Annotated in this window: 33 protein-coding genes and 2 pseudogenes (1 of these 35 cut by a window edge); 13 read left to right on the top strand and 22 right to left on the bottom strand. The window is 71.0% G+C overall.

Going from position 1 to position 43,824, the window contains the following annotated elements; translation table 11 throughout:
• From ACFVGW_RS00240 to ACFVGW_RS00270, 7 genes are all read right to left on the bottom strand, one after another.
• Positions 1 to 829, bottom strand: the 5' portion of a protein-coding gene (locus ACFVGW_RS00240; protein WP_385850074.1) for a C39 family peptidase. The gene continues 395 nt to the left of window position 1, outside the view; only the first 829 of its 1,224 coding nucleotides appear in the window; its start codon is at positions 827 to 829; its stop codon lies beyond the left edge, outside the window.
• A 128-nt stretch (positions 830 to 957) separates the two neighbouring features.
• A complete protein-coding gene (locus ACFVGW_RS00245) occupies positions 958 to 2,907 on the bottom strand; it encodes an N-acetylmuramoyl-L-alanine amidase (protein ID WP_385850539.1) in 1,950 nt (649 codons plus the stop codon).
• A gap of 62 nt (positions 2,908 to 2,969) precedes the next feature.
• Positions 2,970 to 3,980 (bottom strand): ABC transporter ATP-binding protein, encoded by a 1,011-nt coding sequence (locus ACFVGW_RS00250; protein ID WP_385850075.1) that lies wholly within the window; start codon positions 3,978 to 3,980, stop codon positions 2,970 to 2,972.
• Entirely contained in the window at positions 3,964 to 4,968 is a 1,005-nt protein-coding gene (locus ACFVGW_RS00255; RefSeq protein ID WP_385850076.1) for an ABC transporter ATP-binding protein, read from the bottom strand. The genes ACFVGW_RS00250 and ACFVGW_RS00255 overlap by 17 nt, the downstream gene beginning before the upstream one ends.
• Positions 4,969 to 4,974: 6 nt before the next feature.
• Positions 4,975 to 5,916 (bottom strand): ABC transporter permease, encoded by a 942-nt coding sequence (locus tag ACFVGW_RS00260; RefSeq protein ID WP_385850077.1) that lies wholly within the window; start codon positions 5,914 to 5,916, stop codon positions 4,975 to 4,977.
• Positions 5,909 to 6,835 carry an ABC transporter permease gene (locus tag ACFVGW_RS00265; RefSeq protein ID WP_385850078.1) on the bottom strand — a complete coding sequence of 309 codons (927 nt, stop codon included), beginning with the start codon at positions 6,833 to 6,835 and terminating at the stop codon, positions 5,909 to 5,911. Before ACFVGW_RS00265 ends, ACFVGW_RS00260 begins: the two co-directional genes overlap by 8 nt.
• 73 nt (positions 6,836 to 6,908) lie before the next feature.
• Positions 6,909 to 8,525, bottom strand: coding sequence for an ABC transporter substrate-binding protein (locus ACFVGW_RS00270; RefSeq protein WP_385850079.1), 1,617 nt, complete (start codon positions 8,523 to 8,525; stop codon positions 6,909 to 6,911).
• 536 nt (positions 8,526 to 9,061) lie between these two features.
• Here ACFVGW_RS00270 and ACFVGW_RS00275 point away from each other — a divergent pair.
• The 8 genes and pseudogenes from ACFVGW_RS00275 to ACFVGW_RS00310 all read left to right on the top strand — a co-directional run.
• A pseudogene (locus tag ACFVGW_RS00275) lies at positions 9,062 to 10,324 on the top strand (glycoside hydrolase family 10 protein); the annotation flags it as partial.
• Positions 10,325 to 10,828: 504 nt separating this feature from the next.
• A complete protein-coding gene (locus ACFVGW_RS00280) occupies positions 10,829 to 12,364 on the top strand; it encodes a PucR family transcriptional regulator (protein ID WP_385850080.1) in 1,536 nt (511 codons plus the stop codon).
• Between the two features lie 184 nt (positions 12,365 to 12,548).
• Positions 12,549 to 13,535, top strand: coding sequence for a peptidoglycan DD-metalloendopeptidase family protein (locus tag ACFVGW_RS00285; protein WP_385850081.1), 987 nt, complete (start codon positions 12,549 to 12,551; stop codon positions 13,533 to 13,535).
• A gap of 119 nt (positions 13,536 to 13,654) precedes the next feature.
• Entirely contained in the window at positions 13,655 to 14,818 is a 1,164-nt protein-coding gene (gene alr / locus ACFVGW_RS00290; RefSeq protein ID WP_385850082.1) for an alanine racemase, read from the top strand.
• 110 nt (positions 14,819 to 14,928) lie between these two features.
• Positions 14,929 to 15,438 carry a hypothetical protein gene (locus tag ACFVGW_RS00295; protein ID WP_376579671.1) on the top strand — a complete coding sequence of 170 codons (510 nt, stop codon included), beginning with the start codon at positions 14,929 to 14,931 and terminating at the stop codon, positions 15,436 to 15,438.
• Positions 15,439 to 15,547: 109 nt separating this feature from the next.
• On the top strand, positions 15,548 to 15,784 hold the full coding sequence (locus ACFVGW_RS00300) for a hypothetical protein (RefSeq protein WP_376579673.1): 237 nt from the start codon (positions 15,548 to 15,550) through the stop codon (positions 15,782 to 15,784).
• Positions 15,784 to 16,524, top strand: a complete 741-nt coding sequence (locus ACFVGW_RS00305; protein WP_385850083.1) for an N-acetylmuramoyl-L-alanine amidase — start codon at positions 15,784 to 15,786, stop codon at positions 16,522 to 16,524. The genes ACFVGW_RS00300 and ACFVGW_RS00305 overlap by 1 nt, the downstream gene beginning before the upstream one ends.
• 303 nt (positions 16,525 to 16,827) lie before the next feature.
• Complete coding sequence (locus ACFVGW_RS00310) at positions 16,828 to 17,712, top strand: MurR/RpiR family transcriptional regulator (protein ID WP_376579677.1); 885 nt, start codon at positions 16,828 to 16,830, stop codon at positions 17,710 to 17,712.
• 15 nt (positions 17,713 to 17,727) lie between these two features.
• Here the strand turns inward: ACFVGW_RS00310 and ACFVGW_RS00315 are convergent, their stop codons facing one another.
• The 7 genes from ACFVGW_RS00315 to ACFVGW_RS00345 all read right to left on the bottom strand — a co-directional run bounded on the left by ACFVGW_RS00315 (position 17,728) and on the right by ACFVGW_RS00345 (position 25,020).
• On the bottom strand, positions 17,728 to 18,675 hold the full coding sequence (locus tag ACFVGW_RS00315; protein WP_376317861.1) for an ABC transporter substrate-binding protein: 948 nt from the start codon (positions 18,673 to 18,675) through the stop codon (positions 17,728 to 17,730).
• Between the two features lie 77 nt (positions 18,676 to 18,752).
• Complete coding sequence (locus tag ACFVGW_RS00320) at positions 18,753 to 19,616, bottom strand: MurR/RpiR family transcriptional regulator (RefSeq protein ID WP_385850084.1); 864 nt, start codon at positions 19,614 to 19,616, stop codon at positions 18,753 to 18,755.
• A 118-nt stretch (positions 19,617 to 19,734) separates the two neighbouring features.
• Positions 19,735 to 21,024, bottom strand: a complete 1,290-nt coding sequence (locus ACFVGW_RS00325) for a cyanophycinase (RefSeq protein ID WP_385850085.1) — start codon at positions 21,022 to 21,024, stop codon at positions 19,735 to 19,737.
• A gap of 108 nt (positions 21,025 to 21,132) precedes the next feature.
• Positions 21,133 to 22,350 (bottom strand): M20 family metallopeptidase, encoded by a 1,218-nt coding sequence (locus ACFVGW_RS00330; protein WP_385850086.1) that lies wholly within the window; start codon positions 22,348 to 22,350, stop codon positions 21,133 to 21,135.
• Positions 22,347 to 23,111 carry an amino acid ABC transporter ATP-binding protein gene (locus ACFVGW_RS00335; RefSeq protein ID WP_385850087.1) on the bottom strand — a complete coding sequence of 255 codons (765 nt, stop codon included), beginning with the start codon at positions 23,109 to 23,111 and terminating at the stop codon, positions 22,347 to 22,349. The genes ACFVGW_RS00330 and ACFVGW_RS00335 overlap by 4 nt, the downstream gene beginning before the upstream one ends.
• Positions 23,108 to 24,070, bottom strand: a complete 963-nt coding sequence (locus ACFVGW_RS00340; RefSeq protein ID WP_385850088.1) for an amino acid ABC transporter permease — start codon at positions 24,068 to 24,070, stop codon at positions 23,108 to 23,110. Before ACFVGW_RS00340 ends, ACFVGW_RS00335 begins: the two co-directional genes overlap by 4 nt.
• A 2-nt stretch (positions 24,071 to 24,072) precedes the next feature.
• Positions 24,073 to 25,020, bottom strand: a complete 948-nt coding sequence (locus tag ACFVGW_RS00345; RefSeq protein ID WP_385850089.1) for an ABC transporter substrate-binding protein — start codon at positions 25,018 to 25,020, stop codon at positions 24,073 to 24,075.
• 318 nt (positions 25,021 to 25,338) lie between these two features.
• On the opposite strand from ACFVGW_RS00345, the gene ACFVGW_RS00350 reads away from it, so the two are divergent.
• Positions 25,339 to 26,769: a pre-peptidase C-terminal domain-containing protein gene (locus tag ACFVGW_RS00350; RefSeq protein ID WP_385850090.1), complete on the top strand. Its 1,431-nt coding sequence runs from the start codon at positions 25,339 to 25,341 to the stop codon at positions 26,767 to 26,769.
• Positions 26,770 to 27,052: 283 nt separating this feature from the next.
• Here the strand turns inward: ACFVGW_RS00350 and ACFVGW_RS00355 are convergent, their stop codons facing one another.
• Complete coding sequence (locus ACFVGW_RS00355; protein ID WP_385850091.1) at positions 27,053 to 28,447, bottom strand: aspartate ammonia-lyase; 1,395 nt, start codon at positions 28,445 to 28,447, stop codon at positions 27,053 to 27,055.
• A gap of 247 nt (positions 28,448 to 28,694) precedes the next feature.
• Between ACFVGW_RS00355 and ACFVGW_RS00360 the strand changes: the two genes are divergently transcribed.
• Positions 28,695 to 28,964, top strand: a complete 270-nt coding sequence (locus tag ACFVGW_RS00360; RefSeq protein ID WP_385850092.1) for a hypothetical protein — start codon at positions 28,695 to 28,697, stop codon at positions 28,962 to 28,964.
• Between the two features lie 31 nt (positions 28,965 to 28,995).
• The gene (locus tag ACFVGW_RS00365) at positions 28,996 to 29,154 is read left to right on the top strand and encodes a hypothetical protein (RefSeq protein WP_385850093.1); all 159 of its coding nucleotides are present in this window, start codon (positions 28,996 to 28,998) and stop codon (positions 29,152 to 29,154) included.
• Positions 29,155 to 29,450: 296 nt separating this feature from the next.
• Here ACFVGW_RS00365 and ACFVGW_RS00370 read toward each other — a convergent pair whose 3' ends face one another.
• From ACFVGW_RS00370 to ACFVGW_RS00380, 3 genes are all read right to left on the bottom strand, one after another.
• On the bottom strand, positions 29,451 to 29,822 hold the full coding sequence (locus ACFVGW_RS00370; RefSeq protein ID WP_385850094.1) for a tyrosine-type recombinase/integrase: 372 nt from the start codon (positions 29,820 to 29,822) through the stop codon (positions 29,451 to 29,453).
• 432 nt (positions 29,823 to 30,254) lie between these two features.
• Positions 30,255 to 31,391, bottom strand: coding sequence for a tyrosine-type recombinase/integrase (locus ACFVGW_RS00375; protein ID WP_385850095.1), 1,137 nt, complete (start codon positions 31,389 to 31,391; stop codon positions 30,255 to 30,257).
• A 703-nt stretch (positions 31,392 to 32,094) separates the two neighbouring features.
• Complete coding sequence (locus tag ACFVGW_RS00380; RefSeq protein WP_385850096.1) at positions 32,095 to 33,267, bottom strand: PP2C family protein-serine/threonine phosphatase; 1,173 nt, start codon at positions 33,265 to 33,267, stop codon at positions 32,095 to 32,097.
• A 318-nt stretch (positions 33,268 to 33,585) separates the two neighbouring features.
• Here ACFVGW_RS00380 and ACFVGW_RS00385 point away from each other — a divergent pair, with 318 nt between their 5' ends.
• Entirely contained in the window at positions 33,586 to 36,252 is a 2,667-nt protein-coding gene (locus tag ACFVGW_RS00385; RefSeq protein WP_385850097.1) for a SpoIIE family protein phosphatase, read from the top strand.
• Between the two features lie 122 nt (positions 36,253 to 36,374).
• Positions 36,375 to 37,520 (top strand): ABC transporter substrate-binding protein, encoded by a 1,146-nt coding sequence (locus ACFVGW_RS00390; RefSeq protein WP_385850098.1) that lies wholly within the window; start codon positions 36,375 to 36,377, stop codon positions 37,518 to 37,520.
• Between the two features lie 166 nt (positions 37,521 to 37,686).
• Here ACFVGW_RS00390 and ACFVGW_RS00395 read toward each other — a convergent pair whose 3' ends face one another.
• The 4 genes and pseudogenes from ACFVGW_RS00395 to ACFVGW_RS00410 all read right to left on the bottom strand — a co-directional run.
• On the bottom strand, positions 37,687 to 39,459 hold the full coding sequence (locus ACFVGW_RS00395; RefSeq protein WP_385850099.1) for a hypothetical protein: 1,773 nt from the start codon (positions 39,457 to 39,459) through the stop codon (positions 37,687 to 37,689).
• A 32-nt stretch (positions 39,460 to 39,491) separates the two neighbouring features.
• Positions 39,492 to 41,126 (bottom strand): serine/threonine-protein kinase, encoded by a 1,635-nt coding sequence (locus ACFVGW_RS00400; protein ID WP_385850100.1) that lies wholly within the window; start codon positions 41,124 to 41,126, stop codon positions 39,492 to 39,494.
• Positions 41,123 to 42,892: an FHA domain-containing protein gene (locus ACFVGW_RS00405; RefSeq protein WP_385850101.1), complete on the bottom strand. Its 1,770-nt coding sequence runs from the start codon at positions 42,890 to 42,892 to the stop codon at positions 41,123 to 41,125. Before ACFVGW_RS00405 ends, ACFVGW_RS00400 begins: the two co-directional genes overlap by 4 nt.
• 18 nt (positions 42,893 to 42,910) lie before the next feature.
• Positions 42,911 to 43,824, bottom strand: a pseudogene (locus ACFVGW_RS00410) (hypothetical protein); the annotation flags it as partial.

Here is a 43,824-nt window from a genome sequence, read left to right on the forward strand (position 1 = left end):
CCTTGTAGGCGTAGTCGTAGACGGCGCGGGCGGTGAAGTCGACGTGGGGGGCCGTGTCGGCGGGGTCGATCCAGGTCATCTCGCCGGGGTCGGGCCCGTGCCCGAAGTACTCCACGAGCATCGCGGTGCAGGTCGGCGCCGACCACGCCTCGCCGCCGCCGTCCCACTGCGGGCTGTGCCCGGTGTGCAGTTCCTGGGAGCGGGTGGGGACGTCGAGGACCCTGCCCCAGGCGCCGGCGGGACCACTCACCCCTCGCGGGGGGCCGGGGGGCGTGGCCGACGCGGCCAGGTGCAGGGCCTGGACGGCCGGCCCCTCCGTGACCCCCTTGGCGCGTGCGAGCCGGACCTCCATCTCGTAGGAGCGGGCGGGTCTGCCGGGGGCTGTGGTGAACACGTCGACGTCGGCCGTGCCGAAGGGTCCGGACTGACCGGGGACGGTCGTGCGGTGCACCCTTTCGTCGCCCGACGCCCAGTGCGCCATGACGTACCACGGGGAGGTGTCCCCCTCCACGTCGCGCACCCTGAGCCGCACGGCGAGGCGGGTGCCGGGCGGGGTGAGGGCCGTCCAGGAGGGGATGAGCTCCTCGGCCGCGAACGGCAGGTCGCGCCAGCCGGTGGAGAAGGTGGCGTGGTCCCATTCCAGAGTCGCGTGGCCGTGCTGGTCCACGAAGGTCTCCGTGCCCTCGGCGCGCTCCAGGCGCAGGGCCCCGTCCGACCAGACGGTGCCGCCGAAGACGGCGTCGGCGCAGTGCGCGGCTTCCGACCAGCGGTGGAGCACCGCCTGGGGCAGGAACGGGTCGTTGCTTCGCCCTCGCTGCTCGCCTGTCACGGTCTTCCTGCCGCTCTCTCGTAGCTCGGTTCGGCCCAGCCTGACGCCGGTGCGGGGACGGGTCCCACATGGTAGCGGCCCGGGGTTCCTGATCAGGCGCCCCGGGCCGCCGCGGATCCGGCCGGTGCTCAGTTCGGCACGGACGGCATCCTGGAGGCGGGCGTGAGCACCACGTCGTCCTCCTTGACGAACATGATGCGGTGCCCGAACTGCACCTGGTGGTACCGGAGTGCGCCGCGGACCACGGTGTGACCCGCGAGTTCGAAGGTCTTGGCGTGGTAGTACTCGCCGTTCACCGTCTGGCCGACGCTGTAGGACTGCCCGGGTTGCAGCGTGTACGGGAGCGGCACGAGGGGCTGCACCGGGATGTCCGCGGGATAGGCAGCCGGTTCCGGATAGGCGCGCCCGTAGAGCGGGGCGCTCGCGAGCCCGGGACGCAGTCGGGCTACCGGCCCGTTGGCGGGCAGGGTCCGGGCATGGGCGGGTCCCTCCTTGAACCAGCCCTTCTGCCCGAGGTACCAGAGTGCCGTCCAGCCGCTCCGGCGCTCCGCGACCACGTACTTCTGGCCGGTGCTCACGCGCGCGGCGTGGTTGTAGACGGACCAGGTGCCGGGTGAGGGACGGATGCCGATGTCGGTGACCAGCGGGGCGTCGTCCCGGGGTTCGGTGCGCAGGGTGATCGACGCCGACCCGTGCGCGGGGCAGAGGTCCGCCGGGGTGTCACCGCAGTAGTAGGGCTCGGTGTTGGATCCGTAGTCCGGGTGGACGGTGACCAGCGGCGAGGTCGTCCTGCCCTGGGCCTTGAAGGGCTTGCCCAGGAGGTCGAAGTAGTGGTCCCAGTCCCAGTAGGGTCCGGGGTCCTGGTGCATTCCGGCGATGTTCGCGGGCGTGGTGCCCGGCACGTTGTCATGCCCGATGACGTGGGCGCGGTCGAGGGGCACGTCGTACTTCTTGGCGAGGTACCGGACGAGGCGGGCGGACGTGCGGTACATCGCTTCGGTGTACCACTGGCCGCCCTGGGCGAGGAAGCCCTCGTGCTCCAGCCCCACGGCCTTGGAGTTCACGTACCAGTTGCCGGCGTGCCAGCCCACGTCCTTGGCGCGGAGGTGGTTGGCGATGTGCCCGTCGGCGGAGCGGAGGCTGTAGTGCCAGGACACGTAAGTGGGGTCCTGGACCAGGCGGAGCGTGGTGTCCCAGGTGGCCTCGGTGTCGTGGATGACGATGTAGTCGACGGCCTGGTTGTGCGGGCGGTCCGAGATGTCGTGGTTGCCGAAGTCGCCCGGTTCCTCTGAAAGCATCTGGTAGGGGGCGGGCGTCCAGTCGCAGCCGAGGTCTCGGGGACATTCGGCACCGGGAGCCGTGCTCTTCAGGTGCAGCCGTTCGAGCTGGCGGGTGTCGGGCCGGACGGGCGTGGCCGGCAGGGTGACGGCGGTTCCGTCGTCGGTGCGTCGTGACGCGCCCGTGGTGATGAGCCGGAACACGTCGTCGGCGTAGCGGCGTGCCGCGCCCGCCTCGGTGGCGCCGGAGTAGGCGGCGACGGCCGCGTACCACTGTGCGGGGTCGGTGCTGGGGGCGAGGCCGGCGGCTCGCTGGTGGTCCGCGAGGAGCGCGGCGCCGCCCTCGATGTTGGCGGCGGGATCCACTCTGAGGCGGTCGGCGGGGAGCCCCGTGAGGGCGGCGGCCCGGTCAAGGGTCTGCAGTGCGGGAGGGAGGCGGGCGGGGTCCTCGGACGTCTCGTGCCGCGCGAGGGCCGGCCGGGAGGCGTCCCCGCGCGGGTCCTCGTCGCCGTCCGTGTGGTGGTGGTGGTGGTGCGTCGTGGCGAGCGCCGCGCGGGCGTCGGTCAGGTGCATGGGTCCGAATCCCGCGTCGACGCTGGGCGCGCCGTGGTGGGCGTCCCAGCGGCTCTGGAGGTACGACACCGCCAGGAGGACCGGCTCGGGTACGCGGTGGCGTTCGCCCGCCGCGCGAAAGAGGTCGGTGCGGGCCGGGGCCTCGGGCCCCGTCGGCGTGGTCGTGGCCTGGGGTGCGGAGGCCTGTGCGGGGGGCATGGCGAGCACGCCGCTCAGGAGGACCGTCAGGGCTGCCGCCGCGCCGGCTGCGCGCCGGCGTGGGGTGGGTGTGTCTGTCACGCGTTCGTCCTTCATGTCGTGGTGTCCACGGGGAAATGACAGGCGGTCGGGTGATCGGCTTCTTCGCGCGGGCGCAGGTCGGGTTCCACCCGGCACTCCTCGCGCGCGTAGGGACAGCGGGTGCGGAACCGGCAGCCCTCGGGTGGTGAGGCGGGGGACGGCAGGTCGCCGTCCAGCAGGTGGGTTTCGTCGGCCGTCCGTCGTCGCGGGTCGGGGACGGGGGCGGCGGCGAGGAGGGCCCGGGTGTAGGGGTGGCGCGGCGTCAGGTAGATCTGCTCGCGGGTGCCGGTCTCGACGATCTTGCCCAGGTACATGACCGCGATCCGGTCGCAGAGGTGCTGGACGACGGCGAGGTCGTGCGAGATGAAGACGCACGCCAGGTCCAGGTCCCGGCGCAGGTTCTGCAGCAGGTTGAGGACCTGCGCCTGGACGGAGACGTCGAGGGCGGACACGGGTTCGTCGCACAGGAGCAGCCGTGGTCCGAGCGCCAGCGCCCGTGCGATGCCGAGGCGCTGGCGTTGCCCGCCGGAGAACTGGTGGGCGTAGCGGTCCCGGTGGGCGGGGTTCAGGCCGACCGTTTCGAGGAGTTCGGCCACGCGCCGGGCGCGGTCGGCCCGGGGGACGGCGTCGCGGTGGACGGCGAAGGGCTCGCCGACGATCTGCCCGGCCGTCATCCGGGGGTTGAGCGAGGTGTAGGGGTCCTGGAGCACCATCTGCACCTGCCGGCGCAGGGCGCGCAGTTCCGGGGCGGACAGGGAGAAAGGATCCCGCCCGTCGATCCGCACCGTTCCCGATGTGGGTCGATCCATGGCCATCAGGAGGGAGGCGAGGGTCGACTTGCCGCACCCGGACTCGCCGACGATACCGAGCGTCTCGCCGCGACGGACGGCCAGGTCGACGCCGTCGACGGCCCTGACGGCGCCGGTGCGGCGCCGGAGCAGCGTGCCCTGGGTGAGAGGAAAGTGGCGGGTGAGCGCCGTGGCCTGCAGCAGGGGCGCGGGCGTCTCAGCCGACCGGGGCACGGTGGACCTCCTCGGCGAAGTGGCAGGCACTGCGGTGGCCGGCGGGTGACAGGGTCAGGAAGGGCGGTGCGTGGCCGGCGCAGCGCTGCTCGGCCCGGGGACACCGTGGGTGGAAGGCGCATCCCCGGGGGACGGCTGTCGGCAGGGGTGGGGCGCCGGCGATGGGGACGAGGGGTTTGCCGAGGCGGTCCAGGCGGGGCACGGAGTCGAGCAGCCCACGGGTGTAGGGGTGGCCGGGGCGGGCGTACAGGTCCTCCGCCGGTGCGGTCTCGACGGTCCGGCCGGCGTACATCACGGTGATCCGGTCGGCCGTCTCGGCGACGACGCCGAGGTCGTGGGTGATCAGCAGCAGGCCCATCCGGGTCTCGCTCTGGAGCTCGCGGAGCAGGCGCATGATCTGGGCCTGGACGGTGACGTCGAGGGCGGTCGTGGGCTCGTCGGCGATGACGACCTCGGGGTCCAGGGCGAGGGCCATGGCGATCATGACGCGCTGACGCATGCCGCCGGAGAACTCGTGCGGGTAGTCGTGGACCCGGCGCGCGGCGGCCGGGATGCGCACGCGGTCCATCAGGGCGACGGCCCGTTCGAGGGCCGCCTTGCGTCCCATGCCCCGGTGCACCCGGTACATCTCGGCGAGCTGCTCGCCCACCGTCAGCACGGGGTTGAGGGCGGTCAGGGCGTCCTGAAAAATCATGGCCAGGCGCGTGCCCCGTACGGCCCGGTGCCGTTCGGGCGGCATCGCGAGGAGGTCGTCGCCGTGCAGCCGCGCGGATCCGCGGACGATGTGCGCGGGCGGTGTGTCGAGGAGCCCCATGACGGCCTGTGCTGCGACGGACTTGCCCGATCCCGATTCCCCGAGCAGGGCCAGGGTCTCGCCTTCGCGCAGTGTGTAGGACAGGCCGTCGACGGCGCGGGAGGTGCCGCGTCTGGTGCGGAACTCGACGCAGAGGTCCTCGACCTCCAGGAGCGGATGTGCTGCGGACGGCATGGGCGCTCATTTCAGGCGTGGGTCGAAGGCGTCGCGTACGGCGTCACCCAGCAGGATGAAGCTCAGGACGGTGGCGGACAGGAAGAGTGCGGGGAAGAACAGCAGGTGGGGTTGGTCGAGGACGAAGGCCTGGGCCGCGTTCAGCTGGAGCCCCCAGGAGACCTGCGGGTACTGGAGGCCGACCCCGAGGAAGTCGAGTGTCGCCTCGCCGGAGATGACGGCTCCGACGTTCAGCATGGCGACGACGATGACGGGGGTGATCGCGTTGGGGAGGATGTGGCGCAGCATCAGGCGCAGGGGCCGGGCACCGAGCATGCGGGCGGCGCGTACGTAGTCGGCCTCGGCCAGGGCGATGACCTGGGAGCGCATGATGCGGGTCATGGTGGTCCACCCCAGCGCAGTCAACACGAGGATCATGGCGCCGAGGCCGTGGTCGGGGAACGCGACGAGGATGACGGTGGCGCCGAGCACGAACGGCAGGCCGAAGAAGATGTCGGTCACGCGGGAGACCGCTGCGTCGAGCCAGCCGCCGTAGAAGCCGCAGAGCAGTCCGAGCACGACGGAGATCAGCAGGGACGCCGCCGTGACCGCCAGGCCCGCGATGAGGGAGGGGCGGGTGCCGTGGATGACCTGGGTGAGGTAGTCGCAGCCCTGCAGGTCGAATCCGAAGGGGTGTCCGGCGGAGGGGCCCAGCTTGGAGTTCGCGAGGTCGCACCGCTCTCCCCCCTCGGCGAGCAGTGCGGTGGCGAGGCCGGGCGCGAGGGCCATCGCGGTCATGAGGAGGAGGGTGATGACGGCGGCCCAGACCGTGGGGCGCCGGCGCAGTTCGAGCCACGCGTCCCAGCTGAGGCCGGCCCGCCCTTGGGCCGGCGGACTGGTGGCGTCCGGCTCCGCGGACGTTCCGGCTGCCGCGCTCGCGACCTCCGCTGTCCTGGTGGTGTCAGTCATGACGGATCCTCGGGTCGAGCAGCCCGTAGAGGAGGTCCACGAGCAGGTTGGCGAGCAGGAAGACGAGGACGAGCGCGGTGGTGGTGCCGACCACGACGGGCCCTTCGCGGAGCTGGATGGACTGGAAGAGCTGCTGGCCGACGCCCGGCAGGTTGAAGATGTACTCGGTGACGACGGCGCCGGCCATGAGCCCGCCGAGCTCCAGGCCGAGGAAGGTGACGACCGGGATGAGGGAGTTGCGCAGGGTGTGCCGGACCACGACGCGGCGCCGGCTCAGGCCCTTGGAGTGGGCCGTCCGCACGTAGTCGGCGCGGAGGTTCTCGATGAGAGAGCTGCGGGTGAGCCGGGCGACGTAGGCGAGGCCGAAGGAGGCCAGGACCAGACCGGGGAGGAGGTAGGCCGTGGGCCATCCGCCCTCGGTCCCGGCCACAGGGAGCCAGCCGAGTTGGACGCCGAGGGCGAGCTGGGCCAGGTAGCCGACGACGAAGACCGGGACGGAGATGACCAGGGTGGTGCCGAAGAGGACCGCGCTGTCGTCCCACTTGCCCTTGCGCAGACCGGCCCAGACCCCGAGGGCCATTCCGAGGACGACCTCCAGGATCCAGGCGGTGAGGCCGAGCTGGAGCGTCACCGTCCATCGGTCGGCGAGCAGGTCCGACACCTCGCGGCCGGTGAAGGTGGTGCCCAGGTCACCGCGGAACAGGCCGGTCAGGTAGTGCGTGTACTGGACCCACAGGGGGTCGTCGAGGTGGTACCGGGCGTGCAGTTCCGCGAGCACCGCCGGCGGCACGGGTTTGTCACCGGCGAGTCCCTGGATCGGGTCTCCAGGTAGCACGAAGACGAGCGTGTAGATGAGAAAAGTGGTCCCGAGGAGTACGGGCACGGCGTGCAGCAGGCGGCGGATGACGAATCTCCACACGGAGGGATTCCTCAAGGAGTAGGTCTGCGGGGCACGCCGGAGGGAGTGACGCGCAGAGGGTTCGGATACGGCGTCACTTGTTGACGGTCACGCGGTCCAGGTGCAGGCCGGCGGCGTAGGGGTCGATGACGACGCTGCCGATCCGGTCGGTCCAGGCCGACTGGTCCTGCCAGTTCCACAGCGGGATGTAGGGCAAATCGCGCAGTGCGATGTCCTCCGCCCGCTGGTAGGCCGCGATGGCGTCGGCGCCCTGGGCGGCGTTGCCCTTCGCCACGAGGGCGTCGAACTCCTTGCTGGCCCAGCCCGAGCGGTTGCCGGGGTAGTAGAGGCCGTCGAGGTAGTTCTGGATGCTGGGGTAGTCGATGACCCAGTTCTGCCGGAAGGGTCCCTTGTTGCGGCCTTCGTTGAGCAGCGAGGACAGGTCGGCGGGTGCCATTTTGCGGAACCTGACGTCCTGGATGCCGAGGTTGTCCTTGAGCTGGTTGGCGACCGCGGTCATCCACTGTTCGTAGGTGGTGTCGGCATTGGAGAAGTAGAGCTCGAGCGTGCCGTCGAATCCGCCGGCGGATTCGAGCAGCTGCTTGGCAGCGGCCGGGTCGTAGGCACAGGTCCGGCCGCACGCGTCGGGTCGGTGTCCGGGGATCATGTCGCCGACGACCGATGTGGCCGGCTTGTAGACGCCGTTGTAGATGGCCTGGGTGATGCCCTTGCGGTCGATGGCCATGGAGATGGCCTTGCGGATCCGGGGGTCGGCGAACCGCGGGTCCTTCACGGGCAGACCGAGGTAGTCCATGGTGCCGCTGGGACGGATGGAGAAGCGGTCGCCGAAGAGGCGCTTGGCCTGCGCGGAGTTGGCGGCGGGGATGGTCGTGAGGACGTCGACGTTGCCTGCCTGGAGTTCCGTGAAGGCGGTCTCGCGGCTCGTGTAGATCTTGAAGTCGATGTCGTCCGCCATGGGCTTGCGGATGCCCCGGTAGGCGGTGAACTTCTTCAGCCTGATCTTCTGGTTGCGCTCCCACCTGCCGTCGAGCCGGTACGGGCCGTTGCCGATGGGGGCGACGTCGACCGCGTCGGGGTTCACCGTGGCGGCCTTGGGGAGGGGGGCGAACGCGGGGAACGACAGCAGCATGGGGAACTGGCCGAAGGGTGCCTTCAGGGTGACCTGCAGGGTGGTCTCGTCCAGCACCTTCAGTCCGCTCAGCGTCCGCGCGGCCGGCTTGGCGCCCTCCTCGGACGGGTTGAGCGCGTCGTAGCCCTTGATCTGGGCGAAGTAGTAGTTGGCGTCCCAGCCGTTGGGTCCGTAGGCGGCGGCGTTCCACGCGTCCGCGAAACTGGCGGCCGTGACCCGTTCGCCGTTGTGGAAGGTGGTGCCCGGTCGGAACTTGACGGTCCAGACGATGTTGTCGGCGCTGGACCAGGAGGCGGCCGCCAGCGGCTTCACGCTGCCGTCCTCGGGGTCGAGGGAGGCCGGCGGGTCGAAGAGGCCCTGCAGCACCTGGAGGGAGTAGCTGCTGGTGGTCCGTCCGGGCAGCAGGTGATCGGGTTCCGTCAGCGCCACCGAGTAGGCACCGCCGGGTATGCCGGGCGAGTTCTTCGACTTGGTCGGCCCGGACGGACCGCACGCGGTCGCAGCGAGGACGACGGTGACGAGGGCGGTGGCGGCGAGCATGGTCGAGCGAGTGGGCTTCATAGGACGCTTGCTCATTTCGTGGAGACGGTTCGGTCCGCGGCGCACCTGGAACGGCGTCTGTCGGGCCTCGTGGAGCGGGGCCAAACGGTAGGGATCCGGCCGACGGGGAGACGATCGACGGATTGTCCAGACCTCTTGCGGTCCGATGGACATCAGGTCGTTACCGCCCGGGGTCCGCGCGAGCCGAGCATGGGTGCGGCCCGGCGAAACGGCGGCGGCACCCGGACAGCGGCTGCGGACCCGCGAAGAGCGGCCGCGGCCTTCGGTACCGCCCCGGCAGCAGTACGCGCACTTGCCGGACGTCGCATCACCGCGGGGTGCGACGGTGCGGCAAGAACGAACGCCGGTGTGACCGAAATTGCATGGCCAGGGCGAAACAGAAGATACATAACAGCACCAGAATCGACCAGAGTTACGTACATTACTCACCTGGACAGTCGGCCGCGTTCGTCGCCGGTTCCGTGGGACCACGGAACCGGGCGCCCCGTCGAACCGGCGCTGCCGTACCCCGCTCACACCTGCCTACGGAGGCTGACATGGCGTCAAGAACCGGCGTCGGTCGCCCGTTCCGCTCGCCCCTCGGACGGCGCGCGGTGCTCGCGACTCTCGCAGCGGCCGGCACCACCGCACTCGCTCCGCTGCCCGCCCGGGCCTCGGCTCCCCCCGCCGCCCCGCCGGCCCCGCGGCGGATGCGGGGGCTGTGGATCGCGTCCGTGACCAACATCGACTGGCCGAGCCGCACGGGGCTCGATCCGGCGGCGCAGCGGGCGGAGTTCACCCAGCTCGCCGACGAGGCCCTGGCCTGGGGCTTCAACGCCCTGTTCGTACAGATCCGGCCCACCGCCGACGCCTTCTGGCCCTCGGCCCTCGAACCCTGGTCCCAGTGGATCTCGGGCCAGCAGGGGCAGGACCCCGGGTACGACCCCCTGGACTTCATGGTCGAGACGGCCCACGCGCGGGGTCTCGCGTTCCACGCCTGGTTCAACCCGTACCGGGTCTCCCTGCAGCCCGACCCGGCCGCACTGGTCCCCGAGCACCCGGCTCGTCTGCACCCGGAATGGACCGTCTCCTACGGCGGGAAGCTCTACTACGACCCGGGCGTGCCGGCCGCGCGCCGGTTCTGTCAGGAGGCCATGCTCGACGCCGTCCGGCGCTACGACGTCGACGGCGTCCACTTCGACGACTACTTCTATCCGTACCCGGTGGCGGGTTCGGACTTCCCCGACGACGTCACGTTCCGGACCTACGGGGCGGGCTTCGAGGACAAGGCGGCGTGGCGCCGCCACAACGTGGACCTCATGGTCCGCGAGATGCGCGACGCCGTTCGCGCGGTGCGCCCCCACGCCCTTTTCGGCATCAGCCCATTCGGCGTCTGGCGCAACGCCACCACCGATCCGCTCGGCTCCCGGACCTCCGCGTTCCAGTCCTACGACGGCCTCCACGCCGACACCCGCGGGTGGGTCCGGCAGGGATGGCTCGACTACATCGCGCCGCAGGTGTACTGGCACATCGGGCTGCCGGTGGCCGACTACGGGGTCCTCGCACCGTGGTGGGCCGACGTCGTCCGCGGCACGGACACGCAGCTGTGGATCGGACAGGCGGTGTACAAGTCGGGGACTCCGGGACAGCCCGCGCCCTGGCAGGACGGCCGCGAACTCACCCGCCATCTCACGCTGAACGCGACGCTTCCCGAGGTGGCGGGGGACCTCTTCTTCAGTGCCAAGGACGTCCGTGCCGACCGGGTGGGCGACTTCGCGGCGATGCGCCTGGCGCATTGGCGGACGCCGGTGCTCGGCCCGCTCCCCGCGCGGCTGGACAGCGGGCCGCTGCCCCGCCGGCCACGCGTCCGGGTGCACCGTGACGCCGGCGCGGAGGGGACCGCGACCCTCACGATCTCCTCAGGCCCGACGGGCCACGGACCGCACCCGTTCCGCTACGCCGTCCACCGCCTCCCCGACCGTCCCGGCCGTGGTCCCGACCCCCGGGAGGCCGTCCTCGTCGCCGTCGTCCCCGGCGGGAGCCGGACCGTGTACACCGACTCCGCGGCTCCGGAGGGGTGCTGGTACGTGGTGAGTGCCGTGGACCGCGTCCAGCGCCAGGGGAGACCGTCCCACCCCGCGCGCTGAGACCGTCCCGCCCCCACTCGCCGAGACCGCTCCCGATGCCCGTCGCCTCCGCCGGCGACGGGCGCCGGGGCATGCTCCGAAGCGACGCACGGCCCTGTCGGCCGCGGCGCGGCCAGGGGTCCGGCGGCCCTCGGCACCAGGTCGACACGCGGACCCCGTTCATGGACCATGCCTCCCATGCCTCTCACCGTTCGTGATCTGCTGGCCATCCCCTCGCTCCGGCTGCGCCTGGTGGCCGGCGGTGCGGGCCTCGGCCGGGTGGTCGAGGCGGCCCACGCCACGGAGAACACCAGGCCGGCCTCCTGGCTCGAGGGCACCGAAGTGGTCATGACCAACGGCCTGTTGCTCTCGCCCGACGAGACCGGTTGTGCGACCTACGTCGACGAGCTCCGGGCGGGCAGGGCCGCAGCCCTCATCGTGGGGGTGGGCGCCGGTCTGCCCCTGCCGTCGGTCCCCGAGGCCCTGAGCCGGCACGCCGAGCGCATCGGCATACCCTTGCTCGCCGCGCCGCCGGATGTCGCCTTCGCCGCCATCACGAAGGCCGTCTTCGTCGCCCGCGCCGCCGAGGAGCGACGTCTCCTGGAGCGGACCCTGCGCACCCAGCGGCGTCTGTCGTCCGCGGCCGCCTCAAGCGACGGACTGGCCGGGCTGCTCACCTCGTGGGTCCAGGCGGTCCACTCCGGGGTGACCGTCTGTGACGCCTCCGGGCGCCTGCTCGGCTCTGCCGGGACCGACGGACAGCAACTCCTGGCCGACGCCGCTCCGGTGATCGACACCGTCGCGCTGCACGGACTCCGCGGGAGCGGCCAGGCGGACCTGCCATGCGGGCGGCTCGTCGTACAGCCGCTCGGCACGACACGGCTGCGCGGCTTCCTCCTCCTGCTCGACGCGGACGCCCCGGAAGCGCGCCTGCTGATCAGCGTCCTGGTCTCCCTGCTCTCCGTGGAACTGGAGCGCCGGCACCTGGCGGACGAGCCGCAACGCCGCCGTCGGGCGGCCGTTCTCGCCCGGCTGTTCCACACCGACATCACCGCGGAGCAGGCACGGGCGCTGCTGCGGACGGCCGACGTCCACACCGCGACCGTCCGGGCGGTGACCGTTCAGGCGGCCGGAGAGCCGGTCGAACTCGCCGCGGATCTCGCCCTGACGGTTCCAGGAGGGCTCGCGCGCGTGACCGGCGACCGGGTCGAACTGGTCGTCGCGGAGGACTTCGACACGGCGGCCGTGCTCCGCCGGTTCGCTCCGGGCCGACCCGCGGGGATCGGTCCCGCCGTGACACCGCAGCACGCCGCCCTGTCGCTGCGACAGGCGATCGCCCTCCTGTCGTCGAGCGTCGAACTGGGGCGTCCGGTGAGCGCGTCCGAGGCCGGTTCCGTGCGACTCCTGCTGAGCCTCGGGAGTCCGGCCACGCTCGCCGCGTTCGCCGACACCGTGCTGGCGCCGCTGGACGCCGCGGACCCCGGCGGGGAGCTCCTGGAGACGCTGCGCGTCTGGCTAGAGACGAACGGCTCGTGGGCGGAGACCTCCAGCCTGCTGGGCCTGCACCGGCACACCGTGCAGAACCGTATCGAGAAAGTGGCGCGGCTGACCGGAAGACAGCAGGACCGGGCGGAGGACCGGGTCGACCTCTGGCTGGCCCTCACCGCGCGAGCGGTGGGCACGCACCTCTCCGACCAGCAGAGATACGGCAACGCCTTTCCCTCACAGGGATAAACGGTCCAAGCCGCCGGTGTCCGGATCGACATCACGTCGATTTCAGGACACCGTCGCCCGTTCTTAACGTACGCCTGCCGGTCGGGGCTCGGATCGCGCCACGTGAACGGGCCTTCCCTCACCGCCCATCCGGGCTCCTTTGAGGGACTGGGACCGGTGTCCGTACCAGCAGAGAGGACCCCCCGTGGTCTCACCGTCCGCCCCCTCGGCGTACCGCCGTCCCAGGAACACGCGAACGATTCTGGCCGCTCTCCTCGCCGCGCTCCTCTTCGGCCTGCTGACGGCCGCACCCGCCCAGGCTGCGCTTCCGGCCTGGCCGGTGCTGCAGAAGGGCGACGCCGGGAACGACGTCGCCAGCCTGCAGTTCCTGCTCCGTCAGCGCGGCGGGAACGTCACGGCCAACGCCGGGTTCGACACCCAGACCCGCGCCGCCGTGATCTCGTTCCAGCAGAGCCGGGGCCTCTCGGCGGACGGCATCGTCGGACCGGTCACCTGGACCGAGCTCGTGGTGTCGGTCGCACCCGGATCCACCCAGTCCGACGCCGTCCGGGCCCTGCAGTTCCAGCTGCGCGAGCACGGGTACTCCCTCGCGGCGGACGGCGTCTTCGGCGCGCAGACCACCGCGGCCGTGGAGGACTACAAGGCACGGCACCATCTCACGGGTGGGACCACCGTGGGAGCGACCACCTGGCAGCACCTGCTCGGGAGCCTCCGCACATCCGGTCCGCTGGGAACCTACGCCTTCGTCATCCCCCGCGAGGCCGTCTTCGACGGCCGGGAGAGCCTGCTCTGGCCCCACCACGACTACCCCGCCGCCGACATCGCCGTGGAGACCGGCACGCCCGCCTATGCCGTCACGGCCGGCGTGGCCCGCGTCAACGGGGGGCTCGACGACTCGTGCGGCCTGGGGGTGGCGGTCGACGGCGACGACGGCATCACCTACCAGTACTGCCACCTGGACAGCCGCGGCGTCACCACCGGCACCCGGGTGACCGCCGGTCAGCTGATCGGCCGCACCGGCAACACGGGCAACTCCACCGGCCCGCACCTTCACTTCGGCATCTTCCGCCAGGGCGACTCCGTGTGCCCGCAGCAGATGCTGCTCGCCCTGTACGACGGGCTCGTCCCGCCCTCCCCGTGGACGCTGCCCGACTCCGGCTGCACCAGCTGACCGGGCCCCCTCGGCAGCGAGCTGCCACCCCGGACCCCGTGGCCTCCCCGCCCGGACCACTCGTCCCGGCACAGGCACGGCGGACCCGCGCGACGCCCCCTCCACGAAGGAGCCGTTCCATGACCGAGGCACCGTCGCTCCCCCGGGCCCGCGCCGAGATCGACCTCGGCGCGCTGCGCTCGAACCTGCGCACGCTGCGCGCCGCCGTCACCCCGCGCGTCCGGATCATGGCGGTGCTGAAGGCGGACGCGTACGGCCACGGCGCCGTTCGCTGTGCCCGGGCGGCGCTCGACGCGGGCGCGGACTGGCTCGGCACGGCCACCCCGCACGAGGCGCTCGCCCTTCGCGCTGCGGGGATCACGGACGTACCCCTGATGTGCTGGCTGTGGGCCCCCGGGGACCCGTGGGACCAGGGCATCGAGGCCGGACTCGACATGTCCGTGAGCGACATGTGGGCCTTGGAGGAGGCCGCCCGGGCGGCCAAGGCACTGGGCCGGGCCGCCCGGATCCAGCTGAAGGCCGACACCGGTCTCGGCCGCAACGGCTGCCCACCCGCGGACTGGCCCGAGTTGGTCAGGGCGGCCCTGATCGCCCAGGCCCGGGGTCACATCGAGGTGACCGGCCTCTGGTCGCACCTCGCCCGCGCCGACGAGCCGCACCACCCCTCCGTCGCCGCCCAGCTCGGCGTCTTCCGCTCGATGCTGGACCACGCCGAGCGGGCGGGTGTCCGGCCGCGGGTACGGCACCTCGCGAACTCCGCGGCCGCCCTCACCCTGCCCGCCTCCCACTTCGACCTGGTCAGGCCGGGCATCGCCCTGTACGGCCTGTCACCGGGACCCGAGCTCGGCACCTCCGCCGAGCTCGGTCTGCGTCCCGTCATGACGCTCAAGGCGAGCCTCGCACTGGTCAAGCAGGTGCCCGCCGGCCACGGCGTCGGCTACGGGCACCGGTACGTCACCCGGGACACCACCACCCTGGGGCTCGTCCCGCTGGGCTACGCGGACGGGGTCCCCCGACATGCCTCCGGACGGGGGCCCGTCCTCGTCGGCGACCGCGTACGCATCGTGGCGGGGAGCGTCGCCATGGACCAGTTCGCGGTGGACCTCGGCGGAGACACCCCGCCGCCGGGAACCGAAGCCGTGCTGTTCGGCCCCGGTCTCCGTCGGGAGCCGACGGCCCAGGACTGGGCCGCGGCCGCCGGCACCCTCTCGTACGAGATCGTCACCCGCGTCGGCGCGCGCGTCCCGCGTGTCGCCGTCGACGCCGCGGACGAGCACACGTGACGCGGAGAAGGACCGCTACGCAGCTCCAGTAGCCACGTTCCGCACCTCCGCAAGACCGTTCCGCACCTCCGGAGGACCGTTCCGCACCTTCACCAGACAGGAGAACCAGCATGCGCATCCGATCCATCCTGACCTCTCTGGCCGTCGTCTCCGGCGCCCTCTTCGCCCCGGGCATCGGCGTCCTCACCACGGCCGGCGCCGCCCACGCGGTCACCAAGATCAGCCACGCCACCGCGACCTCGATGTTCAGCGCCTCCGGGATCACCTGGTCCTCGTCCGGCAACTGCTCGGACCGCTACAACTCCACCTGTACGTCCTTCGAGCAGCTCAACCTCGCCACCGCCCAGGGAGCCCAGACCCTGAAGAGCGCCAGCGGCTGCGCCCTCAACATCACCGGCGGCACCGAGACCGGCCATGCAAGCGGCACGTACTCCCACTGGAACGGCTACAAGCTGGACTTCGGCAAGGCCAAGTGCCTCGCCACCTACATCCAGAACAACTTCACGTACATCGGCGTGCGCGGTGACGGCGCTCCGCAGTGGCAGTCCGCCGGCGGCAACGTCTACGCCGACGAAGGCAACCACTGGGACGTCACCTTCTACAACTGCGGCGGCTGCTGAGCCCACGCCCGCCTGCAGGCTGCCGCGTCCGCGGCCATGACTGCCGGGAGGGGCGGCACCGCCCCTCCCGCACCCCGCCCCCTCATCTGGAGGAGCTTTGAAACGTCGGATGTCCCGCCGTGCCACACTGCTGGCGGCGGTCGGCAGCGCACTCACCCTGTCTCCACTCCGCTCGACCCCCGCGCACGCCGCCACCCCCCTCAGCCCGGGGCTCCCCCGGCACCCGTACGTGACGAGCCCTCGCGAGGCGGGGGCGGTGTACGACGCGCGCACCGCCACCCGCCGGTACGCGGAACCGCTGAACGCTGCGGTCGACTGCGCCAAGGTCACTGGGGGGCGCGGCTGATGGCCACCTTCGTGACCCGCTCCCAGTGGGGCGCCCGGGCGCCACGGGACGTCAGCACCAGCATCACCCCGGGCCAGGGCGGCGTGGTCGTCCACCACGTCGACGCCGTGAAGGTCGCCGAGCCCTCCCACGCCGACTGTGCCGCTCAGGTCAGGGGCATCCAGGCCTTCCACATGGACTCCAACGGCTGGTCCGACATCGCGTACAGCCACCTCGCCTGCGTCCACGGCTACCTCTTCCAGGGACGGGGCGAGAACGTGCGCACCGCCGCCCAGGGCACCGCACAGGGCAACGACGACTGGTACGCCGTCTGCGCCCTGACCGGGGGCACCACCGTCGACTACGACGTGATCACGGCGGGACTCGTCGACGCCGTCCGGTACGGGATCAACCGTCTGCGCGTGTCCGGCGGCGCGGCGGCCGCCATCGCCGGCCACCGCGACCACCACTCCACCGACTGCCCGGGCGCGCTCTACGGCCGGGTCATCAACGGCGAGCTCAACCCTGGTGGCGGTCCCCTGCCCTACCCCGGGGTCAGCTTCCGGCAGCCCCCGGCCACGGTGCACGCGAGCGTGGCGACCTGGCAGTACCGGATGAACAGCGCGCACGGCTTCTCCCTCACCGTGGACGGCCAGTACGGGCCCGGCTCGGACGCGGCCTGTCGCAGCCTCCAGTCGCGCCGGGGCCTGAGCGTGGACGGCGTCGTCGGGCCGGCCACATGGGGCGCCACGTTCGCCTGACCCCGGGACGCGGGCCGCATCGTCGGCCGCCGGTGCCTGGCACCGGCGGCCGACTCGCGTGCCCGGCGTCTGCCCGGGGACGGAGCGGCCATCGCGTGTCCTCGAACGGACCGTTGCGGCAAGAACTCCGCATCCGGCCGCACGCGGCCACGGCAGGGGGCGGCTCCGGCGGACTTCACCCCTGCGTGTAACGTGCGATACATTCGGGCATCGGGTAGGCCGTTTCTGTAGCGATGGGCGGCCGGGTCGCCCGAGACCATGGACGGCTCGCCTGAGCCGGCGCTGCGTGCAGGAGGGACCGACATGGGCGGCACACTGGCCGACGAGATCCGCAGTCGACTCGGGGAGCTCAGCCCGGCCGAGCGCAAGGTCGCGCGGGTCCTGCTGGCCGGATATCCCGCGGCGATCTTCGAGACGGTCGCCACGATCGCGGATCGGGCCTCCGTGTCCGCTCCCACCGTGCTCCGCTGTGCTTCCCGGCTCGGCTACCGAGGCTTCCCCGACCTGCAGGCGGCCCTGCGTGCCGAGCTCGACGCGCGGCACGCCTCACCGATCACGTTGTACGAGAGCGCGGGTGCCGCGAAGGCGCAGGAGCCGTCCGCAAGGCAGGGGGTAGAGGAAGACGAGCCGCTCGCGGGGCGGTCCCTCGCCCTCGTACAGCAGGCCTTGTCCCAGACCTTCCGCGAGATCTCCCCTCATGAATTCGACCTCGCGGTCAAGCTCCTGAGCGATCCGCGTCGCCGGATCCACCTGACCGGCGGCCGTTTCACCCACCTGCTCGCCGAGTACTTGGGGCTTCACCTGATGCAGTTCCGCGACCAGGTCGCCTTCGTCCCGGACCGGGACGTGGAGCGGGCGGCGTTCCTGACGCAGCTGGCGCGTCGCGACGTGACGGTCATCTTCGACTACCGGCGCTACGAGGACGACAAGGCGGTCATCGCGGAGCTGGCGCGAGAACGCGGCGGTAAGGTCATCGTCTTCACCGATCCGTGGCTGTCCCCGAGCGCCGGCCACGCCGACGTCGTCCTCACCAGCCAGGTGAACTCCGACTCCCCCTACGACAGTCTCACGCCCACTCTTGCCCTCATCGAGTCCGTCGTCGCCGCCACCCTGGGCGAACTGGGCGCCGAGGCGCACCAGCGGATGAAGGACGCCGAGGCCGTCGCGAGGCGCACCGGACTCCTGTGAACGATGCCTCCGGACTCAGTCGAGCGCTCCGTTGACCGTCGCCTTCGGGATCGCGATGTTCGGGACCTTGTACTTGCCGAGGATCTTCAGGTAGGAGCCGTCGTCCATCAGCGACTGCAGGGCGGCCCGCACCGCCTCCTTGAGGCCCGCGTGGTCCTTCGTGATGCCGATCCCCATGGGTGAAGCGCTGTATTCGCCGACCGCGGCTCGGCCCGTCACCGTGGAGAACGCGTTGCCTCCGTCCGCGGTCGACGCGACGTACGCGGCCGTGACCTCATCCAGGTAGTCCGCGACGACCTTGCCGCTGCGCAGGGCGAGTTGGGCCTCGGAGTCCTTGGAGAAGGTGAGGATCCGGATGGGCGGGAGGCCCTTCGCCTCGCAGAGCCGCTGGCGCTGCTGCAGGAGCTTCTGGTGATTGGTACCGGTCTGCACGCCGACCGGCTTGCCGCACACGTCGGTGACGACGGTTATCCCGGCCGGGTTGCCCTTGGCGACCAGCCAGCCGGGGCCGGCGTTGAGGTAGTCGACGAAGTCGACGGACTTCTGCCGCGCCTTCTTGTCGGTCATCGCGGACATGACGGCGTCGAACTTGCCGGCCTGGACGGCGGGGAGGATGCCGTCGAACTTCTGGGCCTTGAAGTCGAACCGCACGCCGAGCCGGGCGCCGATGGCCTGCCCGAGGTCGTAGTCGATGCCGGTGATCTGCTTGCTGCCCTCGTTCGCGTACATCTCGAAGGGCGGGTACGGGATGTCCGTGGCCACGCGGACGGTGTTCGTGGTCCGGATGCTCTCGGGGAGCATCGCGTGGAGCTGCGGGTCGGGCTCGACCGTGAGGTCCGGAAGGACGGCGACGGGGCCGGGCGTCGGCCGGGAGTCGGCGGTGGTGGTGCCGGTGGTGCAGGCGGACACGGCCAGGGCGGCGACGGCGGTGAGGACCACGGCCGGAGTGACGTGCGAGCGCATGACGGTTCTTCCTTCGATGGGCGTGGCGGCTGGAGGGGGACGCGACGGGCCGCGGGCCGCGTCGGAGTCGGACGGGGTCAGACCAGGTCGACGCGGCGCGCGGTCTCCTCGCCCCGCTTCATGTGCTGGTGCGCGCCGTCGCCGAGCGAGGTGACGAGAGCGGCCACGAGGGTCTCGATGACGGCGAGGGTGGGAACCAGACTGTCGTAGGGGGAGTGCGCGTCGACGCGGTGCGACAGCACGACGTCGGCGTGTGTGGTGGTGGGGGAAAGCCACATGTCCGTGAACACGATGACCTTGCCTCCGCCGTCCTTCGCCAGTTGGGCGATGGCGAGTTTGTCGTTCTCGTAGCGCCTGTAGTCGAACACGACGACGACGTCGCGCTTGGTGAGCGTGGCCAGGAGCGCCGTGCGCTCCACCTTCCGGTCGGGCAGGAAGCGGATGTCGTCGCGCAGCTGCATCAGGTGCAGGCCGAGATAGCGCGCGAGCAGGTGGGTGAAGCGTCCTCCTACGAGGGTGATGCGGCGTCGGGGGTCGGACATCAGGGTGAGCGCACCGGCGAAGTCGTGCCGCGGCATGCCTGTGAGGGTCTGGGTGAGGGCCTGGGTGAAGAGGGCGTTGCTGTGCGCCACGAGGCCGTCCGTCGAATGTCCGTAAGCTCCGTCGCCGGCGGTCTCGTAGAGCGACAGCGGTGAGGCGCTGCGCTCGTCGAGTTCCTTGCGCAGCCCGGCCTGGAAGTCGGGGAAGCCCGTGTATCCGAGGCGGGTCACGAAGCGGAGGACGGTGGGTGCGCTGACGCCGGCGCGTTCGGCGATCGTGGCCACCGTCTCGAATCCGGCGGACGGGTAGGACGCGAGCAGGATGCGGGCGACCTTCCGCTCGGCGGGCGCGAGGATGCCGAGTTTGCGTCGGATGTCTTCGGCGATGGGGCTGGGAACCACGGGACGCTCTCTTCGGTCCTGCGCACGCCGATCGGTGTCGCGCGGGTGGTACGGGGCGGGGCCCCGAGGCGTCCACCGGACGCGCACGGGGCCTTCGCTCAGGAGGGTGGAGCGGGAGTCACCTGGGCGTGATGCTGATCCTCATCCCGATCAGCGTCTGCGCGGTGGCGCCGTCACCGGTCCAGGCGGAGAACCCTCCGGCCTTGCTGAAGGTGACGTCGAAGCGCGGGCCGAACTCGAAGGTGGTGGCGTTCGCGGTGTTCTGCGCGCGGGTCGAGGCGAGCGCACGGGCGGTGGTGCGGAAGGAGTAGGGGGCGCCGTCCGGGTTGGCGGAGGAGTAGAAGACGTCGGTGTTGGCGGGCACCGGCGTCGTGCTGCCGGGTGTCAGGGGCCGCTTGCCCGGTGCGGGCCGGGGCGTCCAGGTGAGGGCGTCGTACCGGTCGTGGTCGGTGAGGTAGGTGTAGCGGGCGCCGCGCAGGGTCCAGCCGGGGGCGGATGTGTGCGCGCGGGCGCCGCGCAGGTCGAGGACGGCGACGCCGTTGGGCCCGAGCACGGTGAGGTGCTCGCGCGGGGTGCCGGGATGGTCGACGACCAGGGCGGTGTTCTCCTCCAGGGCGTAGACGCGGTCGTGTCCGGTGTCCGCGGCGAGGCGCAGCGCCCGTCCTTCGCGGCCGTAGGCTCCGGTGTGGGTGTCGATGAGTCCGGAGCGGAGGAAGCCGAAGCCGCCCTCGGGGATGTAGGCGAGCCGGGCCGGGTCCTCGTAGTAGCCGGGGGCGCTGCCGCCGCGGAGGCCCTCGTAGGATTCGCCGCCGCTGACCATGTCGGCGCCGGAGGCGATCTGGGCGCCGGCGGAGGATCCGGCGACGACGGCGCCGTGGGCGAGCTTGGTGCGGATGGCGGCGAGGACCTTGGAGTCGGTGTGCCGGTCGCCGTGCAGGAGGGTGGTGAGGTAGCGGTGCTGGTCGCCGCCGCCGAAGAAGAAGCCGCTCATGGAGTTGATCTGGGCGACGACGACGTCGGAGTCGGCGTTCGCGACGTGGTCGATGTCGAGGGGGATCCACTGGGCGTCAGCGGCACCGTGGCGCTTGAAGAGGTCGGCGTAGTAGGCACCGTTGCAGGCGGAGTTGCTGCACAGGTCGGGGTCGCCGGCGTGAGGGTCCTGGCTCTCGGGAACAGACGCGGCAGTGATGACGCCGATGCGGGCGGCGGGGCCGCCGGCACGCTTGATGATCTCCCCGTACACCTGCTTGTTGTCGTCCTTCAGACCGCCGCCGACGAGGACCAGGGAGCCGTGCGGCTGCTGCGGGCGCTCGCTCAGGGCGTGCACCGTGGGGGCGGTGGTGAGGAGGGCGAGGGCGATGCTGCCCGCGAGGACGGTGCGGCGTGCCGTGCCGGAATGTGCGCGCATGGGGCTCTCCATGAGTGAGGTGGTGGGGTGACGGGGCCCGTCGACCGGCTTCGGGCCCGGTCGCCGCCGGCATCGCGCGGGGAGGGCGATGCCGGAGGGACTGCGGGGTCAGGCGGTGTTGCGCGCGTCGCCGAGCGTGGCGACCAGATCGGCGAGCAGCGCGATGCGGTGCGGGACGCTGGAGACGTCGAGCCATTCCTGCGGGCTGTGGTCCGCGCCCCCGATGGGGCCCAGGCCGTCCAGGATGGGCACGCCCATGCCGGCGATCAGGTTGGCGTCGCCCACTCCCCCGGTGGCCGCGGCGCCCAGCGAGACGCCGACGGCGGAGGCGGCCCGGCAGGCGCTGTCGAGCATGCGGCGCGAGGCGGGGGTGTCCTCCATCGGCGGGCACAGGTCGAGCTGCTCGACCTCGACGGTGGTGCCGGGCACCGCGGGGTGGTCGGCGATCTCCTGGATGGCCTGGGTGACGCGCCGTACGTCGGCCGTCGTGGCGGCCCTGACCTCGATGCGCAGTTCGGCCTCGGGGCAGACGATGTTCGCCCTGGTCCCGGCGCGTACCACGCCGACGTTGACGGTGACGTCGTCCCAGTGCCCGTTGAGGGCCTGGATCTGCACGACGAGGTGCGCCGCGGTCAGTGCGGCGTTGGCGCCGCGCTCCGGTTCGATCCCGGCGTGGGCGGCGCGCCCCGAGACGGTGAGGCGGAAGTCGGCCACGCCCTTGCGGGCGATGACGAGGTCGCCGTTCTCCCGGGCGCATTCGAGGCCGAGCCCGTAGTGCATGCCGCGGGCGGTGTCCTCGATGAGCTCCCGGCTGGCGGGCGAGCCGATCTCCTCGTCCGGCGTGGCGAGGAGGACGAGCTCGTCGTAGGTGTCCACGCCGTGGTCGTGGAGGAGTTCCAGGGCCGTGAGGCCTGCGAGCAGGCCTCCCTTGTCGTCGCTGACCCCGGGGCCGTTGGCGATGCTTCCGGTCAGGCCGAAGGGACGCGTGGCCGCGGTCCCCTCCTCGAAGACGGTGTCCATGTGGCCGGCGAGGAGGATCCGCTGTCCGCCGTCGGACTCGGCGAGGGCGCCCTTCTTACGGGCGACGAGGGCGTCGCCCGCCTGGAAGCCCTGCCGACCCGGCGGGAAGGTCACGCGCTCGACGGCGAAGCCGATGCCGGTGAGCCGGTTCTGGACCCAGTCGGCGACCCGGTTGACCCCGTGGGGCGTGTACGAGCCGGAGTCGATGGAGACGAGCTCTTCGAGGTCGTGCAGGTAGCGGGCCTGGAGGGAACGGGCGCCGTCGAGGAGTTCCGCGGCGAGCTGCCGGCGCGGAGGGGCGCTCACAGGACCTTGGACAGGAAGGCGCGGGTGCGTTCCTGCTCCGGTTCGACGAGCACCTGGCGGGGGTCTCCGGCTTCGACGACGACTCCTTCGTCCATGAAGACGGCGGTGTCGCCGACCTCGCGGGCGAAGCCGATCTCGTGGGTGACGACGACCATGGTCATACCGTCGGCCGCGAGCTGTCGCATGACGTCCAGGACGTCTCCGACGAGCTCGGGGTCGAGGGCGGAGGTCGGCTCGTCGAAGAGCATCAGCTTGGGCTTCATGGCGAGCGCCCGGGCGATGGCGACCCGCTGCTGCTGGCCGCCGGAGAGCTGGGCGGGGTAGTGATGGGCTCGGTCGCCGAGGCCGACCTGCTTCAGGAGGGCGTGGGCCTGCTCGCGGGCGTCGGCCTTGGACACGCCGCCGACCTTCACCGGTGCCTCGGTGACGTTCTCCAGGGCGGTCATGTGCGGGAAGAGGTTGAACCGCTGGAAGACCATGCCGATGTCCCGGCGGCGTTCGGCGACCTCGCGTTCCCGGAGTTCGTGGAGCTTGTTGCCGTTCTGGCGGTAGCCGACGAGTTCGCCGTCGACGGTGAGCTTGCCGCCGTCGATCTTCTCCAGGTGATTGATGCAGCGCAGGAAGGTCGACTTGCCCGAGCCGGAGGGGCCCAGCAGGCAGCAGACCTGGCCGCGTTCAACGGTGAGGTCGATGCCCTTGAGGACTTCGAGCTTCCCGAAGTGCTTGCGGACGCCTTCGGCGCGCACCATGGGGGTGCTCATCGGTTGTGCTCCTTGTTCTTCTTGCCCAGCCGCTCCACGGTCCCGCCGAGCAGGCGGCGGAACGGCGAGACGTGTCCGGCGCGGGTGGTGCCGCGTCCATAGCGCCGCTCCAGCCAGGCCTGGGGCACGCTGAGGAGGGTGACGAGGGCCAGGTACCACAGGCTCGCTACGACGAGCATCGGGATGACCTGGTAGTTCTGGGCGTACACGTCCTGGATGTTGGACATCAGGTCGTGGGCGGAAATGACCGAGACCAGTGCGGTCATCTTCAGCATGTTGATGGTCTCGTTGCCCATCGGCGGAATGATCACGCGCATCGCCTGGGGCAGCACGATCCGGCGCATGGTGAGCGCGGGGCGCATGCCCAGCGAGTGCGCGGCCTCGGCCTGTCCGGGGTCGACGGACTGGATGCCGGCGCGCACGATCTCCGAGGCGTAGGCGGCTTCGTTCAGCCCGAGGGCGAGCAGGGCGGCGATCGCCGGGGTCAGCAGGGTGTTGGTCTCGGCCTGGAAGAAGGTGACCTCGGTGAAGGGGATGCCGATCTTCACGTACTTGTACAGGGCTGCGGCGTATCCCCAGAAGATGATCTGCACGAGCAGGGGGGTGCCTCGGAAGACCCAGACGAAGGCGTTGGCCAGGCTGTACAGCACGGGGCTGGCCGACAGGCGCATGACGGCGATCAGGGTGCCCAGGCCCAGGCCCAGGAGCATGGCGGCGGCGGTCAGCCAGAGCGTGGTGGTCAGACCGTCGAAGATGAGGTCGGCGAAGAGGTAGTCGCCGACGACGTCCCAGTGCAGGTTGTCGTTCTTCGCGAGCGAGCCGATCAGGCCCACCAGCGCCAGGAGCGAGACGACGGCAGCGATCCACCTGCCGTAGTTGCGGACGGGAACGATCTCCAGATCACGCATGCCCGTCGCGCCGGTGGTCGTGCGGTCGGCGGGAGACTTGGTGTCGATCATGCTCAGTCCACCGACGCGTTCTTGGTGGCTTCCTCCACGAGGATGGAGCCGACGCCGTACTTGTTGTAGATCCTCAGGAGGGTGCCCTCGTCGATCAGGGACTGCAGCGCCTTCTGGATCGCGTCCGTCAGCTCGGGCAGCTGCTTGCTGATCGCGATGCCGTTGGGAGTGGCGTCGTAGCCGCCGGACGCGGCCGGGTCCTCCACCAGGTCGAAGGCCTTGCCGGCGTCGGCGGTCTTGGCGACCCAGCCGGCGGCGGGCTTGGTCAGGACCTGGGCGACGACCTTGCCGGAGCGCAGGGCGAGCTGGGCGTCGGAGTCCTTGGGGAAGGTCTGGATGTCGATCTTCCCCTTACCCGCCTTTCCGCAGGCGTCCTGATGGGTCTTCAGCAGGTCGAGCTGATGGGTCGCGGCCTGGACGGCGACCTTCTTGCCGCACAGGTCGTCCAGCGTGGTGATCTCGGCGGGGTTGCCGTCGGCGACCAGGACGCCGGAGCCGGACCGGGAGTAGTCGACGAAGTCGACGACCTTCTGCCGCTCCTTGTTGTCCGTGATCGCCGACATCGCCGCGTCGAACTTGCCGGCCTGGATGGCCGGGACGATCCCGTCGAACTTCTGCGGCGTGAACGCGAACGTGACGCCGAGCTTCGCTCCGAGCGCCTGGCCCAGGTCGTAATCCAGGCCGGTCAGTTCGGTCTCCCCCTCCTTCACGAACATCTCGAACGGCGGGTATGGCACATCGGTCGCCACCCGGACGGTACCGGCTTTCTTGATCTTGGCCGGAAGCAGGTCGTGGAGCGCCTGATCCTTCTTGACCTCCACGCCGGCGACGACGACCTTTCCGCCGCCTGCCGCGGCGGTGTCGTCACCGCCTCCGCAGGCGGAGAGCGTGGCGAGGGTCGTGGCCGTCAGGGCGGTGGCTACGACGCGGTGGGCAAGGCGAGCGTTCATCGCGGTGGAACCTCTCAAGGGGGAACTCTGCCGACGGATTCCAGCCGTCAGCCGCACATGAGTGAAGTTACAGATCAATCAGCGGATTGACTAGATGTACTTCACGTTACGTTCACGTAACGCGGCCGCTTGCCCGCACCTGCGGGGCTCCTTACTGGAGATTCATGACCCCAGGACGGTCACAGCACACCAAAGTCGCCGTACATCTTCCCGTCAGAGGCGATGACTTGTATGTTCCGCTACCAATCCCGTCGGTTCTCGGCCAAGCGATATCCAGCCGACCGACGAGGCAGCCCTTCCCCTCCCTCAGGAGCCCTCATGTCGTCACGCCTGCCCCTCGGTACCACCGCCGCAGCGGTCGCGCTGCTGTCGGTCGCCCTCACGCTCACCGCCCAGGAGCCCGCCCACGCCAGCGCGAACAGGATCCGTCTCGGCAACGCCTCGGACGTCACCCGCACGTCCTGGAACGGGCCGGCCTTCACCATGAACGGCGCCGGAGCCGTCATCCCCGCCTCCATGGGCCGGGCCGTCAACGACATCACCGGCGGCACGGGAACGATGGACGTGGTCGTCCTCGCGGGCTCGGCGCCGACCTCGGGAAGCGCGACGCCCGAGTGCGACACGGTCATGACCCTGACGGGCGTGAACTCCTGTACGACCTGGACGCTCACCGCCGCCACCGACGGCAACAACAGCCAGGTCAACGCCGACGTCCGCAACGCCGAGTTCGTCTACTTCGCCGGCGGCGACCAGTGCAAGTACTCCGCGTGGAAGGGCACCGCGCTGGAGGCCTCCGTCGAGTCGGTCGTCGCCAAGGGCGGCGGATCCGGCGGCGGCAGCGCCGGCCACCACATCAACAGCCCCATCGTCTACGACGCCTGCAACGGCAGCGTCACCAGCGCCGAAGCGCTCGCCAACCCCTACGACCGGTACATCAGCTTCACCACCGGCATGTTCCAGTGGCCGAACTACGCAGGCGTCATCAACGACTCCCACTTCGTGACCCGTGACCGTATGGGCCGCACCATGTCCTTCCTCGCCCGTGCGGTGAAGGACGGTCTCGCCTCCGGCGGCGCGGCCTGGGGCGTCGGTGTCGAGGAGGGCGGCGGCTCGCTGTACCTCGACCGCAACGGCATGGCCACGCAGTACGGCAAGGACGCCTACGTCGTCCTTGCCGACCACCAGCCCGAGCAGGCCGTGGACCGCAAGCCCCTGACGTACTCCGGATTCAAGATCTGGCGTTTGACGCCGGGCTCGACCTTCGACTTCAAGAACCGGCCCACCTGCGGCTACTACCTCCGCAGCGTGAACAACGGAGTCGCCGACGCCAACCTCTACACCGGCACCCCCCAGACGAACTGCGGCAGCCAGGGCGGCGGCAGCACGCTGGCGGAGACCGAGCCGAACGACACCCGGGACGCCGCCAACGACGCCACGACACTCGCGTCGCCCGGGACCGTCACGGGCTCCATGAAGTCCACGACCGACCGCGACTACTTCAAGCTCAGCATGAACTCCGGCCAGACCGCCTCGGTGAACTGCGCCGTGCCCAGCGCCTACGACGCCGACCTGTACTGGCTCGACTCGACCGGCAGCACGCTCGAGCGCTCCGTCAACAACGGCGCGGGCTCGGACGAGTCGGTCTCGTTCACCCGCACCGCCGCAGGCGCCGGCACGTACTACCTTGAGCTGGAGGCATACGCCGACTCGGGAACGGCCTCCTACAGCTGCAGCGTGACCAAGAGCTGACCCCTCCCTGCGGCACCGCCGCACGCCGCACCTAGCTCTCCACTCCTCAAGGACGCACGGTGGCCCTGACCGACAGTCGACTGCCGGTCAGGGCCACCGTTCTGCGCGGCGCACGGGGCGGGGAGGCGGGATCTCCGGGCACCGGCGCAGTGAGGCGGGGCGCCCCTGACACGGGCAGGGCGGAACCTGACGGGGCCCACCCGGAGGGCCGTTTCTTGTCGACCGGGAACCAGGCGCCACCCCTTCTCGACAGGTTGAGGCGGGCCTCCTTCCGCGTCGCCGGTCAGTAGGGATGGGCGAGGGTCCACGGGTCGAGGCGCGCTTCCAGTTCCTCCTCAGGGAGCAGTCCCCGGTGCCTGGCGAGTTCCCTCACTGACAGGCCGGTGTCGAGACTCTCCTGCGCCAGCTCGGTCGCACGCTGGTAGCCGATGACGGGATTGAGGGCCGTGGCGAGACTCGCCGAGCCTTCGACCAGCTCGCGGAGGTGCTGCTCGTTCGCCTCGATGCCCTGGACACACCGCTCGGCCAGCAGGCGGCTCGCCGCGTCGAGGCGGTTCATGGAGTTGAGCAGCAGGTGCACGATCAGCGGCTCGAAGGCGTTGAGCTGGAGCTGGCCGGCCTGGGCTGCCGCGCAGACGGAGGCGTCGACACCGATCACCTCGAAGCACACCTGGTTCACGGCCTCCGGGATGACGGGATTGACCTTGCCGGGCATGATGCTGGAACCGGCCTGGAGAGCAGGCAGCCTGATCTCGCCCAGGCCCGCTCTGGGGCCGGAGCACAGCAGCCGCAGGTCGTTACAGATCTTCGCCAGCCGGACCGCGTACTGCTTCAGCGCGCTGGATAGCTGGAGGAAGCCGCCCATGCCCTGCGTGCCCTCGATCAGGTTGCAGGCCGGGCGCACGGGGAGGCCGGTGATCGCGGCCAGGTGCGGTACCACCGCCTGGGCGAATCCCGCCTCCGCGTTGAGACCGGTCCCGATGGCCGTCCCGCCCAGATTGACCTCGAGCAGGACGCCCGAGGCCCGGGTGATCACTTCGGCGTCGTCCCGGACAGTGAGCGCGAAGGTGTCGAACTCCTGTCCAAGGGTCATCGGCACCGCGTCCTGGAGCTGCGTCCTGCCGAGCTTCACCGTCTTCGCGAACGTGCCGCCGCGCTCTGTGAAGGCACCGGCCAGCTCGCTCATGCCGTCGAGGAGCCGGCCCGCGGCCGCGTGCAGGGCGAGCTTGACCGCGGTCGGGAAGGCGTCGTTGGTGCTCTGCGAACGGTTGACGTCGTCATTGGGGTGCAGGTGGCTGTAGGCGCCGCGCTCGCGGCCGAGCAGCTCCAGCGCGCGGTTCGCGATGACCTCGTTGGCGTTCATGTTCGCCGACGTGCCGGCCCCTCCCTGGAACACGTCGACCACGAACTGCTCATGGAGCCGTCCCTCACGAATCTCCTCGCACGCCCGGATGACAGCGTCCGCCTGGTCAGAGGTGAGCACGCCGAGATCCCGGTGTGCCGCGGCGGCGGCAGCCTTGACCGCCGCGAGAGCCTCCACCAGCTCGGGATGCGCCGACAGGGCGATGCCGGTGAGCGGGAAGTTGTCGCGAGCGCGCAGCGTGTGGATGCCGTAGTAGACGTCTTCCGGAATCAGGCGGTCACCGATCAGGTCGTGCTCTGTGCGCTGCGAACTCACTTTCGCGGCCTCCGGTCTCTCTGGGGCAGCACACCCTGCCCCCGAGTACCGATCATTACACCTAAGCACCCATGAGCGCCATATGGAATGCACGTTACTTTCGGAGGGGCCCGTCGACAGGCAAAGGGCGGACGTAGGGAACGCCGACGAGCGGGGCGGTATACAACAGCCGCCCCTCAACGCGGTCACGCCCTCCTGGCAGGACCGGCCGACCACCCGTCAGAGGCCGCGGCCGATCCTGGAGCGCATGACACAGGAGCAGCGTTCGGCGCTGCAGGCATACCGCAATCACATGGCTTCGTACGGCAAGGGCAAGGGCCGCAACGCGGGCCGTTTTCGTGCCGCAGCGCACGACGCGATGCGGACGGCGCAGGGAGCGGTGCCTGCATGGGTGATGCCCATCTCTCAGGTGGCGGAGATGGTGGCGCCCAAGCGCGACGCCTTCGACGTCGTCATCGTCGATGAAGCCAGGCAGGCATGGACGCGCTGTTCCTGCTGTGGCTCGCTCCCCGTGTGATTGTCGTCGGCGCGCGCCTCCGATCAGTGGCATGGGCCGGCTCCAGGCGATCCAGGACCGGCTCCTCTCACATCTGCCGGACATGCCGCCCATGCTGCGCCAGCTCTACACGCCTGCCACCAATCTCTACCAGCTCCTGTCCACGTTCTTCCCGAAGGTGATTCCGGCGCGACCAGCGGCGCGAACGTGAACTCCAGCGGGTGGACTGGACGTTCTGACGTATACGCGAGAGCGAGTTCCGCTTTGACCCAGACGAATCACTGACCGGGCTATGGGCCGAGCTGAACCGGCGGGGCATCCATCCGGCCACCTTCGACGACGCCCACTCCCCCACCCGATCCACCGCGCCCTCACTGCCGACCCTGGGGCGAAACTACGGAATCGTCCCTTTCTCATCCGGGAGGTGGCCGCCGGAACTCCTCGTGCGTGCATTCGCGTGGACCGCTCTTGCTGTACGGAATCTGCGATATCCCGGAGACTGTCGCATCAGGCTGCCTTCCAGAGGCCTGCGTCGAGGATCCGGGCGGCCTTGGTGATACCGCCTGGCATCAGGTGCCGGTAGGTCCGGTACGTCTGCTCGATGGACTTGTGGCCCATCCACTCCGCGACGTCGGTGATCGGGATGCCGCTGCCGAGGGCGTTTGAGGCGAAGTAGTGCCGGAAGCCGTACATCCCGACGCCTTCCTCAGGCGGCAGGTCCGCGAAGAGCTTCCTCACCCGACGACGCTCCATGCCCTCGGTGAAGTGGCCGCCCGGGCCGCGCAGCAGGTTGCCGCCCTTAGAGGTGCCGTGCTTCGTGGTGCCGTGCTTCTTCGCGTACCGCTCGATCGCCTCCCTCACCGACTCCGGCAGAGGCACCTCCCGGAACTCCCTCGCCTTGCGGTGCTTCAGCTTCGCCGGCCTCAGCGTGTTGGAATGGATCTGCTCCGCACGCGGTACACGTCCTGCGCCACGACATTGTTGACGTTCACTGCCCGCGCCTCACCATTGCGCAGGCCGCACCCGCCATCATCGCGATCTCCAGAGCCAGACCCTCGTCCGCGACCACCAGCGCTTTCCGGCTCCACCGGCCCTTGCGAGGTCTGCCAGCCCGCCTCTCGCTTGCGTGCCGACCCGCCGCCGCCACGGGCCATCGGCCCAGGGCCCCCTCCGCGCCGACCAAGATCCGGGCCATACGCGGACCAGCAACCTGCAGCTTGACCGAATCGTGCCCGTTTCAGCTGGTCAGCGGCCACATCAGGCGTGTACCACCAGCACACGCAGAACCCACTGTTCCCTCAAATCTGGAAATCAGGCTGCTTCCCAGAGGCCGGCGTCCAGGATCCGGGCGGCCTTGGTGATGCTGCCCGGCATCAGGTGCCGGTAGGTGCGGTACGTCTCCTCGATGGACTTGTGGCCCATCCATTCCGCTACATCGGTGATGGGTATGCCGTTTCCGAGGGCGTTCGAGGCGAAGTAGTGCCGGAAGCCGTACATCCCCACGCCCTCCTCCGGCGGAAGGTCAGCAAAAAGCCGGCTCACTCGCCGCCGCTCCATTGGCTCTGTGTAATACCCACTAGGGCCGCGCAGCAGGTAGCCGTCCTTCGTGGCGCCGTACTTCTCTTCGTACCGCTCGATCGCCTCCCGCACCGACCGCGGCAGCGGCACCTCGCGAAACTCTCCCACCTTGCGGTGCTTCAGCTTCGCCGGCTTCAGGGTGTTGGAGTGGATCTGCTCGCCTACCCGGTAGACGTCCTGCGCCACGACGTTGTTGACGTTCACCGCCCGCGCCTCACCATTCCGAAGGCCGCACCCCGCCATCATCACGATCTCCAGCGCAAGGTCCTCGTCGGCAACAGCCAGCGCCTTCTTCACGTAGACGAGGGACGGAATGGCGACCGTTCCCCGGACGTATTCTGGTTCTTGGACTCCCTTCACCGGGTCGTCCGCCATCGCCCCCTTGGTATAGGCATCCCGCAGGATGGTCTTCAGGACCCGGAAGATGTTCACCTGGTTTCCCCGGCCGACCCCGTCGTTCTCCATTTCGTCCAGGAAGCGTTCGACCACCATCGGTGTGACCGAGTTCAGCTTCCGCGATCCCAGGCGCGGGACGATGTGGACGTTGATCGAGCTGTCGACGTGCCAGCCGGTGGAGTAGTCCGTCATCCTGCGCTGCCGGGGCCGCCACTGCTTGGCGTACTCCTCGACCGTGAGCTGACCGAGCTCTCGGCGTGCCGCCGCCACGGACGGCGCCGTGGTCTTCTTCTCCGCATAGAGCTGGGTGAGGCGTTCGATCGCGTCGTCCTGCGTGTCGTATCCGGACTCCTCGCGCTGCTTGCCGAGCGCGTCGCGGAAACGGATCGAGTACGGGTGGGGGCAGCGGGTGGGCTTCGCGCAGCCGCAGTCCTTGAAGAAGGACCCCATACCGCGGGCGAGCTGTCGGGCCATGTGACGAACCATCCGATCCAGCCCAAGAATCATGCTCAGGCACCTGCTGCGGGTCGAAGGCCGGCAAGCGGGGACAGCATGCGGACGCATGCTGACCGTTTGCTGACCTGAGGGGGGCACATGATGCCCCTGACCTGCGGCAACGCCAAATAGTCAGATCTTGGACTTGAACATTGTCCGGAACATGAAGAAACTCCCGAAATGTCTGCTCCCTGCCTGCTTCCTGCAGGTCAAAGGCGGTCTTCGGAGCGTACAACGCATCGCGTGTTGGGTCAGCTGTCCCCAGGTGTTGCAGGGCTCACGCCGACCGCTTGCTGACTCTTCCGACGTACCGTCAGAACGGTGCAGCAGCTCTTCCGCACCCGGTGATTTCCGCGTCGGCCCCTTTCCTCCAGGCCCCATGTCTTCGGCGTACTCGGCCATGGCCTTCGCCCTGCGCGCCCTCGTCGTGCAAGGTCAGCGCGTCGGTGACTCGCGCAGTGCCCTGGGTGGTGACGAAAGTCGTCTCCAGGACGTTCATGCCGGGCAGATCGGGGCGTTCGCTGCGGTACGGCACCGCCGGTTCGAGGAGGAACCGGCCGCGACCGAGAAGTCGGTCAGGCTGCCGTGCCGGCGGCCCATTCCGCCGGGGCCGAAACGGTCGTCGGCGCGGCAGCCGGTTCCGGCCCCCCTGCCACAGTCGGGCTTGACGTGACGACGGGGCCTACCGCGGACCCTGGGCCGGGCCTTCGGGCGACCCGAGCCCCTCGTCTTCGCGCCGGTCGAGAAGGATGACCGCCACATCGTCCGCCAGGCGGCCCTGAGTGTGGCGGACCAATGCCTGGCGCAGGCCCTCCAGGAACGCCTGCCGGGTGTGTTCCCGCATGGCCACCATGGCCTCGGGCAAGTCGAAGAAGGTGCTGTCCCGGTCGCGGGCCTCGATGACGCCGTCGGTGCACAACAGCAGCCGGTCCCCCGGTCCGAACGGATAGCTGTCCGTCCGCCCGGGAGGACCGCTGATGAATTCCTCGAGACCCAACGGCGGCAAAGGGGCGGTGGGCATCAAGGACCGGACCGTGCCGTTGCGCAGCAGCAGCGGCGGCGGATGGCCCCGGTTGATCACCTCAACGTGGGGGTTGTCCGGGACCTGGGCCACGAGCGCGGTGACGAATCCCTCGAGAAGGGCGTCGTCACTGCCGGCCACGCCCGCGACCGCGACATCCCGCCGCAGGGCCGCTTCGCAGTGGTTGACGACCTCCACGAGGTCGTCCTCGTAGTGCACGGACTCCCGGAATGCGCTCAGCACGACCGCGGCAGCCCGTACGGCGGGCAGGCCCTTGCCCCGGACATCCCCGACGATCATCCGGACCCCGTACCGGGTCTGGACCGCGTCGTACAGATCGCCGCCGATCTGCGCGCCCGTCTCAGCCGCCAGGTACATGCTGGCCGCCCCTACGGGGCCCAGCTGGGCGGGCACGGGCCGCAGCAGGACCTCCTGGGCGGCCGTGGCGATCCGGCGGACCTGGTTGAGCTCTTTCTCTCGGCGCGTGCGCGCGGTGCGGCTCATCATGAAGCTCGCCACCGAGACCAGGAACAGGGCGAGGAAGTTCGTGTAGACCTGCTGACCGCCCCAGGCATGGTTGTAGGTGGCGGTGGTCACGCTGACGCCGACGGCCACTCCCGTCGCCGCGAGCGTGCCCTTGGGACCCATCGTCACCGCTGCCAGAGCGGGTGTCGCCACCAGCAGGGGTCCGGTGTACACGACGTGCGCCGGCGTGAGCTCGACGAGGAGCACCAGCAGGGCGACCGCGAAGGGCAGGCACTCCGCGAGGGCGAAAAGGACCTGGTGGTGGCCGTCAGCTCCCGGTCCCGGGGTCGAGCGCGAAGGCGCTCTCATGAGTACAGCCTGCCTCGCCCGGACGTATGGCCGCCACTCCGGTTCACCGGTCCCCGTGGGCGTCCGGTCGTTGCCGGAATCGGTGATCGCTCCTGCTCGGCGACCGTCGCTCCCCGCTGCCTACGACCCATAGAGGTTAGAAAATGGAGTATGAGCAACCTACTCGAACATTTCCGGCGTTGGCTGCTCGGCTGGACCACGAGCTCTTCCTCTCCCCCTCGGCCTCCTCCCTCAGGACACCACCAGGAGCGTCAGGAGCACCCGCCGTCCCCCAACGGAAGGGCGCGGCGGCCGCAGCGTCTGTCCTCCCTGCTGAGCGTGCGCAGCGTGGCCGGCGAGGTGTTCCTTCTGCAGCTGGCCGTCGTCGTGCTTCTCGTCGCCGCCGCGGTGGTGGCGCTCGTGGTGCAGGCCCGGAGCGCGGGCATGCTGGACGCCCGGCACCGTACGCTCGCCGCCGCCGGAACGTTCGCCGAATCTCCGGGAATCGTCGCGGCCCTGCGCAGCCCCCATCCGAGCGCGGTGCTACAGCCGAGCGCCGAGGCGGCCCGGAAGATCGCCGGGGTCGACGGCATCAACGTGTACACGCTCGACGGGGTCACCCTCACCCACAGCGACCCGGAACAGATCGGGAAACACGTCGTCGGCCCCTTCGCCAGGGCGGCGGCCGGCACCTCCTTCACCGAGACGTTCGAAGGGTCCCTGGGACGGTCCGTGGTCTCGGTGGTCCCCGTCAAGGACTCAAACGGCTCCGTCATCGCCGTCGTCTCCTCCCCGGTCACGGTCCAGAACGTCCAGAGCATGGTGAACCGGCAGCTGCCGGTCGTCCTCGGCAGCGCAGCCGCGGTGCTCGCCCTCTCCGCGGGCGGGACAGCTCTGGTGAGCCGTCGGCTGCTGCGCCGGACGCATGGCCTGGGACCGGCCGAGATGACGAGGATGTACGAGCACCACGACGCGGTGCTGCACGCGGTGCGGGAGGGCGTACTGATCGTCGGCGGCGGCGGACGGCTGCTGCTGGCCAATGACGAGGCGCGGCGGCTGCTGGATCTGGCGGCGGACGCGGAAGGACGACCCGTTACGGACCTGGGTCTGGAGGAGGGGATCGCCGAGCCGATCGCATCGGGTCGTTCCGCGACCGACGAACTGCACATGGCGGCCGATCGGCTGCTGGCGGTGAACGTCCGGCCCACCGCCCCCTACGGGCAGGCCGGGACCGTCGTCACGCTGCGGGACACCACCGAGCTGCGGGCACTCACGGGCAGGGCCGAGGTGGCCCGCGAGCGGCTGAAGTTGCTCTACGACGCGGGGATGCAGGTCGGAACGACGCTGAACGTGGAGCGCACCGCGGAGGAACTGGCGGAGGTGGCGGTCCCACGGTTCGCCGACGTGGTCACGGTCGACCTGCTGGACCCGGTGCTGCGCGGCGAGGAGCCGCCCGAAGTGAGCACCGAGATGCGCCGCACCGCCGCCGTCGGTCTTCAGGGCGACCACCCGCTCTACCCCGTCGGCGAGCTGATCCGGTTCGTTCCCACCAGCCCCATGGCGGCCGGGCTGGCCGGCGGCCATGGGGTCCTGGAGGCGGACCTGCGCGCCACCCACGGCTGGCGGACCCAGGACCCGGCCAACGCCCTGCAGATCCTGGACCGCGGCATCCACTCCCTGATCGCCGTGCCCCTGCGGGCCCGGGGCGTGGTGCTGGGGATGGCCGGCTACTGGCGGACCCAGGACTCCCCGCCCTTCGACGAGGAGGACGTGTCCTTCGCCGAAGAGCTGACCGCCCGGGCGGCGCTGTCCGTCGACAATGCCCGCCGCTACACCCGCGAGCACACCATGGCCGTCACCCTGCAGCGCAGCCTGTTGCCCCAGGGCGTACCGGAGCAGTCCGCCGTCGAGGTCGCGCACCGCTATCTGGCTGCTCAGGCCGGTGTGGGCGGTGACTGGTTCGATGTCATCCCGCTGCCCGGCACCCGGGTGGCCCTGGTGGTCGGCGACGTCGTCGGTCACGGTCTGCACGCCGCCGCCACCATGGGCCGCCTGCGCACCGCCGTGTACAACTTCTCCACCCTCGACCTGCCTCCGGACGAGCTCCTGAGCCACCTGGACGAGCTCGTCGCCCACATCGACACCGACGAGCAGGAGTGGCAGGGGGTCACCGGAGCCACCTGCCTGTGCGCCCTCTACGATCCCGTCTCGGGGCAGGTGACGGCCGCCACCGCCGGGCATCCGGGCCCCGCTCTGATCCGTCCCGACGGAACCGTGTCCTTCCCCGAGGTGCCGGTCTCCCCGCCGCTGGGCCTGGGCGAGGGCCTGCCCATGGAGACCATGACGGTCACCCTGCCCGAAGGCTCCCGGCTGGCACTGTTCACCGACGGGCTGATCGAGAGCCGCGACCGCGATCCGGACGCGGGCCTGGCAGCGCTACGCGCCGCTCTGGCCGGGCCCGGGCGCACCCCGGAGGAAACCTGCACCGTGGTGATCGACGCGATGCTGCCCACCAGGCCCAGCGACGACGTCGCGCTGCTGGTGGCGCGCACCCGCCGTCTGGACCCCGCGCGGATCGCCGAGTGGGACGTGTCCCCCGACCCCGCGGCGGTGTCCCCGGTGCGCAACGCCTGCGCCCGCCGACTGGCGGACTGGGGCCTGGAGGACATCGCCTTCACCACGGAACTCATCCTCAGCGAACTGGTGACCAACGCCATCCGCTACGGCACCGAGCCCATCCGGGTGAGGCTGCTGTACGACCGCAGCCTGATCTGCGAGGTCTCCGACGGGTCCAGCACCTCCCCGCACCTGCGCCGGGCCGAGGCCACCGACGAGGGCGGCCGCGGCCTGTTCCTCGTCGCGCAGTTCGCCGAGCGCTGGGGCACCCGCTACACCGCTCGCGGCAAGATCATTTGGAGCGAGCAGGCCCTCCACGACGGGGCCGCACCACCCATGATGGATCTGGGGGATGCGCTCCTGGCCGAGTGGGACGACGAGGCGCTCTGAGAACGCGCAGGTACGGCAGCCGGAGGGAAGGCAGCTGGCACCACCGGCTGGGACTGCGCTGCCGAGGCCACCGAACGTACGCTGGTCTCGATCAGTACGCGACCGCCCGTTATGGAGCCTTTGTGCCCGTACCCCGTCTCCGGACAGCCTCCCTAGCCGCCTGTCTGGCCCTCGCGGCGGCGCCCCTCGGCGCCTGCGGAGACAAGCCCGCCGCCGGGCCCAGAGCACCCGCGGTGGCCACCTCCGCCGCAGACGCCGGGGGCATGGCAGCACTCACCGCAGCGGCGGAGAGGGAGGGCTCGCTCAACACGATCGCGCTCCCGAGCGACTGGGCCAACTACGGCGCGCTGATCGACGGCTTCGAGAAGAAGTACGGGATCAAGGTCTTGGTGGAGAACCCGGAAGGTACCAGCCAGGACGAGATCAACGCTCTGAAGGAGCGCGGGGGCGAAGGCCGCGCCCCCGACGTGATCGACGTGGGGGGCTCGTTCGCGCAGTCCGCAGCCCGGCAAGGTCTGCTCGCTCCGTACGAGGTCGCCTCGTACGACCAGATCCCCAAGGAACAGAAGGACCCGAAGGCACGCTGGTACAACAACTACGGCGGCTACATCTCGATCGGCTGTGACGCCAAACGCGTCGACACCTGCCCCTCGACCTTCGCCGATCTGCGCAAGCCCGAGTACAAGGGCCAGATCGCGCTCAACGGCGACCCCACCAAATCCGGCTCCGCCTTCGCCGGCGTGTATGCGGCGGCCCTGGCAAACGGGGGTTCCTTCGACGACATCCAGCCCGGTATCGACTTCTTCGCCGAGCTCAGCAAGAACGGCAACTTCATCCCCGTCGAATCCACCCCGGCCACGATCGCGAACGGCCGGACCCCGATCAGCATCGACTGGGACTTCCTCAACCTCGGTTACGCCGACGAGTTCCGCGAGAAGGGCGTGGACGTCGACTGGCGGACCGCCATCCCCTTCGACGGCAGCTTCGCCCAGTACTACGCGAACGCGGTGAACAAGGACGCCCCGCACCCCGCGGCAGCACGTCTGTGGCAGGAGTACGTCTTCAGCCCGGAAGGCCAGAACATCCGGCTCGGCGCCTATGCGCGCCCCGTCCTCATGGACGCCATGGAGAAGGACGGCACACTCGACAAGGCCGCCGCGGAGAAACTGCCGACGGTCGAGGGCACGCCGACGTTTCCGACAGAGGCACAGACAGAGAAGGCGAGAGAGACCGTCAACCGCGGCTGGGCCGAGGCCGTCCTGGGCTGAGGACCGGGCGGTCCTGGCCGGGCGGCCGAGTTCTGCACGCTCCCGACCTCGACCCAGCCGCCGGCTCCCACCATGTCCGGCTGACGTTGCGGATGATCAGCCCGTCGGGCCGCTGTCCGCACCGGCGGACGGCTCGCGTACATGAATGGGGCGACCGTCCCTCGCCTCACACGCAGGAGTAGCTGAAGGTGCCCTCGCCCTCGATCGGTGAGCCTGCGGGGCCCAGGACCTGGAGCCGGGCGGTACCCCGGAACAGGCCGGGGCCGCGGACCGTCCATTGGAGATGGACGGTGACCTTGTGGTCGCCGCGGCGGACTGTGTGGGTCAGCTCACCGGACTCCTGCCCGTCGCTGCGCAGCCAGCGGTAGGTGATCGGCCCGCCACTGCCGTCGGTGGTCATGACGCCGATCAGGTCGGCTGTCTGGCCGCAGCTCAACCGCTGCGTGGGTGCTTTGACTTCGACCGTGGCGACAGTCGGGCCGGACGTCGGGCGCAGGAGCAGCCACAGCACGACGGCGAGCGCGGTCAGCACCGCGGCCGCCCCGAGCCGACCGGCTCGCCGTCGGCGAAGGCGACGGCGTCCGGGGACGGGCGCGGCGACCGGCCACGCGGCGCGGAGGCTTTCCTGCTCGCCGCGGGGAACTCCGGGGCCGAAGCGCAGCAGAATGTCGCGGTCGCCGACTCCGGCGGGCGCCGAGGCAGGAGACGATCCGGGACGGCGATTCCTCTTGCCGAGGACGGTTGCCTGCTCGTCGGTGGCAGCGGCGGACCGCGAAGCCCGACCACGGCGGCCGAGGGCGGTGGCCTCGAGGTCGGTCCCTTCGGTGCCCGTCGCGGCGGGGTCGGTCGTGTCAAGGCCGGTCGCCTCGATGGCGGTCGCGGCGGGGCTGGTCGCGGCGCGGTCCCCCGGCTCACGGTCCCCCGGCTCGCCGTGCTTCGCCTCCGGGCCAGGGGCCTCGGAGCCGGGCGTCACCGGGCCGGGCGCCTCGCGGTTCACCACCGTGCGGCCCGTTGCCTCCGGCGGGGGCGCCTCTCCTCGGTCACTCGCGTCGGCACCCATCGCTCCCCGGCCCGCCGCCTCCGGGCCGACGGCCTCGGAGCCCGCCGCCCCACCGCCCGTCACATGCGGCCCGGTTGCGTCACGGCCCGGCGTGTCGCGGTGGGCCGGCGACACGGTGAGGTCCGTCAAGGCGGCGGCTGCCGCCGCGCGCAGCGCGGTCCGGCGCAGGAAGTCCGCGGGAAGTGCCGCGCGCCCCGAGACGAGGGTCGCGCGGGCGGCTCCGAGGCCGTCGGACTCGGCGGTGCCGGAGCAGCGGGCGAACAGGTCCGCTGCCTCGGTGCCGACCGCTGTCCAGGCGTTGCCGAGCCTACGGGCGAGAGCCGCCCACGCGGTGATGTCGTCGTGACACGCGGAGGCCGTCGGTGTGCCGGACAGTGCCGTGCTCAGCGCCACCTCGGCGAGCAGGGCGGTGCCGTCCGGGGCGAGTACGACGTTGTCCGACGTGAGCGCTCCGTGGGCGAGCCCCGCCGCGTGCAGGGCGAGCAGTGTCTGCGCGGTCTCGTTGAGGATGCTCGCCGCGCTGCCCGCATCCGCCTGTGCACGGTTGGCGGTCAGGACATCGGCGACCGTGGGAGAGGGCGGGCGGGCGACGATCAGCCACACGTCCCCGGCTTCCTGCACCAGGTCGACCGTGGCCGGCACACCCGGCAGCCGGAGCTTCGCCACGGCGACCACCGCGGCCGCAAGGCGTGATCGTGCACCCTCGGGAGCGAGCAGGGCGCGGTCGATCCGCAGCACGCCGAGCGGCGGATCGCCGGCGGGGCCGGGCAGCAGGGCGTGCCAGGTGCCGAACCGCCCGTCACGTGACCAGTCCGACAGGGCACGCCCGGCGACGGTAGCGGGCGTCGCCGATGTCGCAGATCCCGCGGGTGTCGTCATCGCGTTCCGTCCTCCTCGGTGGTCGCTGTCGCTCAGCACGGGGGCGCGTCCGCGGAGGCCGTCTGACGTCCGCTCGCGGACTGCGGGCTGCTGCTGACGGCGATGTTCCAGGTGCCTCTGCACGGGTGGTTCGAGAAGTCGCCCGTGAGGGTGACGGAGTACTCCGTGCCGCCCGACAGCCGCCGGCTCTGCGAACCGTGGGGTTCGGCGGGCGTGTTGGCGTAGAAGTCCGCGGTGAGCGTCAGCGCCCCGGTGCCCGTGGTACGGACGGTCACGTCGGCGATCAGCGTGCTGTTCGGTCCCCGGCGCAAGGAGGCGATGGCGATGGCGATCGTGCCCGGTGTCGGCGGTACGGGGGAACTCTCCGTCGGGGGCGGAGCGGGGGTCGAGGGGCCTGGTCCGGGTTTGCCGCCTGAGGGAGGGGTGGTGGTCACGGGGGGAGTGGTGCCCGTGGAGCTGCCGGTCGGGGAGGCGCTCGGCGAGGGGCCGGCCGAGGCGGTGCGGGACGGTGATCCGGTCGGTGTCGGCGTGGTCGCACTCGGCGAGGGGGCGAGGGATGCGGAAGGACCGGAAGGCGAGCCGGAGACGAAGGCCGAGGACGGTACGGAAGTGGCGGTCGTCGTCGTTGTGTCGGGCGTACGGGCTGTCACGACCGTCACCCCTCCGGCGACCACCGCGAGTCCGGCCACCCCGACGGCCGCCTTCCAGATGTGGGGCTTGAGCCGTCCGAGTACGGTCAGCGCCGGTGTGGCCTCGAATACGGCCGACGTCGTCGCGAACGGGAACAACAAGGCGAGCAGGGTGGTGAGTTCGGCGACTCTGCGGCGTCCCCGCTCCTCCCAGTCCGCGCCGAACGCGTCGGTGGCGGTGCGTTCGAGGTCGGCGAGGAACGCGTCGATGCCGGGCCGCTCCGCCGGGTCCTTCGCCATGCCCCTGCGCACCAGGTCGCGTACCGGCTCGGGTACGTCGTCCACGGCGACAGGCGCTCGCAGGTGCTGGAGCCGCAGGGCCGTCACGTCGTCGCCGCGGAACGGCCGCCGGCCGGTGAGGCACTCGAAGAACACGGCTGCCGCGGCGTACACGTCGCTCGCGGGCCCCGCGGGCTCGCCGTCCCACTGCTCGGGAGCCATGTAGGCGGGCGTGCCGGCGGCCTCCGTCTCGCGGCCGGTGCGTACGGCGATGCCGAAGTCGGCGAGCGTGCTCGAACCGTCGCTGCGGACCAGCACGTTCTCCGGCTTGTAGTCGCGGTGTACCACCCCGGCCGTGTGGGCCGCGCCGAGCCCGAGGAGCGAGCCCTTGAGCAGGACCAGAGCCGCCTCCGGGCCGGTGGCCCGGTGCGCGCGCAGCAGTTCGCGGAGGCTTACCCCGTCCACCGCCTCCATGACGATGGCGGCGCCCAGGCGGGCCTCCACATACTCGTACAGCCGCACCACGCACGGGTGCCGCAGTTCGCCGAGCAGCCGTGCTTCGGCGCGGAAGCGGGCCAGGAACTCCTGGTCGGAGTGGAGCCGCTCGCTCAGGTACTTGATCGCCACGGGTACGCGCGTCGCCTCGTGCCGCGCCAGTACGACGCGGCCCCCGGCACCTTCGCCGAGCGTGCGGACAGCGACGTAGCCGGGCACGGCCCAGCCGCCGTCACCGTACGGAGCATCCTGTACGTCCCTCATGCCGCCCCCTCCACGGCCGCGCCGTCGACCAGCCGCGCCGGACGCCGTCCGCCCTCCGCGCGACGCCGCTTCACCACTCGTATCAGCCACCGGACCGGGGCCGCCCATACGGGGAACGCCACCAGGCCGACGACCACGGCCACGATCACCGAATCCCACGGCGCGTCCACCCGTCCCTGCAGCCATTCCCCGAGCCGGGAGCGCCAGGCCAGCAGGGCGAGTACGAGGAAGCCGTACGTACCGACGATCACCGCGAGGCCGTACGCGGCCATGCCCGCCTGACGCGCCGCGGGCCGACGGCCCGCCCGCAGGTCCTTCCAGAACCCCTTGCGGAAGTAGGCACTCGCCTCCTCACGCAGGCGTGGCAGGCGCAGCGCGTCGGTCAGCGCCTGATAGCCGTCCAGCGGCATCAGCGGATTGAAGTTGTACAGGGTGTTCAGATACAGCCCGAAGGCCATGTGGAAGAGCGTGGCGGAGACCGGTCCGACCGGCAGGTACGCCGCGCCCACGGCGCACCAGCCCGCCAGGGCCGCGGTGGAGATCGGGCCCGACAACGCCACCACGACCCGCGACCAGCGGGAACCGAACCACATGTCGCTCGTGTCCACGAACGCGAACGGCATCCCCATCATGATCATGAAGCCGCCGCGCCGGACCTTCCGGCCGTACGACTTCACCGCAAGCGCGTGTGCCAGCTCGTGCACCACCAAGGCCGAGATGTACCCGACGGCCAGCGTCACCGGGCCCCAGACCCCGGCTCCGCCGAAGTCCAGCAGGTGCTGCCGCCCCTGTGCCACGCCGAAGAACGCCACGAGGCCGCCGACCACCGACAACCAGGTCAGCGTCACTCCCGTACGGGTGAAGAACCGCCAGCCGAAGCCGCCGTAGAGCCGGGTCACGGCGCCGTCGAGGCCGGGTACGGACACCTCCAGTTTGAGCAGGGCCCTGTACACCGCCCGCCAGAACCGGCGCCAGCCCTTGGTCTCCTCCTCGTCCTTCTGCCCCGGCAGACCGCGCAGGAGACCCGCTCCCGCGAATGCCGCGAGGGCAGCCTCGATCCGTGGCAGCGCCAGCTGACCGAAACGGTCGGCATAGGCGAACAGCAGGTCCCGTACGGTGGCGTCGCCGTCGATGGCGTTCCACAGGAACACCTCGCGCTCGTCCAGCTGGAGGTACACGCCGGTACGCGTGTTGCTCAGCACCGAATGCGGTTCGGCACGGCCGTCCGCGGGCACCTGCTTGAGCGCCCACCCGCTGCGGCGGCGCGGCCGCGCGGTGAGCGGGCCGGTCGCCTCCGGCACCTCCTCCTCGGGGACGGCGGCGGGCAGTTCGGTGAGCTGGGTGCCGACGACCATGGTGCGCGAGCCGATCCGGGCGTCGCGCGGCTGCTCGAACACCATGCGGACGTCGCCGACGGACAGCTCGACGCCGTCGGCGAGCCGCGTCGACCCTCCGTGCAGGTTCACTCCGGCGACGGCGGTGCCGTTGAACGAGTCCAGGTCCTCGATCCGGAAGCCCGACCCGTCACGGACAACCCGGGCATGACGGCGCGACACACTGCCGTCGGACAGGACGACGTCGTTGTCGGCGCCCCGGCCGAGGGTGGTGACCTGACCGGTCAGTGGTACGAGGAGGGCGGGGTCGTCGACGCCGCGCAACTGGGGCGCGGCGAACGACGTCGGCGCCGCGCCACGGCGGAGCGTGCCGCAGCGCAGGCAGTAGGGGAAGTCGCGCCGTACGTGGACGCGACAGGCGTGGCAGAGCATTCCGGTCGGTCCGCCGTCTCAGGAACCGGTGAGGAACGAACCGCCGGACCGGCCGCCGGGTGCGGCGTTGCCGGGTCCCGACGGGTGGAGGTGGCTGCCGAGGCGGTCGAAGCCCGGAGCGCCCGGACGGAACACTCCGCCACCCGTCCCGTCGGAGTCGGGGGCGGGGGTGTCCGCGTGACCGCCGCCGCGACCGCCCCCTTCACCGCCGTCTCCCCCGCCGCTGCCACCGCCGGTGTCGCCACCGTCGCCACCCTCGCCGGGGGTGCTGGGGCCATGGCCGGGCCGGCGCTCGTTCTCCTGGCTGCCACCGGTGTTACCGCCGCTCCCGCCGGAGTCACCGCCACCACCGCTGTCGCCACCGCCGGAGTCGCCACCGCCGTTGCCCCCGCCCGAGTCACCTCCGCCGTTGCCCCCGCCACCGTTTCCGCCGTTGTTCCCGCCGCCGTTGCCGGAGTCGCCGCCGCCGGGGGTGCTGGGGCCATGGCCGGGCCGGCGCTCGTTCTCCTGGCTGCCGCCGCTGTTACCGCCGCTCCCCCCGGAGTCGCCACCACCACCGCTGTTGCCCCCACCGGAGTCGCCGCCGCCGTTGCCCCCGTTGTTCCCGCCGCTGTTCCCACCGCCGTTGCCGGAGTCGCCACCGTTGTTCCCGCCGCCGTGGCCGGGCCGGCGCTCGTTCTCCTGGCTGCCGCCGCTGTTGCCTCCGCTCCCCCCGGAGTCACCGCCACCACCGCTGTTTCCACCGCCGGAGTCACCTCCGCCGCTGTTACCGCCGCTCCCGCCGGAGTCGCCGCCTTCGCCCCGTTCATGGACGCCGCCGGGCCCGAAGCCATCGGGGCCGTCGCCCTCACCGCCAAAACCGCCTTCGGACCCACCGCCGAATCCGCCGCCACCGCTGTGGCCGGGGCCGCCGATGCCGCCGAAGCCATCGC

It is taken from the genome of Streptomyces sp. NPDC127129 (assembly GCF_042671585.1).
Classification (GTDB): Bacteria; Actinomycetota; Actinomycetes; order Streptomycetales; family Streptomycetaceae; genus Streptomyces.

What these genes read in the sequence shown, in the direction of transcription:
- ACFVGW_RS00255 (WP_385850076.1), bottom strand. Translation starts at nt 4,968, where the DNA reads ATGCCGTCCGCAGCACATCCGCTCCTGGAGGTCGAGGACCTCTGCGTC.
- ACFVGW_RS00260 (WP_385850077.1), bottom strand. Translation starts at nt 5,916, where the DNA reads ATGACTGACACCACCAGGACAGCGGAGGTCGCGAGCGCGGCAGCCGGA.
- ACFVGW_RS00270 (WP_385850079.1), bottom strand. Translation starts at nt 8,525, where the DNA reads ATGAAGCCCACTCGCTCGACCATGCTCGCCGCCACCGCCCTCGTCACC.
- ACFVGW_RS00280 (WP_385850080.1), top strand. Translation starts at nt 10,829, where the DNA reads ATGCCTCTCACCGTTCGTGATCTGCTGGCCATCCCCTCGCTCCGGCTG.
- alr (WP_385850082.1), top strand. Translation starts at nt 13,655, where the DNA reads ATGACCGAGGCACCGTCGCTCCCCCGGGCCCGCGCCGAGATCGACCTC.
- ACFVGW_RS00295 (WP_376579671.1), top strand. Translation starts at nt 14,929, where the DNA reads ATGCGCATCCGATCCATCCTGACCTCTCTGGCCGTCGTCTCCGGCGCC.
- ACFVGW_RS00300 (WP_376579673.1), top strand. Translation starts at nt 15,548, where the DNA reads ATGTCCCGCCGTGCCACACTGCTGGCGGCGGTCGGCAGCGCACTCACC.
- ACFVGW_RS00305 (WP_385850083.1), top strand. Translation starts at nt 15,784, where the DNA reads ATGGCCACCTTCGTGACCCGCTCCCAGTGGGGCGCCCGGGCGCCACGG.
- ACFVGW_RS00310 (WP_376579677.1), top strand. Translation starts at nt 16,828, where the DNA reads ATGGGCGGCACACTGGCCGACGAGATCCGCAGTCGACTCGGGGAGCTC.
- ACFVGW_RS00315 (WP_376317861.1), bottom strand. Translation starts at nt 18,675, where the DNA reads ATGCGCTCGCACGTCACTCCGGCCGTGGTCCTCACCGCCGTCGCCGCC.
- ACFVGW_RS00325 (WP_385850085.1), bottom strand. Translation starts at nt 21,024, where the DNA reads ATGCGCGCACATTCCGGCACGGCACGCCGCACCGTCCTCGCGGGCAGC.
- ACFVGW_RS00335 (WP_385850087.1), bottom strand. Translation starts at nt 23,111, where the DNA reads ATGAGCACCCCCATGGTGCGCGCCGAAGGCGTCCGCAAGCACTTCGGG.
- ACFVGW_RS00340 (WP_385850088.1), bottom strand. Translation starts at nt 24,070, where the DNA reads ATGATCGACACCAAGTCTCCCGCCGACCGCACGACCACCGGCGCGACG.
- ACFVGW_RS00345 (WP_385850089.1), bottom strand. Translation starts at nt 25,020, where the DNA reads ATGAACGCTCGCCTTGCCCACCGCGTCGTAGCCACCGCCCTGACGGCC.
- ACFVGW_RS00350 (WP_385850090.1), top strand. Translation starts at nt 25,339, where the DNA reads ATGTCGTCACGCCTGCCCCTCGGTACCACCGCCGCAGCGGTCGCGCTG.
- ACFVGW_RS00360 (WP_385850092.1), top strand. Translation starts at nt 28,695, where the DNA reads ATGACACAGGAGCAGCGTTCGGCGCTGCAGGCATACCGCAATCACATG.
- ACFVGW_RS00365 (WP_385850093.1), top strand. Translation starts at nt 28,996, where the DNA reads ATGGGCCGGCTCCAGGCGATCCAGGACCGGCTCCTCTCACATCTGCCG.
- ACFVGW_RS00375 (WP_385850095.1), bottom strand. Translation starts at nt 31,391, where the DNA reads ATGGCCCGACAGCTCGCCCGCGGTATGGGGTCCTTCTTCAAGGACTGC.
- ACFVGW_RS00380 (WP_385850096.1), bottom strand. Translation starts at nt 33,267, where the DNA reads ATGAGAGCGCCTTCGCGCTCGACCCCGGGACCGGGAGCTGACGGCCAC.
- ACFVGW_RS00395 (WP_385850099.1), bottom strand. Translation starts at nt 39,459, where the DNA reads ATGACGACACCCGCGGGATCTGCGACATCGGCGACGCCCGCTACCGTC.
- ACFVGW_RS00400 (WP_385850100.1), bottom strand. Translation starts at nt 41,126, where the DNA reads ATGAGGGACGTACAGGATGCTCCGTACGGTGACGGCGGCTGGGCCGTG.
- ACFVGW_RS00405 (WP_385850101.1), bottom strand. Translation starts at nt 42,892, where the DNA reads ATGCTCTGCCACGCCTGTCGCGTCCACGTACGGCGCGACTTCCCCTAC.